The sequence below is a fragment of the Bartonella sp. AA74HLJMH genome (genome assembly GCF_042197045.1).
Lineage (GTDB): Bacteria > Pseudomonadota > Alphaproteobacteria > Rhizobiales > Rhizobiaceae > Bartonella.
In genome coordinates this window covers 171,105-228,775 of record NZ_JBHIRJ010000002.1, presented here as the reverse complement: position 1 = coordinate 228,775, position 57,671 = coordinate 171,105, and the positions used below count along the sequence as shown (strand labels likewise).

At 38.3% G+C, this 57,671-nt stretch carries 42 protein-coding genes and 4 pseudogenes (1 of these 46 only partly in view); 25 read left to right on the top strand and 21 right to left on the bottom strand.

Features of this window, described 5'->3' with window-relative positions; translation table 11 throughout:
• Nucleotides 1–163: 163 nt before the first annotated feature.
• The gene (locus ACFINH_RS02565) at nt 164–448 is read right to left on the bottom strand and encodes a hypothetical protein (protein ID WP_375611728.1); all 285 of its coding nucleotides are present in this window, start codon (nt 446–448) and stop codon (nt 164–166) included.
• 850 nt (nt 449–1,298) lie between these two features.
• On the opposite strand from ACFINH_RS02565, the gene ispG reads away from it, so the two are divergent.
• From ispG to ACFINH_RS02550, 3 genes are all read left to right on the top strand, one after another.
• Nucleotides 1,299–2,540, top strand: a complete 1,242-nt coding sequence (ispG, locus tag ACFINH_RS02560) for a flavodoxin-dependent (E)-4-hydroxy-3-methylbut-2-enyl-diphosphate synthase (RefSeq protein WP_375632068.1) — start codon at nt 1,299–1,301, stop codon at nt 2,538–2,540.
• A 499-nt stretch (nt 2,541–3,039) separates the two neighbouring features.
• Complete coding sequence (locus tag ACFINH_RS02555; protein WP_375632067.1) at nt 3,040–4,191, top strand: MFS transporter; 1,152 nt, start codon at nt 3,040–3,042, stop codon at nt 4,189–4,191.
• A gap of 791 nt (nt 4,192–4,982) precedes the next feature.
• Complete coding sequence (locus ACFINH_RS02550; RefSeq protein ID WP_375632066.1) at nt 4,983–5,582, top strand: hypothetical protein; 600 nt, start codon at nt 4,983–4,985, stop codon at nt 5,580–5,582.
• Between the two features lie 1,668 nt (nt 5,583–7,250).
• Here ACFINH_RS02550 and ACFINH_RS02545 read toward each other — a convergent pair.
• Nucleotides 7,251–8,153 (bottom strand): polyprenyl synthetase family protein, encoded by a 903-nt coding sequence (locus ACFINH_RS02545; RefSeq protein WP_375632065.1) that lies wholly within the window; start codon nt 8,151–8,153, stop codon nt 7,251–7,253.
• Between the two features lie 424 nt (nt 8,154–8,577).
• Between ACFINH_RS02545 and rpmF the strand changes: the two genes are divergently transcribed.
• Together rpmF and ACFINH_RS02535 are read left to right on the top strand one after the other, a co-directional pair.
• Complete coding sequence (gene rpmF, locus ACFINH_RS02540) at nt 8,578–8,757, top strand: 50S ribosomal protein L32 (RefSeq protein ID WP_005774555.1); 180 nt, start codon at nt 8,578–8,580, stop codon at nt 8,755–8,757.
• A gap of 1,472 nt (nt 8,758–10,229) precedes the next feature.
• Nucleotides 10,230–10,949: pseudogene (locus ACFINH_RS02535) on the top strand (tyrosine-type recombinase/integrase); the annotation flags it as partial.
• Nucleotides 10,950–11,855: 906 nt separating this feature from the next.
• Here the strand turns inward: ACFINH_RS02535 and ACFINH_RS02530 are convergent.
• From ACFINH_RS02530 to ACFINH_RS02520, 3 genes are all read right to left on the bottom strand, one after another.
• Entirely contained in the window at nt 11,856–12,440 is a 585-nt protein-coding gene (locus ACFINH_RS02530) for a CarD family transcriptional regulator (RefSeq protein ID WP_273790499.1), read from the bottom strand.
• Nucleotides 12,441–12,743: 303 nt separating this feature from the next.
• Nucleotides 12,744–13,085 (bottom strand): ferredoxin FdxA, encoded by a 342-nt coding sequence (gene fdxA / locus ACFINH_RS02525; protein WP_015856977.1) that lies wholly within the window; start codon nt 13,083–13,085, stop codon nt 12,744–12,746.
• A gap of 21 nt (nt 13,086–13,106) precedes the next feature.
• Entirely contained in the window at nt 13,107–14,687 is a 1,581-nt protein-coding gene (locus ACFINH_RS02520; RefSeq protein ID WP_375621010.1) for a hypothetical protein, read from the bottom strand.
• Nucleotides 14,688–15,262: 575 nt separating this feature from the next.
• On the opposite strand from ACFINH_RS02520, the gene ACFINH_RS02515 reads away from it, so the two are divergent.
• The gene (locus tag ACFINH_RS02515) at nt 15,263–16,174 is read left to right on the top strand and encodes an RNA polymerase factor sigma-32 (RefSeq protein ID WP_015856975.1); all 912 of its coding nucleotides are present in this window, start codon (nt 15,263–15,265) and stop codon (nt 16,172–16,174) included.
• A 304-nt stretch (nt 16,175–16,478) separates the two neighbouring features.
• Here ACFINH_RS02515 and ACFINH_RS02510 read toward each other — a convergent pair whose 3' ends face one another.
• Nucleotides 16,479–18,056 carry a M48 family metalloprotease gene (locus ACFINH_RS02510; protein ID WP_375621009.1) on the bottom strand — a complete coding sequence of 526 codons (1,578 nt, stop codon included), beginning with the start codon at nt 18,054–18,056 and terminating at the stop codon, nt 16,479–16,481.
• Between the two features lie 147 nt (nt 18,057–18,203).
• On the opposite strand from ACFINH_RS02510, the gene ACFINH_RS02505 reads away from it, so the two are divergent.
• The 4 genes from ACFINH_RS02505 (at nt 18,204) to rimJ (ending at nt 22,323) form a co-directional block, all read left to right on the top strand.
• Nucleotides 18,204–18,839 (top strand): thiamine diphosphokinase, encoded by a 636-nt coding sequence (locus tag ACFINH_RS02505; protein WP_375621008.1) that lies wholly within the window; start codon nt 18,204–18,206, stop codon nt 18,837–18,839.
• A 100-nt stretch (nt 18,840–18,939) separates the two neighbouring features.
• A complete protein-coding gene (locus ACFINH_RS02500) occupies nt 18,940–19,326 on the top strand; it encodes a hypothetical protein (RefSeq protein ID WP_273790493.1) in 387 nt (128 codons plus the stop codon).
• The gene (locus ACFINH_RS02495; protein ID WP_375632094.1) at nt 19,326–21,188 is read left to right on the top strand and encodes an ABC-F family ATP-binding cassette domain-containing protein; all 1,863 of its coding nucleotides are present in this window, start codon (nt 19,326–19,328) and stop codon (nt 21,186–21,188) included. Before ACFINH_RS02500 ends, ACFINH_RS02495 begins: the two co-directional genes overlap by 1 nt.
• Before the next feature lie 571 nt (nt 21,189–21,759).
• Nucleotides 21,760–22,323, top strand: coding sequence for a ribosomal protein S5-alanine N-acetyltransferase (rimJ, locus tag ACFINH_RS02490; protein WP_375632093.1), 564 nt, complete (start codon nt 21,760–21,762; stop codon nt 22,321–22,323).
• Between the two features lie 545 nt (nt 22,324–22,868).
• Here the strand turns inward: rimJ and ACFINH_RS02485 are convergent.
• On the bottom strand, nt 22,869–23,129 hold the full coding sequence (locus tag ACFINH_RS02485; RefSeq protein WP_005774567.1) for a DUF2312 domain-containing protein: 261 nt from the start codon (nt 23,127–23,129) through the stop codon (nt 22,869–22,871).
• A 262-nt stretch (nt 23,130–23,391) separates the two neighbouring features.
• On the opposite strand from ACFINH_RS02485, the gene ACFINH_RS02480 reads away from it, so the two are divergent.
• Both ACFINH_RS02480 and pyk read left to right on the top strand, forming a co-directional pair.
• Nucleotides 23,392–23,880, top strand: coding sequence for a DUF1036 domain-containing protein (locus ACFINH_RS02480; protein ID WP_273790491.1), 489 nt, complete (start codon nt 23,392–23,394; stop codon nt 23,878–23,880).
• Nucleotides 23,877–25,313 carry a pyruvate kinase gene (gene pyk / locus ACFINH_RS02475; RefSeq protein ID WP_375613187.1) on the top strand — a complete coding sequence of 479 codons (1,437 nt, stop codon included), beginning with the start codon at nt 23,877–23,879 and terminating at the stop codon, nt 25,311–25,313. Before ACFINH_RS02480 ends, pyk begins: the two co-directional genes overlap by 4 nt.
• A gap of 1,481 nt (nt 25,314–26,794) precedes the next feature.
• Here the strand turns inward: pyk and ACFINH_RS02470 are convergent.
• A complete protein-coding gene (locus ACFINH_RS02470) occupies nt 26,795–27,184 on the bottom strand; it encodes a cell division protein ZapA (protein WP_375629691.1) in 390 nt (129 codons plus the stop codon).
• A 12-nt stretch (nt 27,185–27,196) separates the two neighbouring features.
• Nucleotides 27,197–27,472 carry a DUF4164 domain-containing protein gene (locus tag ACFINH_RS02465; RefSeq protein WP_005774573.1) on the bottom strand — a complete coding sequence of 92 codons (276 nt, stop codon included), beginning with the start codon at nt 27,470–27,472 and terminating at the stop codon, nt 27,197–27,199.
• Between the two features lie 334 nt (nt 27,473–27,806).
• Between ACFINH_RS02465 and tkt the strand changes: the two genes are divergently transcribed.
• The 6 genes from tkt to ACFINH_RS02435 all read left to right on the top strand — a co-directional run bounded on the left by tkt (nt 27,807) and on the right by ACFINH_RS02435 (nt 35,779).
• Entirely contained in the window at nt 27,807–29,813 is a 2,007-nt protein-coding gene (tkt, locus tag ACFINH_RS02460) for a transketolase (RefSeq protein WP_375632064.1), read from the top strand.
• A gap of 203 nt (nt 29,814–30,016) precedes the next feature.
• Entirely contained in the window at nt 30,017–31,024 is a 1,008-nt protein-coding gene (gene gap / locus ACFINH_RS02455) for a type I glyceraldehyde-3-phosphate dehydrogenase (protein WP_375632063.1), read from the top strand.
• Between the two features lie 513 nt (nt 31,025–31,537).
• Nucleotides 31,538–32,731, top strand: a complete 1,194-nt coding sequence (locus tag ACFINH_RS02450) for a phosphoglycerate kinase (RefSeq protein WP_375632092.1) — start codon at nt 31,538–31,540, stop codon at nt 32,729–32,731.
• Between the two features lie 107 nt (nt 32,732–32,838).
• Complete coding sequence (locus tag ACFINH_RS02445) at nt 32,839–33,870, top strand: class I fructose-bisphosphate aldolase (protein ID WP_375632062.1); 1,032 nt, start codon at nt 32,839–32,841, stop codon at nt 33,868–33,870.
• 660 nt (nt 33,871–34,530) lie between these two features.
• Nucleotides 34,531–34,968: a hypothetical protein gene (locus tag ACFINH_RS02440; protein ID WP_375632061.1), complete on the top strand. Its 438-nt coding sequence runs from the start codon at nt 34,531–34,533 to the stop codon at nt 34,966–34,968.
• Nucleotides 34,969–35,572: 604 nt separating this feature from the next.
• Nucleotides 35,573–35,779, top strand: coding sequence for a hypothetical protein (locus ACFINH_RS02435; protein WP_375632060.1), 207 nt, complete (start codon nt 35,573–35,575; stop codon nt 35,777–35,779).
• 1,190 nt (nt 35,780–36,969) lie between these two features.
• On the opposite strand, the gene ACFINH_RS02430 is transcribed toward ACFINH_RS02435, so the two are convergent.
• Complete coding sequence (locus ACFINH_RS02430; protein ID WP_375621002.1) at nt 36,970–38,760, bottom strand: ABC transporter transmembrane domain-containing protein; 1,791 nt, start codon at nt 38,758–38,760, stop codon at nt 36,970–36,972.
• Between the two features lie 187 nt (nt 38,761–38,947).
• On the opposite strand from ACFINH_RS02430, the gene rpmE reads away from it, so the two are divergent.
• The 3 genes and pseudogenes from rpmE (at nt 38,948) to ACFINH_RS02415 (ending at nt 42,240) form a co-directional block, all read left to right on the top strand.
• Nucleotides 38,948–39,169, top strand: coding sequence for a 50S ribosomal protein L31 (gene rpmE / locus ACFINH_RS02425; RefSeq protein ID WP_005774581.1), 222 nt, complete (start codon nt 38,948–38,950; stop codon nt 39,167–39,169).
• Nucleotides 39,170–39,860: 691 nt separating this feature from the next.
• Nucleotides 39,861–40,107: pseudogene (locus ACFINH_RS02420) on the top strand (ABC transporter); the annotation flags it as partial.
• A gap of 858 nt (nt 40,108–40,965) precedes the next feature.
• Complete coding sequence (locus tag ACFINH_RS02415) at nt 40,966–42,240, top strand: hypothetical protein (RefSeq protein ID WP_375632058.1); 1,275 nt, start codon at nt 40,966–40,968, stop codon at nt 42,238–42,240.
• Nucleotides 42,241–42,766: 526 nt separating this feature from the next.
• On the opposite strand, the pseudogene ACFINH_RS02410 reads toward ACFINH_RS02415, so the two are convergent.
• The 11 genes and pseudogenes from ACFINH_RS02410 to ACFINH_RS02360 form a co-directional block, all read right to left on the bottom strand.
• Nucleotides 42,767–43,424 (bottom strand): annotated as a pseudogene (locus ACFINH_RS02410) (inositol monophosphatase family protein); the annotation flags it as partial.
• A 6-nt stretch (nt 43,425–43,430) separates the two neighbouring features.
• Complete coding sequence (locus tag ACFINH_RS02405) at nt 43,431–44,222, bottom strand: inositol monophosphatase family protein (protein ID WP_375617860.1); 792 nt, start codon at nt 44,220–44,222, stop codon at nt 43,431–43,433.
• Nucleotides 44,223–44,233: 11 nt separating this feature from the next.
• Entirely contained in the window at nt 44,234–44,809 is a 576-nt protein-coding gene (gene efp, locus ACFINH_RS02400; RefSeq protein WP_015856958.1) for an elongation factor P, read from the bottom strand.
• Between the two features lie 441 nt (nt 44,810–45,250).
• A pseudogene (locus tag ACFINH_RS02395) lies at nt 45,251–45,645 on the bottom strand (helix-turn-helix domain-containing protein).
• A gap of 271 nt (nt 45,646–45,916) precedes the next feature.
• Entirely contained in the window at nt 45,917–46,315 is a 399-nt protein-coding gene (locus tag ACFINH_RS02390; protein ID WP_375632056.1) for a hypothetical protein, read from the bottom strand.
• A gap of 623 nt (nt 46,316–46,938) precedes the next feature.
• On the bottom strand, nt 46,939–47,307 hold the full coding sequence (locus ACFINH_RS02385) for a helix-turn-helix domain-containing protein (protein WP_375632054.1): 369 nt from the start codon (nt 47,305–47,307) through the stop codon (nt 46,939–46,941).
• Nucleotides 47,308–47,682: 375 nt separating this feature from the next.
• Entirely contained in the window at nt 47,683–48,048 is a 366-nt protein-coding gene (locus ACFINH_RS02380; protein WP_375620996.1) for a helix-turn-helix domain-containing protein, read from the bottom strand.
• Nucleotides 48,049–48,654: 606 nt separating this feature from the next.
• Nucleotides 48,655–49,698 (bottom strand): tetratricopeptide repeat protein, encoded by a 1,044-nt coding sequence (locus tag ACFINH_RS02375; RefSeq protein ID WP_375632052.1) that lies wholly within the window; start codon nt 49,696–49,698, stop codon nt 48,655–48,657.
• A 364-nt stretch (nt 49,699–50,062) separates the two neighbouring features.
• Complete coding sequence (locus ACFINH_RS02370; RefSeq protein WP_375632050.1) at nt 50,063–50,428, bottom strand: helix-turn-helix domain-containing protein; 366 nt, start codon at nt 50,426–50,428, stop codon at nt 50,063–50,065.
• Nucleotides 50,429–51,179: 751 nt separating this feature from the next.
• Entirely contained in the window at nt 51,180–51,875 is a 696-nt protein-coding gene (locus tag ACFINH_RS02365; protein WP_375632048.1) for a hypothetical protein, read from the bottom strand.
• A gap of 502 nt (nt 51,876–52,377) precedes the next feature.
• Nucleotides 52,378–53,040: a thiamine phosphate synthase gene (locus tag ACFINH_RS02360; protein WP_375632046.1), complete on the bottom strand. Its 663-nt coding sequence runs from the start codon at nt 53,038–53,040 to the stop codon at nt 52,378–52,380.
• Nucleotides 53,041–53,405: 365 nt separating this feature from the next.
• Between ACFINH_RS02360 and ACFINH_RS02355 the strand changes: the two genes are divergently transcribed.
• The 4 genes from ACFINH_RS02355 to ruvA all read left to right on the top strand — a co-directional run.
• Nucleotides 53,406–54,548 carry an OpgC family protein gene (locus tag ACFINH_RS02355; RefSeq protein WP_375632044.1) on the top strand — a complete coding sequence of 381 codons (1,143 nt, stop codon included), beginning with the start codon at nt 53,406–53,408 and terminating at the stop codon, nt 54,546–54,548.
• A 180-nt stretch (nt 54,549–54,728) separates the two neighbouring features.
• The gene (locus tag ACFINH_RS02350; RefSeq protein WP_273790470.1) at nt 54,729–55,247 is read left to right on the top strand and encodes a DUF1465 family protein; all 519 of its coding nucleotides are present in this window, start codon (nt 54,729–54,731) and stop codon (nt 55,245–55,247) included.
• A 1,580-nt stretch (nt 55,248–56,827) separates the two neighbouring features.
• Entirely contained in the window at nt 56,828–57,343 is a 516-nt protein-coding gene (gene ruvC / locus ACFINH_RS02345; protein WP_375613206.1) for a crossover junction endodeoxyribonuclease RuvC, read from the top strand.
• A gap of 13 nt (nt 57,344–57,356) precedes the next feature.
• On the top strand, nt 57,357–57,671 hold the 5' portion of the coding sequence (gene ruvA / locus ACFINH_RS02340; RefSeq protein ID WP_375611757.1) for a Holliday junction branch migration protein RuvA. The gene runs 300 nt beyond the window's last position; 315 of the gene's 615 nt are visible here — the first part of the coding sequence; its start codon is at nt 57,357–57,359; its stop codon lies beyond the right edge, outside the window.

Below are 57,671 nucleotides of genomic sequence, written 5' to 3'. Positions count from 1 at the left end.
GAAGCCAGATAAAAAATTGGATTATAGACTGGGTCGGATGGGAAACTTATCCTTTTAGGTGAGGGCGTAAAGTTAGGAGAAAGACGTAAAGTTTATGTTTTGTAAACCATAAAAATGCCCGTTTTGAGGCGGGCATTAAAAGGGAAGGTTATTGGTTGTGTTATTAATTTTTACGGATCAGTAAGAAGCTTACTAAAACGACTCCTGCTGCTAATGCGAGGGTTTTTTTAGGATTTTCTTTCGCTTTTTTCTTTAATTCTGTAGCATGTTCGTTGAGGTGATAAAGTGCGTGACGGCCTTTTTGTTTCCATGTGTTAAACAGCTCAGAAATGTTTTCAAAGCTATCATTTTGAAAACTCCAATGATTTACGGGGACCAGCTCTCTTTTTAATTGTGCTATACGTTTTTTAATTTTAGCATTTTTTCTATGGGGTGAAAATAGACACATTTATTGACTCCTTCATGTGTTAAATTGTTGCGTGACAGTTGGAATTGTGTTTGGGGTTTTGCTATAACGGCTTGAAAATTGAAAGGTTGCATTGATAATGCCGCGCGTGGGTGAGATGAGAATTAAAAGTTTGGGTTTAATGAGGCATTTCTTAATGTGCTTGAGTTCATTTCGTGATGGTGTTTGTTAAGGATGTAAGGTAAAAATTTTTACAAAATGGTGTAAGATTCATTCATAAAGATGGTGGGCGATGTCTTCATTTTTTTGTTTGTTTAAAATGTTGGGATAGCTTTTGGCACTTGAAATAGTTTATAAGGAGTTTTTATCTATCTATTCTCTTGTGGCTGTAGGGAGTGGTATTGATTGATTCAATTAAGAAGATTTAAAATGAGGAAATCTTACGATATTTGGGGTTGCTATTCAAATTTGTAAAAAATAGATTATTATAAATCAATATGTTGGATTAATTTGGCGATGTCTTTCATGCATTTTTAAAAATTGCGCTTTGTTAGGCGTTATCTGTTGTGTTGTAAACACTGTTTTGTGGTGACGTTGATGTAAGGTATCGGCAGGCAACTTAAAAATACAGTATTATCTCTGTTTTGTTTCAGTTTCTTTTTGAAGCAACCAAGTGTAGAAGTATAAACTTGAACAGAAGTAGTAGAACTTATCCGGTGCGTCTATAGAATGAATCCACCTATGAATTGTATTGCATCAGTGTTAGTAGGTAGAACCTTTTGAGAGCAATCTGTTAAGATTGGTGGGCGGTGTAATTTTCGTCCTTTGAAGCGCGGAGGAAGTCAATGTAAATAATGATTGATAGCGCAGGTTTTAAAAATTTGAGGACTTGATGAGTACGACCTATTTTTTATCTAAACCACTTGAGCGTCGTCGATCTGTTGGTGTTGCTGTTGGTGATGTGATTATTGGGGGGCAGAGCCCGATAGTTGTACAGTCAATGACCAATACAGATACCGCTGATGTTGATGCAACTGTTTCTCAAGTAGCTGCTCTTTGGCAAGCTGGTTCACAATTGGTTCGAATTACTGTTGATCGCGATGAAGCGGCGGCGGCTGTACCAAAAATACGGGAGCGATTGGAGAGGTTAGGATTTTTTGTACCATTGGTTGGGGATTTTCATTATATTGGTCATAAGCTTTTATCTGAGCATCCTGCGTGTGCTGAGGCGCTTGCAAAATATCGCATCAATCCTGGAAATGTTGGTTTTGGCGCAAAAAAAGATCGTCAATTTGCAGAAATTATTGAGATTGCTTGTCGGTATCATAAACCTATTCGCATTGGCGTGAATTGGGGCTCTCTTGATAATGCGTTGTTAACACGGCTTATGGATGAAAATGCACAGCAAGAAAAACCCTTATCTGTGGCTGAAGTGATGCGGGAAACTGTTGTGCAGTCGGCTTTGCTTTCGGCTACTTTAGCAGAAGAGTTAGGGTTGGGGCGTGATAAAATTATTCTTTCTGCTAAAGTGAGTGATGTCCAAGATCTTATTGCTGTCTATACCACCTTGGCGGCGCGTTGTGATTATGCTCTTCATTTGGGATTAACGGAAGCTGGGATGGGAACAAAGGGCATTGTTGCTTCTTCGGTGGCTTTGGGTATTTTATTACAGCAAGGGATTGGCGATACGATACGAATTTCCTTAACACCAAAACCTGGTGGTGATCGGACACGAGAAGTAAAGGTGGGGCAAGAACTTTTGCAAGTGATGGGGTTTCGCCAATTTTTGCCTGTTGTTGCGGCTTGTCCTGGTTGTGGGCGCACAACTTCTACGGTCTTTCAACAATTGGCGCAAAAAATTGAAGCAGATTTATACAAAAATATGCCTGTTTGGCGTGAAAAATACCCTGGCGTTGAAAGTTTGAAGGTGGCTGTGATGGGATGTATCGTCAATGGACCGGGGGAGTCAAAACATGCGGATATTGGAATCTCTTTGCCTGGAGTGGGGGAAAGTCCAGCGGCACCTGTTTTTATTGAGGGACAAAAGGTAAAAACTTTGCGGGGTGATCACATTGCTGAAGAATTTGAAGCGCTTTTGAGTGATTATATTCATACACGCTTTGGGCAAGGTTGAGGTAAAAATCGCATAAGGTTGAAGTAAAAAGGGTGTGTCGTTTTTTTAAACAAGCTGTCTTCAATGTGAAGAGGGTGCTGTTGTATGCTGCTTTAGCTATGGTCAATACTGTTGTTGGTTGCTTATTATTTTAGGTAAAACCAGATGATATGCCTGTTTTAGAATCAGAAGCTTATGAAGGATATTAATGAGTTTGAGTGTGTTAAGACTATTAAGCAAAACGATATGAATACTTTAATAGATCCGTAAATGTTGTTGCTGGTTTTTTGGCTGCTCTTGAGACAGTAAAATATTTAACGGATTCTTCAAATATCAAATTATAGAAAGAACATTGTTTATTGATTTTTCAGGCATTTTCCCAGCATTTTTTGGGGTATCAAATTGATAGGATTGGAAATCCTTATAGCGATTATAGTCCTATTTGTCGTAAAATGTAAGCTTTTATATTGATATAAAATGATGTATACGGGTGCCTTTTTGGGCGTTATTGGGGGAATGCATGACAAGTATATTAGCGTTTGGCTTTTTATTTAACGGTATAAGGATTTTAACTGGCGCCTTTATTGTCTTTTATATGCTTGAAAAAGGCTTAACGCTTATTGATATTGGTGTCATTAAGTCGTTTCAGGCTTTTATTATGATGGTTACCGATATTCCTCTGGGATATTTTGCTGATCGAAAAAGTTATAAAATATCGATCGTTTTGGCAGCGGCTTTTGCTGCCACATGGCTCTTTCTCATGGGATTTTCTACAAGCTTTTATGGTTTTCTTTTGGCAGAAACTTTTAATGCCTTATCGCTGACATTAATTGCTGGAGCCTATAATGCTTTACTTGTTCAATATGCAAAAGAAAAATTGACATCCACTAAAAAAGTGCTTGGTTCCAGCTCTCAATATAATTACATCGGCATGTTTATATTCAGTTTAATCGGGGCATATTTTGCTGATTATTCTAGCCAATATATATGGTATATCGCGGCGTTTTTAATGTTGATGACGACACTATTTGGTTTGTTTTTTCTTGATGACTTGAAGGGGGAGAAAAAACCAAATAAAGCGAATTCTCTCATTTGTGAAGCTAAGGAGATGTTGTCTATTTTTATTAAAGTTCCTTATATCTCTTTATGCTTTTATTTTTCATTGATCTTTTTCAATATATTCTCGCAGTATTGGCAGTGGATATTTAAAGATCATAATATTAATGTCACTTATTTTGATCTTGGTGTGACATTTTCACTTATATTGTTCTCTCAGCTCTTGGCTAGTCTTCTCTTTACAAAACTAAGTGAAAGAGTGAATTTTATTTTATTATTGTTTCTTTCGGCTTCACTGATTTTTACCGTTGCTTTCTTTGAACCAAGAAAAGAAATGGCTGTCATTTTAGTCTGTATGATTTTTTATCTCATTAAGTATACATATCTTCGTGTAGAAGTTGTTTTGCATGATAGTATTAGTGATTATTTCAGGGCTACATATGAATCTTTCTTGTCAACTGTTGGGAGATTTAGCTTATTGGTATTTTTTTACATGAGTGCGTATATGGTCAATATATTTGGCTTTTTCTCACTCGTTTATATTTTTGCTATTTATTTATTGATTTACTTGTTAGCAGTATTTTTTTTAGAAGGAACTCTCAAAAAAGTTCAGTGAGAATATTAACTTATTACGATACGTGTTTTATAGGGTTTCATAGTGGGGCAAGGCTTTTATTTATTAAGGCACATCGTTGTTTTTGCATGTTGAATGAGAAAGACTGAATAGTGTCAGTTACTCTTATTTCAAATCTATGTATGTTGAAGTAATCAAAGTCATCTGCTTGTACATTATAAGTGGGCTTGGCATAATAATCGTTAAAAAGGAAATAAAAATGCTGCTCATGAATATTGCACAAAGAGTTGCTGATAAGATTGGACGCTGATAAAGAAAATGATTGTGCCAGATTATATGCTTATTAAGGAATGGTGATGGAGCAGTTTTCCCATTTTCATTGGTTCCTTGCTGGTAACACTTTATCTCATTAGAGCTAATTTAAGCAGTCGGACAATTTATAGCCTGTTCAAATAGGCTTTCCTCATGACGGATTTTATTGTTGATATATTTAACGCGTTTTATTGCTGTTTTCTTTAAAATATCAATCATCTTGTTGAGATAATTTTTTTACGTTGTTCATTCTCATTATGGCTCGTTTTTGAGTATTTTCTCTTTGATTGTGGCGTTAGCTCTGTATTTTCTGATGTTAGAAAATACTCTTATCCAGATAATAAACTTATCTATGGAAACTTTGAATGATATCTCCCCTCTTTGAGAGGGAATAAAACCAAGTACAGAAATATTGTTGAGTACAATTTGCTACAAATAAGCCACAAGAAAACAGCATATATTGATATATTTGATAGGAATCTGTTAAGCCGTACAAATTATGGTCATTAAAAGGTAAAGCGATGAAATCGTTATCCATAACGCGTGTTGTAACATTGATAACTCTTTTTTCTGTATTTGTATTGGTGGGATGTACGCGCGTGGATAGTCTAGAACAGTACGATAGACTTTACGAAAAATATATCAGTGAAAATTACGGCGCTTTTGAACATTTTCAAAAGCATGAACAAGCAAAAAAATTTGTATACAGCCATGGCTATCAGAATATCGTACCAAAGTTTGACATTATACGGCATCGTCACATACTGATTGTTTTATGTGGACGCTTCGTTAATTTATTGCGTGGTGATTATAATGAATGGATATCAGCAGATATGTTACTCAATGTCATAAGCAGTTTGCGTAATGACTATAACTGGAGAGAAAGCGATTTTATTTGGGCCTATAATATGTCTATGAATTCTACCGACCCCATGATTGATTACGCGAAAAAATTTCTTAATTCTTCCAGCGGAAATGGCATCAGCCCAACAACACAAATTATTGACCTTGTGTCTAGTATGAGAGCTGGTCATGGTGACAACACTAAACAAATAGCGCGTTTTTGCATAGAGCTAAACACGATATATGACATGATGAAACCAAGAAGAATTTACAAATGACATTGAATGGATAATGAGAAAAATTCTCTCAAAGGATATTAAATGGCTATAATACTCTTGATAATCGCGGCATTTTCTTGGCCATGTTGCATGTTTTTTTATTATGGCTTCAAAAGGTGGACATATTTTCCAGCTTTTACAACAGGCATAGGTTCACTTACAATGATGCTTTTCATCTTAATAAGAAAATTTCACTTAAAGGAGGAAATTTACACTTAGCTTGAAAAAAGTACTTATCATAAATTAAATTGCGCTATTATATTAAAAATAAGGCCTTTTTTATCTTTCTGTTGCAATGATCATTCTCTGTTTAATCTTATCAATTCTCTTTTTATGTGATGAATTGAATAAACGAGATAAAGAGCGTGATGAATTAAAGTTGTACAGTGATCATGATTATTATTCAATTGAAGTTATTACACACTTTTGTAAATAAAAATGTTTCTGCTTTTGAAGGAGCATGCCGACACAATTATTCACTTTGCTAGCCCCTAATGTTGCGGACTGCCCTTGGTTTTTAAGACGGTTCATAAGAGGCATTTTTTAGTCTTTTCTTTGATGTTTTGCCCCACACGGCTTTTCCCGCTTGTGATGTGCAAGCAAGTGATTTTTATTGATTCAATATACACAGATTTGAAATGAGAGAATCTTACGGTATTCAGGGTTCTTATTCAAGTTAAAAACCGCAAATTATCATTATAAATCAATGTATTATATATTTCTTGCTAAGAAAAGAGAGATCGGTAATAATATTTTTTTGGTCTTTCGTTCTATTGAAATTAATGGCTTTATTTATCCTGTTATGCCGTAACATACTGTCATTTGAGGGGTGGTGAAGGTATCTTGTTTGATACATTAAATATTTTAAAAATTGCATGGTGAATATTCTTAAGTCTTGTTTATTGCGTCTTTAGTTTAAGTGAATCGCATGCGTGGAAAACGAGAGAAACCTACTCGGTAGGACACTAGACTGTTTACAGAGCAGATTGGATTAAAAGACTTTGTTCTTTGAGGGTGGCATAAAAATCAAAATAGCCATTATATTCATTTTTTTCTGATATTTTAAATACGAGCTTCAAAAAAATAATGCTTAAACTAAACAACGAGCATTTTTGTAAAAGTGTTTTTAGAGAGCAAGCAATACACGACTGAATTTACAGAATGTAACCATATTTGATCTTCTATAACAAGATAGCGTGGAAAGGCATAAAAATTACGACTCTCTACTGAGGGCATTGTACTTCTCTTATTGTTTTTTGCGGGTTTATAAAATGCCTGGTTTTATACTTATTCTGTTTATTTTTGCCTTATCGTTAGAAGATTAAAGACATAAAGGAGAAAACGAGTTTTCCTCTTTCCGGTTGTTTTTTATTCGGCTTTAAAGCATCCACTGTAATATCTTTTAAAACATGGTGATTACGCATTGTTTTACATTTTGTTTCTTTTAGTCTTTAATGAAAGGCATTTTTCATGCAAAATAGGATACCTAGAATGCATTTGTGTTATAAATTTACGCGGCTTGTTTTAATGAAATTCCTCTTAAGATTTGTCGCACCCATTTCATGATAAGGACTATAATGGAGATTAATGGTAATGTTTCTTGGAAAAGTCTATTATGCATTCAATAAATATGACGGTGTACACTATGTACAATAGGGTGGATGAAGTTTAATTTTGGCGTATTGCACTAAAGTGTGCTGCTTGTTGGAGGGGGAGTGCTTTAGCGCCAAAAGGATGTAAGAATGCTTCTGCTTTACTGATGAGTGTATCTCGCTTTTTTTGGGTTTCTTTAATGCCGTAAAGATGAACAAAAGTGGCTTTTTGTGCCGTTTCATCTTTCCCAGCCGTTTTTCCTAGGGTTTGCGTGTTGGCAGTGACATCAAGAAGGTCATCGGTTAATTGAAAGGCTAAACCAAGATAGGTCCCAAAATCAGTAAGTTTTTCAGTTAATTCTTTAGATGCATTGCCAATGATGGCACCTGCTTGGCAAGCAAAGCTTATCAGGGCTGCTGTTTTCATGTGTTGTAGAGTGATGATGTCAGTACTTTCTTGCGGTCTTTTTTCAGCTTCAAGGTCCAGCATTTGTCCACCTAACATACCGCCAAGTCCTGCCGATTGTGCAAGAGACGTGATCAGCTTGATTCTAATATCTGTAGATAGATTACTAGCTTTATGGGCAATGATTTCAAAGGCAAATGTTAAGAGGGCATTGCCTGCTAGAATTGCTGTTGCTTCATCAAATGCTACATGGACAGTGGGTTTTCCACGCCGGAGTATATCGTTATCCATAGCGGGAAGATCATCATGAATGAGCGAATAACAATGGATACATTCTAAGGCACACGCAACATCAAGAGAATGTTCTACAGGGACATCAAAAAGTGCAGCACTTTGAATTACAAGAAAAGGACGCAAGCGTTTTCCACCGTTCAGCACACCATAGCGCATGGCTTTGATTAAATTTTTAGGGCGTGAAATTTCACCAGTTTGGATTTGATCACTTAACAGGGTATCAAGCCGCTTTTCAACGGTATTTCCATGTTTTGCAAGAAGGGTGGTAAATTCGTGCATTCTTGCTTCCTTTGTTTTTACAAAAATGAAATTATGAAGTTTAAAGAGAAAGGTTGTTGCTTTTTCTTGTTTTCATAAATTGGCGTCGTTTTTTATTAAAAATCAACTTCTCTTTTTATCTGTATCTCTACTGTATGCGCAAATCCCTTTTTAAACCAAATAAAAATTGAATGAAGGGCTTATAAAAAAGCTTTCATTGGTGTATAAAATTCTTAAATTTTGCAGTGTTTTTGATATTCATTTGATTATTGTGACACCATTTTTGATAACAGGAAGGTCATTTTTGGTAAGAGGAGGATCATTTTGACATTGCCTCTTCTTTTTTATCAGTGTATAATATACTCAAATTTTATGGTATTTTAAATGAAGCATTGTCATTTTTGACATTGCTTTTTCTGTTTTAATGGATTTGGAGTGTCTTTTTATGGCTGTACCTAAACGAAAAACCTCTCCAGCGAAGAGGGGCATGCGCCGTTCGGCTGATGCTCTGAAGGCGCCGACTTATATCGAAGATAAAAATTCTGGTGAATTACGTCGTCCTCATCACATTGATTTGAAAACGGGAATGTATCGTGGGCGTTCCGTTTTAGTGGTTAAAGACTGAGCGTTTTCTTTCTTTTCCAGAGGTCAACTTCTTTTATTTCATCGATCAATGCACGCTTGGGGCGTGCATTTTCGCTTTAAGATGAATGTTGAGGTTCCCTTGCGTCGTCTTCTATCGATGTGGAACAGGAAATGTATCGTGGGCGTTCTGTTTTAGTGGTTAAAACTTTAGCGTTTTCTTTCTTTTCCAGAGGTCAACTTCTTTTATTTCATTAGTGAATGCATTGGGTAAGATGCGTTTTTCACTTTTTCTTGAGAACATGTGTGGGATAAAGTTTTGCTGTAGAGAAATGATTCTATTGTGGGAGATGATTTTCTTGTTTTCTTGAGAGGCTATAAGGGATTGCTTGTATCAGTGTCTTTTATGATGACTTCGTTAAGAGCTTGGGTATTGATATAAGTTAGCTCAGTAATAGAATCATTTTGTATCGCACTTAATCTTTATTGACTATAGAGAGAATCCTATTAGACCGTAAAATATCATCGTTTAAGGCGGTTGATCTATGTAAGGATTTAAGCATACCGGTGTTTTCCGGTGTTTGTTATGAGAATATTTAAGGCAATGGTTTGTCTATAGACTTATATTGTGACATGTGATTCTCCTTAAAAAAATAGAGATCGACATCACATTGATTTATAAAGATCATTTGTTGTTTTGCGCCTTGAATGGAAGCTCTATCGTAGGATTTTCTCATTTCAAATTTTTCCCCATGTTGAATCAATGACAATCACTTGCTTTTCGGTCACAAGTGGGGCTGGCATGTGGGTGAAAACTCTATAAAAAAGGAAAAATGTTTATAATGAATATTTTCCAATGTAAGGATTGTTGTAACATTGGGTTAAGTGTATGCTGATGCCAGCGTGCTTTCTTATGAGCAGAAAAGAGAAAACCGTTACAAGACAGAAGGTGTATACATTCAATAACCTTTAGTGCTTTTATGATAAAGGTATATGAGACTTTTCTATGAATATCACGCTGTATTTTCATGTTTTTGAACTAAGAATTGTCTATATATTTTTCTTATTTTTGTGAATATAAGGGATTTGTTGCGAACAGCTTGTAAAAATAAGTAAACTTAAAACCAGATATGTTATGTGTGGGGGTGAGCAAAGTATTTTATCAAAGCCGGTACGATTCTCCAGTTCATAGCTGGTTTATGAATGATTTTATAGTGTTGCTTACCTAAGTTTATGATTTTTTTGTTATCTGTTCATCACTAGACAACATATTGATTTATATATATAATTCAGTTTTTTCATATTGGATTAGAACCCCGAATAACGTAAGATTCACTTATTTCAAATCTCTCTATCTAGAATCAATCAAAACCACTCGTTTGCACGTCACAAGTGGGATGAGTGTGTGGATAAAATTTGTATAAGAAAGGACTAGAAATGGTTCTTATGAATCGTCTTAAGAGCCAAGGGCTGTCGTAACACCCACGAGCTGGAAAATATAATGATGGTACCGGCTTGCTTCTTCACAAACGTAAGAGATGGGGGTGGTCAATGGATTTACCGTTATACTTTTCACGGGGGCCGCGAAATGGGCTTGGGAGCGTTGCTAGATGTTTCTTTAAAACAAGCCCGTGAATTGGCAATTGGGTGGGGTGCTGTTTTACGTGAGGGGCGTGACTCCATTAAAGAACGCGATAAACAAAAGCGTGAGGCAATGCGTAATCTTCATTATTTAAAAAACATTGCTTTAGATGCATTTGAAAGTCGTAAAGCTGAATTAAAAAGAGATGGTAAAGCTTGTGATTGGTTTTCACCCTTACGCCTTTATATTCTCCCTAAATTAGGCTGTCTACCCGTTTCAGAGATTACGCAAACAGAGATACGCAATACCCTTGCCTCTATTTGGCATGCAAAAGCTGCAACAGCAGATAAAGCACTGAAGCGTCTTAATCGTTGTCTTAAGCATGCGGTTGCTTTGGGTTTGGATGTTGATTTACAAGCAAAAAAAAGCACGCGCACTCTTAAGGTAAGCAACGCTATAAAACTATTAATAGACTAGCCATGGATTGGAAAGATGTTCCTGCCTTTTATCAGTTACTCTGTAAAACACAAAACATAACACGACTGGCTTTGCGTTTGCTTATCCTGACAGGCGTTCATACTAATCCTTTGCGTCATATTCGTGAAGATCAGATTGAAGATGATATCTGGACAATTCCTGCTGAGAATATCCAATCTTTAGCGGTTTGTTTGAAACAGAGATTGAGACTTTTAAGAGTTCTATGAATCATTCTAGATTTTATGTGTCCGATTGGAGTAAGAATATTGCGTATATCTCGTAATCTCTGAAATGAGAAACCTCATTTGGGAAAAATATGAAATTGAAAGGGGCAATGCTAACGTTCATTTTTATTGTTATTTTTTAAGTTAATTTTACAGCTTTCAAAAGTATTTGGAATGCCTTTTACAGAATGGAGATGATGGTTTTAGTTCATGCTTTTTTTATCGCGTTTTTTAATGGGGGGAATGCTTCTCATGCAAAATAGAGTGCCCAAGACAAAATATGCTTATGTTGTACTGTCACGCTTTTTTTAAAAGGAATATTTTTCAATATTTATGGCATCCATTTTATGACGGTGTTTTTGAATGTTCCAATGGTTTTGTAGAAGGGGGTAAATGGTAAAGTTTCGGTGTAGTGTATAAACGGCACTATGATCTTTACGCTTAATAAAAAAGCAAGCCCTGCCCTTACACATCTTGCCAGATTCCAATGTTGGTATATCCTTTGGTGCTTGAGACAGTGTCTCGCTCTTTTTGTACAGTTTTTACCCACAGATCAGCTCCGCTTGTGATTGACAAGCAAGTGATTTGATTAATTCAACATGAGAGCAATTTGAAATGAGTAATCTTACCATATTCAAGATTCTAATTTAATATGAATAATGCTAGATTATGATGATTAATCAGTTTGTTATCTATAAAGAAAGAAAATAAGGAGGAGGAATTTGTCGAAAAGTTAGATTGTTTATAGATTGGCGCTGGTTAAGAAACTTTGTCCTTAAGGGCAGAGAGGATGTTAAAAAATAAAACCAGCTTTTCGCTGGTTTTATCGAAATATCATCATTATGATGAAAGAGTGTATTATGCAGCGTAGACAGCTTTACTGTTTTCATCTGTTTCTTCTCTCTCAGTTTTAAACTCGCGTTCCGGCTTGTTGGAGAGATGCATCTCTATGAGATTGATAGCTTCTGTTTCAGAAAGACTATTAATAACCGCAATTTCGCGGGCCATTCTTTCAAGAGCAGCTGTATAAAGTTGGCGCTCAGAGTAAGATTGTTCAGGCTGTAGATTAGAGCGGAAAAGATCACGGACCACTTCGGCGATACAAATAAGATCTCCTGAGTTGATTTTAGCATCATATTCTTGTGCACGACGTGACCACATGGTCCGTTTAACGCGTGCTTTTCCCCGTAAAACTTTTAAGGCACGTTCGACAGAATCACTAGCAGATAATTTACGCATTCCAACGGAAAGGGCTTTTGCAATGGGGACTTTGACATCCATCTTATCTTTCGCGAAATGAATGACAAAAAGTTTTAATTTATGTCCTGCAACTTCTTGATCTTCAATCGCTATAATTTGTCCTACTCCATGCGTAGGGTAGACGATATATTCAGAGGTTGCAAATTCTTTGGTCTTGGAAGACGTTCCATGTTGGGATGCCATATTTTAGTTTACTCCCTTATGATCAACAAATGTATCGGAAAACAGGTTATAAACCTGAGGGTTGAGTTTTCTTTAACCAAGTATATTGTACCAATTAAGTGAGCATAAAAGCCGAGTACTTTTAAATCAAAAAAAAATACACCGCTTTACTATAACAAGCAAAGAAAAATACTTAGAAAGATGATCATGTTAAAATAACACTAACATCAAAATTTAAAAGAATCAATCATTTCGCTTAAGGATTTTTTATTTTTACAAGAGAAGTCTTTCAATCGTTGAAGGAGGAGAGTGTACACTTTATCATTACTCTTCGCCACTTCCTGGATTTTCTGAAAAATACTTTTCTAATTTATTTGGAACACCATCCATTTCTTTTGCTTGAGGAAGAGGATCTTTTTTGGTGGTTAGATTAGGCCATTTGTTTGCATAATGAAGATTGAGTTCTAACCACTTTTCTAATCCTGGTTCTGTATCAGGTAAAATCGCTTCTGCTGGGCATTCTGGCACGCAAACACCACAATCGATGCATTCATCGGGGTGAATAACAAGCATATTTTCCCCTTCATAAAAACAATCAACTGGGCAGACTTCAACGCAATCCGTATATTTGCAGTGAATGCAGTTGTCGGTTACTACGTGGGTCAAGATCAAACTCCATTTGTTACTTTAATTCTCTTTAGAGGAAAGTGTGTGCGTGTTTTTATGATTGGTGAGTTGATCGCGTAGTACAGCTAGTTTCGCAAAAGGTGAATCAGGATTAAGGCGCTTTTCTTTTTGAAAGGGCTTATGATTTGCATGTTTTCCTTGGGATTTGTGGAACTTATGAGAGCGTTTTGCTTGTGATGGTGCTTCTTGAGGGGAATTTTCATTTTTGTATTCCGCTTTTTTTACAGCGTTCTTCGATTTATTTTGCCACTTATTTCCTAATTTATCACGTTTTTTTTGTGCATGGTGGGGGAATTGATGCTTATAATGCCATAACAAAATAACTTTATCTTCTTCTGTAGAGCGCGGGGATTTGGCAAAATTCCCAACAGGTTCAGCTGCTGGTAAACGATTGGTTTTATGGAGATGTTTTTCAATACCAGAGGATGAAGTGTTTGGGAATGAGGTATTTTTTTCTTCTCGTGTTGTTTCTAAATCGCTTATTGTTTGCCATTGACTTCCAACGCATTCTGCTGCAGGAACATCTTGCATTGCCCTATTGACAGGGGAAGAGGCTTGGTGTGCAAAGAGATTTTGTTCAAAAACAGTATTGCTTATGCTGTACGATTGATAACCAAGTCCTTTGAGGATTTCTTCCATATCGTTTCCATTGGCCCCAAGAATGGACATCATGGCTGGTGTAACAAAAAAACTTTTGCCATCATAGGCTCCATCGGGTTTAGGATCACTTCCTTGTTTCCAATGAAGTGCGGGACGGATGAGATTGGCAAGACGTTCTAAAATATCAATCCGTACAGCACGTTGTCCTAAGATTCGGTAGCCGGCTAATTGATAAAATTGGCGGTTATAGGTAGGGTCAACAATTAAAGAGGTTCGACCAGCAGATAATGCTGAAAAAACTTCACCCAAACCAGTTTGATCTTGTCCCGCATTTTGAAGATTCCACAGGAGAGTAATGGCTTGAACCGGAGCAGGTTTAAGCATTCCGGCAACATAGATATGAAAAGCGCCAAAACGCACGCCTAGACGCCGAAGAACGGCACGTGATTCTTGCGCAAGGTTTTTGACAATGTCTAAGACTTCGCGGCGTGGTAAAATCCCTAAAGAGTTAAAAAGTTGTAAAGCAAGGCTGTTTGTTGAATCCGTTAAATTATCAGCATTGCGCAAATCAAACAGGGGTTTTAAAGTCGTTTCAAAATGAAAGGTGACAAAGCGTTCTAATCGTTTCACAACGTTATTGCGGGATTCTCCCGTGAGTTGTTCATCTGCTAAAACAATCAGTTTTGGTTTAAAAAAATCTTCTGTTGCTACAAGTTGTCCTACGGGTTGACCAATCCAGCGCACAATTCCATCAGAACTAAGGGTAAAATCTCCATTTGCAGAAGCACAAAAACGTGTCGCGCGTTTGGAAAAAGCAAGAATCAAATTCTCATTCTCTGTTGAAATTTGCTTCTCAGCTATTTGATCGGTACTGTTTTTGTTGGCATAAAAACGAAAACCTTCAAATTTACCCCTTCCGTGTTTTTCAATGAGAATATCATCTTGAAGAATCTCATTCTGTTGAACAATCTTGCTATCCATGATCATTTTCTTTCTCAGTGTGACACTGGTCAAAAGCTTTTTGCGACAATTTCATAATGGTGCTCTTTCTTTAACACGTTTGTTGCGTTTGCTTCAATCACTCTTGTCATTTTTTGCTGTTTCTTTGCGCCTTTAAAACTTGAATGATTCTTTTTTCATTCAGTTTTCATTCAGTTTGGATGCTTTATATTTGCAAATTACACTTATTAGTTGTATTGTAAAGCTAAAAGCATAAATAAATTCTTCAATTTAAAAGGAAACGGAACCGGTTATCAAAAAACGGCATTTCTTTTGCATGATCACTTTATTTTTTTGCTGTTTTGTCATGAAAAGTGAAGAGAAAGTTTTTTCAAATATTTCATAGGCTAAAAGGCATATTGTAAAGGCATTTTGCAGGTGAAATTGTGTCTTATGTCAAGAAGTTTTACCATGACAGTAAAAAAAACAATTGCGATTATAAAATTACACGTTAAAGTAGTGGTCACAGAAGTTAACAACTTTTGCGTTCTTTTTAAGCGAAGAACAATGATGTCGTTGCCAAATCAATTTTGATAATTTAATCGCAAGGGGTTATTATGGGTAATCTTTCAAATGCTGTTTATAAAAGCAGCAAAAATTATAGCGATGCAGACAAAAGCTTAGGACGTAATATGATGCGTTCTGCTATGCAAGCACCTTATCTTGAACGACAAAAAGAGCATGATTTGGCTCTGCGGTGGAAAGACAAACGTGATGATGATGCCATGCATCAAATTGCAGCGGCTCATATGCGTTTAGTGATTGCTATTGCTAATCGCTTTAAACGTTTCAAAATGCCATTGGGGGATTTGGTACAAGAAGGGTATGTGGGACTATTGGAAGCAGCTGCACGTTTTGAACCTGATCGGGAAGTGCGTTTTTCAACATATGCAACGTGGTGGATACGCGCTTCTATTCAAGATTATATTTTGCGAAATTGGTCAATCGTTCGAGGGGGAACGAGTTCTTCGCAAAAAGCACTTTTCTTTAATCTTCGGCGTTTGCGTGCAAAACTGATACAAGATGATAGTGCTTTGTCAAAACAGGATATTTTTCGCACAATCGCTGAAAAACTCGGTGTTTCCGTGCGCGATGTTGAAACGATGGATTTTCGTTTTTCCAGTTCTGATAATTCCTTGAGTGTTTCTGTTTCTGAGAACAGTGATAATCCCATTGCTAAGATGGATGTTTTGGTGGATGATAGTCCTCTTCCTGATGCTTTAATTGAGCAAGTCATTGATGGTCAACGGCGTACACAATGGCTTTACGATGCGTTGCAAATTCTCAACGAACGGGAGTTGGAAATTATTCGCTTTCGTCGCTTAAATGAAGAGGGGGCGACTCTCGAAGTTTTAGGTGAAAAGTTAGGAATCTCGAAAGAGCGCGTGCGTCAAATTGAAGCTAGGGCTTTGCAAAAATTGCGTTCTGCTCTCCTTACGGTTCATTCAGAAGACGCTTACGATATATAAGCAGTGAAAGGCTTTGGGGGGGAGGAAAGAGAATGTATTAAGTGGGGGCATATGAGAATATGATAAAGTCAGTTTTAGGGGGTGTTCATATTTGTTTAGGAATATGCCTCCTTGGGGGCGCTACTGATAAACAGAGGAAGATAGGGGGCTGTTAGTTGGAGGAAATATATATCAAACGGAGACCTATAAAGGCATGATGAAGTTGGATTTTAAAGTGTTCCTCTTTATTTTCGAATTTGCTTTAAGGGGGAGGGCGTGATAGAGACAGAAAAGAATCAAAACTGTAACGGATGAGAAGAAAGGCTTATTCTGTAATAATTTTCACTTTTGTACCTGCGGGTAAAGTTTGCGTTGGTGAGAGGGCGTTGAGGATGCGAAAGAGTTTTTCTTTATATGGTGTGTATTGCATTTTATCTGCAAGATTGGCAACGGTTTCTCCTTGTTTAACACGGACAACACGGATTTTTAAGGGCTGCAATTTTTTTAACTGTGAAGATGAAAGAGAATGAAAGCTTTGTAGCGTTTTTTGGGCAACCTCTGCAAAATTTCGAGAATTATATGGAGCGGCCGTCAAAAAACGAAAGATGTGGTTGTTGAATGGAATGACAACCACATCAAATTGCCATTGATCATTGGTAGCATAGGCCCGCGCTCCAAGTAAACTTTGGCTTTGGGATTCTTGGCGCATAAATTCTTGATTGGGGAGCCCTTGAATTGTGATGGGGCGGATAGATGATTGATCTAGACCGATAATCCAGCCGCTTTTCAAATAATCACTCGCAGATATTTCAGCAGGATGTGGAATAGCATCAAAACGAATCGCAATTTTATCTGGTCCACTGGCCCAAACAGTGTGTGCTGAATGTTCTATTGTAAAATTGTTTGGAACAGAAAAAGCTATGCGCAATTGTGGGTGAATAAATTGGTTGCCTCGTACAAAACCTGTATAAAAGCCTCCTCCAAAAATTATGCCATCAATGCTTTTGAGAAAAGAATCATGATCGGATATTTTACTATTCCCTTTACTGATTTTACGCGCTTTTTCTATCGCAAGCCGAATGCGTTGAGGGGTAGTTGGGTGAGAGGCTAAAAAATCTAGAGAGGCATTTTGGGTGCCAGAGATATTACGAAAAGCACTGTAGGCTTCCATTGTTTGAAGAAAGCGTGGTGAAGCAAAAGGATCATATCCTGATTGTTGGAGCATTTCGAGCGCAAGGGAGTCAGCTTCCAGCTCTTGATTGCGGGAAAATTGCGCGAGTTGTTGCTTGTTTTGCATAGGGTTATGAAGTTTTTTGCCAATAGAAGAAAGAAGACGTGAAGACATGTGATTGGTCATCTTTAATTGGGCTTCTTTTTGCAGGCGTAAAATGCCATGATTGGCTCTGATATGTGCTATCTCATGGGCTAAAATGGCTGCAACTTCTGAAGAATCATTGGCTAATGCCAGCATACCACGAGTGATGTAGATCGAGCCGTTGGGGAGCGCAAAAGCATTGATAGTTTCTGAGTTTAAAATTGTTACAGAATAGCTTTGATGAGAACTATGGGATGCAACTGCTAGTTTACGGACAATCTTTGCTAAAAGCTGTTCAAGTTTTGCATCATGATAAGCGCCACCATACATTTGCAAAATACGTGGGTGTTGCAGAGCGCTTAATGTGACATAGATATTGTGGTTGTTGGTACGTTTGATCGTTTTAGAAGAAGTGGAAGAAAGCCTATCATTTTGAGAAAGTGGTGTATGACAAGCCGAAAGGAGAAACGTTAGACTTATGAAAGTTGCTTTATACAGGCAAGAGCGAAAAAGAAAATTGCGGTGAAAAATGGGGTGCGTTGGACCATGGTGCACATTATTTCTGCAGAGTAATTTGGCAAATTGCATTTGTATCTTTGTATCGTATGTTTTTTTAAGAAAGGCATTAGGGATAAGGATTCGTTTGGCTATATCATGCTTTTTGTTTATAAAAAATGACTCTCACTTATAAAAAGATGCACTGTAAAGAAAATTTTGTGAAAGGCAAAGTATGGCATGACAACATTTACGATATTATTAAATGGGGATGTTCATATCACTGATCGTTTGCTTAATCAAATTCAAAACAGTCGGGTAATTGCTGCTGATGGTGGTATGCGTCATGCGGCAGCGCTTAATGTGACGCCTGAGTTGTGGTTAGGGGATTTTGATTCATCAGATGAGAACTTAATACGTCAATATAGTCATGTTCCGCGTGAAGTTTTTCCCTCTGATAAAGATATGACAGATAGTGCTCTGGCATGTGAAAGAGCGCTGCAAAATGGCGCTAAAAAGCTTATTTTGTGTGGTGCTTTGGGAGGGGAGCGAAGTGATCATAGCCTTTCTCATATGACGCAAGCGTTGATGATGGCTGAAAGGGGTATTTCAGTGTTGTTGACAAGCGGTTTGGAAGAAGGTTGGCCGGTTTTGTCAAAACCTTGTTCGTATGATTTGCCTAAGGGATGTTTGTTTAGTATTATCGGTTTTTCTGATTTAAAAAGTTTGACTCTTAAAGGGGTAAAATGGCCAATTTGTGACAAAAATGTGTCATTTGGCTCTTCTTTAACACTTTCTAACCGTATTTGTGGAACCTTTTCTTGCCATTTAGGTTCTGGAAAAGCTATATTGTTAGCGTCTGTACCTATTCCATAAAGCTCTTCCAATATATTTTGAATAAGGCAGGGGGGGGCCTAGTGATGAAGTGCCGACATAAACGATATATGTATTGATCTTGAGAAGGAAAGGTTTTGATATGTTAAAATCAATTTTTAAAGTGGCCGTTGTTTCAGCCATTGGTTTCAGTTCAGTCGCTTGTACTACAAACGATGAACGCGTTGCACGTTACGGCGTAGGAGGAGCAGCAATCGGTGCTTTGGCTGGAACTGCTATTGCTGGAAGTACGCCTGGAGCAGCACTTACCGGTGCAGCATTTGGTGCTTTGGCTGGAACAGTAACAGGTGCAGCTGCAAATCAAAGAAAACAACAAAGACAGGTATCACAATTGTGCACGTATCGTGGTCGTAGAGGGCATGTTTACCAAGCACCTTGTGGACAGAGAGTCCCTGTACGGCAATTGTGTGCTTACCGTGATGCAAGAGGGGTGATGTATAAAGCACCTTGTCCGCGCCGCGTTCGTTAATGGCGGTGCCGCTTCTGCGGCTTGACCGCATTTTCTTAAATTTTGGAAAAACGCCTTTGCTCAATCAAGCTTCTTTATCGGTTGAGCAGGGGGCGCGTATTGCGCTGGTCGGCCGTAATGGTTGTGGAAAGTCGACCTTATTAAAAATTGCCGCAGGAATATTAGAACCTCATGGTGGCGAAATTTTTCGCCACCCGCGAGTAACGCTCCGTTATGTCTCACAAAATCCGGATTGTTCAGGATTTGAAGATATTAATGCTTATATGGAAGCGGGGCTGGATGATATATCTGATGTTCAGTGGATTAATACGCTTCGCACAAATTTAAGGTTTTCTGGGACGGAAAAATTGGAAACGCTTTCGGGAGGCGAAAAGCGGCGTGTTTCATTGTTACGGGCCATTGCTGCAAAACCCGATATTTTGTTCTTAGATGAACCAACCAATCATCTTGATTTACCAACTATTGAATGGCTGGAAGCTGTTTTGGCTTCTTTGCGTTCAGCGATTGTGGTGATTTCCCATGATCGACGATTTTTAGAAAATGTTACACGGTCAACGGTATGGCTTGATCGTGGCACAACCAAAAGACTGGAAAAGCGTTTTTCTGAGTTTGAAAATTGGCGTGATAAAGCACTGGAAGAAGAAGCCATCGAACAGCATAAATTGGGGCGCCAAATTGCTCGTGAAGAGCAATGGTTGCGTTATGGCGTGAGCGCACGGCGTAAGCGTAATGTACGGCGCTTAGGCGAATTAAAAGACTTAAGACAGCGTCATCAAACCTATAAAGGGCAGCCAGGAAATGCACTTTTGACAGCAGCAAAAAGTCATGATTCTGGGCAATTGGTGCTTGAAGCAAAGAAAATTTCAAAATCCTATGGTGATCGCATTATCGTGAAAGATTTCTCTTTGCGCATTCAGCGGGGTGATCGAATCGGTTTGGTAGGACCCAATGGAATCGGAAAGACAACGCTCCTTTCTGCATTAATTGGGCAAGAAGCCGTGGATAGTGGAACGGTGAGGCATGGCTATAACCTCTCTATGGCATTGCTTGATCAGCAACGTATTTTAAATGAAGAAGAAACTTTAGCGCATTATTTAACGGGAGGAAGAGGTGATACTCTTGTGATCAATGGGCTGGAGCGGCATGTCGTTTCTTATATGAAAGACTTTTTATTTTTACCGGAACAAGCTCGCACTCCCCTTAAAGAATTTTCAGGGGGAGAAAGAGCACGCCTCATGCTTGCACGACTTCTTTCTCGTCCTGCAAACTTTTTGATTCTTGATGAACCGACCAATGATTTGGATATGGAAACTTTGGATTTGTTGCAAGAATTTATTGCTGATTTTGCGGGGACAGTATTGTTGGTCAGCCATGACAGAGACTTTTTAGATCGTACTGTAACGCATATGTTGGCACCTCAAGGTGATGGTCATTGGGTTTTGTATGCGGGCGGCTATAGTGATATGATGGCGCAAAACCAGCATGCTCTTCGCTTACAACGCAAAAGAACAGAATTATCGCAGCGTAAAGCACCTTCAAAATCTCATGCGGGAGAGCTTTCAAAACAGGATACATCAATAGATCATAGCTTGATAGGGCGAGAGAAAAAAACACGAAGTAAATTGTCTTATAAGCAGGTTTATGCATTGGAAAAATTGCCTGAAGAAATTGCTGTTTTACAGGACGAAATCAAAAAAATTGAGCAAGAACTCTCTGATCCAGCCCTTTATCGCAGTGATAAAGAGCGTTTTGAGCGTTTATCAACAACGTTGGAAAAAAAGAAAAATACTTGCACACAAAAAGAAGAAGAATGGTTAGAACTTGAAATTTTACGCGAAGAAATGGAAGCGTGTTCACGGTAATGTTTTAGATATTAATATCTAAGCATTTTAATTTGTATTGCATCATCGCTTTTCTTTGATTTGTTACAAGAGTTTTTGGCTGATTTAGCGGGAATAGTGTTGTTGACGAGTTATGACAGAGACTTTTTAGATCGCACTGTAACATATAGCACCTTAAGGCGATGGTCATTGGGATTTGTATATGGGGGGACAGTGATATGATAGCGCAAAACAAGCATGCTCTGAGCTTACAAGGCAAAGAAACAAAACTACCTTTGCCGTGAGTTTTTTCAAAATTTCGTATATGGAAGTACGCGAATTCCCTTGCATACCTTGCCAGTCCCCAATGTTGCTTGCAGCTCCTTTGGAATTTGAGAGCATTCGTAAGAAACATGCCCTTGTCTTTACCTTATATCCTAAATACACCAACCCCACTTATGACGGAAAAGCAAATGATCCTTATTAATTCTAACGTGAGAAGTGTTGTGATGAGGAAAGCTGTTTGTATTCGATGTTATGATTTGAGTTTAAAAATGATGATTTGTTAAGATAAATCAATGTGTTATTGCAACATTTCTAGGAGGAGAAAATGATGGCAATTAAAACAAAGCGAACAATTTCCACATTGATCAGTTTAGAAGATGCAGCTGAACTGTCTTCTTATTTCCTCCGTAATGCGAATCATCTGCGTCCTTTTGAACCTGTTAGATCTGATGATTACCATACCCTAACAGCTTGGGAAACACGAGCCAATGCATTTGCTTGTGAAAGTGCACAGGGACAAGCATACCGATATGCTGTACGATTAAAAAATGAAAATACAGTCATCGGTGTTGTGAATTTTACAAATGTGGTTCGGGGTGTTTTTCAAGCCTGTCATCTTGGTTTTTCTCTTGATGAAAAACAACAAGGCAAAGGTCTCATGTGTGAGAGTTTATCGGCTCTAATACGCCATATCTTTCATGTTTATCATCTGCATAGAGTGATGGCAAATTATAGACCTGAGAACATAAAAAGCGAACGTTTATTAAAACGCCTTCATTTTGAAAAAGAAGGCTATGCCAAAGACTATTTGATGATTTCTGGAAAATGGAGAGATCACATTCTAACCTCTCGAATCAATGATCTTTATGAGTCCGTTAATAGATTCGAATAAAGTTTTGTTAAGGGTCTTTTTATCAAATGTGTAAATATGCTGCACTTTTCCCTATCCTAAAAGACGAAGATCCTTAACCACCTCTTCTTTTGTAAACAGTTCAGACTCTCGTTTAGCGGATTTCAACGGCTGACCGCTTTCATATGTTTCTTTTCGTAGATAATAAATTGATTTATCATCATAATTCATTTTTTTCAATTTGAAGAGAGTCCTCAATATCGGAAGACTTTCTCATTTCAAATTTATTGATGTTTAATCATAAAAACACCTCTCTTGCACATCACAAACTGAGTTGGCATAGGTTGGCATACAAGTGAGGGTTTATGTGGATAAAAATTATTGAAGAACAAGAATAAAAATTCTCTGTATAAATCCTTTTAAATGTGAGGGCTGTTGCAATATTGTGTATTCTGTGACCGATAGTCTCGTTACAAGTTACACAAACGGCTTATTGTTGGGTGAAATTTTTATACATTCATTTATTTTTTGCCATTTGTTTTTTGTATTTTCTTTTCTTAAGAAAATTTCCAATGTTATCAATGGTTTTAATTCATACCAAGCGCATTTTTATAAAGTTCAATGATTGCTTCTTCTTCCATTCTCTCATGCTCTTCTTTTTTACGCAGCCGTATAATGCTTCGAACAGCTTTACTATCAAAACCAGAGCCTTTAAGTTCAGTGTAAACGTCTTTAATATCATCAGAAATGGTTTTTTTCTCTTCTTCTAGTCGTTCAATACGTTCGATAAAAGAGCGTAATTGGTTTACGGATATAGCGTGTGTTTGATCGGTTACTGTATCGTTCATTGTATTTTTCTCCAAGTTATATATTTTAAGTTGTTTTTCGACGACGAATTTATGTTAAAAAAGCTTGAAAACAAAAAGTAAATCAAGCTACACAGCTTTTTTACAAATTGACTTTAAATATTTTGTAAAATTTTTAAGATATATGCATTGATAAAAGGGCTATAAAAAGAAAAATATAAAAATATACGTTTTAGATTTGAAAAGCTTTAAAAAAAGAAATGTGTAATTTGTTTTGAGAATTTGGCATTATAGAGGAAGTTTTGTGATTTTAAAAAAGCGATATTGGGTGTTTCAGAAAGGATTAAAAGTTTTTCTCTTGAGCATTTTGCTCTTGTTTCCCCTTGTTGTTTTTGCAAAAGCTGACTTTAGAGTTTGTAATACAACCCAACAGTCTGTAGGGGTTGCTCTTGGATATCGTACATTTTCAGGGTGGGTGAGCGAAGGTTGGTGGACGGTACCAGTGACGGAATGTAAAACTTTAATTGAGGGGCCCCTTGCTTCACGGTTTTATTATTTTTATGCGGAAGGGGCACAAAAAAAAGGGAACTGGGCAGGCTCTGTGACCATGTGTGTGCAAGATAGCCAATTTACTATTCAAGGGGTTCATGATTGTTTCCCTCGAGGATATCAAAAGGCTGAATTTAAAGAGATCGATACCGGAAATCAAACCAGTTGGATGGTACAGTTGACGGATGAGTCTTTGTTAAACAATTCAGTTATACCTTCTCTTTCAGGAAATTCTCCACCGTGAAACGTGCACGTAAAGTAAAAATTATTGCGACTCTTGGTCCTTCTTCTTTTTCTCGTTTGATGATTGAGAAGCTTTTTAGGGCAGGAGCAGACGTTTTTCGTCTTAATATGAGCCATACTGATCGTGATATGCTGGGTGATTTGGTCGAGTCTATACGAGAAGTTGAAAAAACAGTTCGACGCCCCATTGGTATTTTGGTGGATCTTCAGGGGCCAAAACTGCGTGTGGGGCGTTTTGCTAAGGGGCAAGAAGATTTGCGTGTTGGGCAAAGCTTTACATTAGATAATCGCGATGTTCTTGGCGATGCGCAGCGTGTTTTTTTCCCTCATGAGGATGTATTTTCGGCTGTTAAACCAGGGGACCGGTTGTTGATTGATGATGGAAGGGTGGAACTGCGTGCGCAAGTTTGTGATGATCACTTTGTACAGTGTCGCGTGGTTGCTGGTAGCCGTATTTCTGATCGAAAGGGTGTCAGTTTTCCCGATACAATTTTGCCTTTTGATTCGATGACGTCAAAAGATAAGGAGGATCTTCAGGCTCTTTTACAGCAGCCTGTTGATTGGGTTGCTCTTTCTTTTATTCAACGTCCAGAAGATATTATGGCGGTGCGTCAGTTGACGAAAAGTAAGGTGTCTTTGATGGCTAAAATCGAAAAGCCTCAAGCCTTGGAGCATATAGAGAAGATTATTGAAATTTCCGATGGTATTATGATTGCACGGGGTGATCTCGGTGTGGAAATGCCTCTGGAAAAGGTCCCTGCTCTTCAGATGGAGTTGATAAAAGCTTGTCGTTTAGCTGGAAAACCGGTTGTGGTGGCAACACAAATGCTCGAATCAATGATCACATCTCCTGTTCCCACACGCGCAGAAGTGTCGGATGTTGCTACAGCAGTTTATGCAGGAACAGATGCGGTGATGTTGTCTGCTGAATCTGCTTCTGGTCGTTATCCTGAAGAAGCTGTGCTTATGATGGACCGAATCGCGCGACAAATCGAACAGGATCACACTTATGCCGCTCAGGTTGGAGCACAACATCCAGCACCAGAATCAACAGGAACGGATGCGATTTCTCTTGCTGCGCGTCAGATTGCTGAAACACTTGCTCTATCCGCTATCGTTGCCTATACGGCTTCAGGAACAACGGGGGTGCGCGCCTCTCGTGAACGCCCTAATAGACCGATTATTGCTTTATCGCCCATTGTGGAAACAGCAAGGCGTTTGGCTTTAGTTTGGGGGCTTCATTGTGTGGTCACGCAAGATGCTCGCAATTTAGAAGATATGGTTGATCGAGCAGCAGCCATTGCATTTCAGGAAGGCTTTTGCCAAGGAGGGGATCGTTTCCTTGTAACAGCCGGTGTTCCTCTTGGAACGCCCGGTGCGACAAATCTCTTGCGTATTGCTTCTGTCTCTCAAGATGGAACGAAAGGGATTTGAGCCGTTTACGCATGGTGTTTTTTCATGCGCCTTTGAACAGGCTTTAAAAACAACGGGTGTGCGCTTCTTGTGAATGCCTCCATAGACCCATTATTCTTTTATCTCCTATCGTAAGATAGCAAGGTGTTGCATTAGGTCGTCCAGTTTGGGGATGGAAGCAGATGCGGTGATGTTGTCTGTTGATTTTGTTTTAGTTCTGAGGAAACTGCTTTTACGGTAGGCATTTAATGGGAGCCCCCCTTTTATTTCATTGAGACAGATTGGGGATTGCTTTATTGATGTTTATACGAGCGAGATGTTTATTGATAATGAGAGTTCATTCTTTCGCTTTTTGGATAAGAGCCTTGAAATTTTTCCCATTTTAAACTTTTGCAAACAGAATTGAATAAAGTTAAAATTATGTGCCTAAAAAATCGTACTGGTATGTTATGAGAAAAAGTGATGGGTGAATGTGTTTTTAAAATATGCTTTGTCGAAGCATTTGCAACATATTGATTTATAATGATAATTTATCGTTATTAAACTTGAATTAGAACCCCGAATTCCGTAAGATTCTCTTAAATTTATTTATGTTTTGTTAATCAGAACTCTTTGTTTGTACATCACAAGCGGGTGGGTTTTATGGGAAAAAGCTGTACAAGAAAGGCGTCCCTCTTATGAATCGTTTTACGAGCCAAGGGGGCTATCGCAATATTGAGGGCTGACTATAATGATGATGCCGACTTGCTCTTTCTTTTATTAAGCTTGGAGATTTTAAGGGGTGGGGAGAGAAATATGGATTATTTGTTATAAGGATAAAAATAGCGGTAGAGAATGTTTTCAAGAGCTATTATTGTCGTTTATGATGTTTGAAGTTGTCTCAGATTAACATACTCTTCGGGTTTGACTTTTTTCCTGCTCTAAAGGATGAAAATACTTAATTCACGCTGGTTTATAAATGATACGGTTCTTTTCGGTGGGTTTCATCGGATGGACATCTCAGGTGCAAAGACTCCATGGTGCTTATAGTATCAAATAGCGGTGTTTTTACGGTATAATAGATAAGGTTATTTTTTAATATATATTGAATCTGCTTGATATTATCTAAGGGGCAAGGATTTTTGGGCATGCATTCATAGGGAACATGAATATAGCTCTTTTTTTCGAAGGGTGCTTTATTTGTTTGTTGCTGTTGTCATTTATATGATTTTTTTACAATGATGTTGATTTTGTTATCTTATTGCGCGGTTAAAAGACATCTCATTTGAAATGTGGTGATATAAGGCAGTCTCCTTGATATAGGAAGCGTTTGTGCGGAGGTGAAATATTCAGGGTAGGGCTTTCTTGTTGAGGTTTAAGTTAATCCCATAAGTCGTGAGTAGCTGGAATCCTTCCTATAAAAAACCAGACTGTTTACACACTGGTGTGGGTTTAAGAATTTTTATCCTGTGAGATGTGGCGGACAAGTCAAATCTCTGGTTTATTACGCGCTGATGTACTTTTTAGAAATCTTCCTGTTCCTGTTCTTGTTCTTGAAGGTTTGTGCAGTTTTGATCATCTTTGAGCAATTGGTTGGTGAGATTTTCAATGCGTTGTGTGGTGTCACGCATAATTTTCCCCATGGTACGGTCTCTTTCGTTGTGGAGTCGTAAAAGAGTATTGTAGTCTTCTTGTAATTTTTTATTTTCTCGTTTTATTTCTTCCATTTCATCGATAATCATTATGCCAGCCATAACCGATAAACGATGGTCGCCAATTTCACCAAAATTGTTCTTTAAATGTGTGATATATTGATCTAATTGAGCAGCAAGCGCAATAAGACGACGTTCTTGTCCTTTGTCACAAGCCATGCGATAAACTTTACCATCAATGGTAACGGAAACAGTTTCCATACATTCAAACCTTTATCTATCAATGACAACACGAATTGTTTCCATTGCTTTAATAAGACGTTTGGAAACTTCTTTGTTTACGGACTCTAAGCGTTCAATTTGGGCTTCAGCTTTGTCAAGCGCTTGGGCAAGATGGCTGCGGTCAGCATTCATTCGTTGGATTTCTTCTTCCCATTCGTTATTTTTATCAATAACGGCATTGCGGTTTATTATGGTGATCTCTAAAGTTCTAAGTGCCTTTTCTAGGTGCTCTAAAGCATCTTGTAGAACTGTAGTCTCTTGGTTCATTGCTTTTATCCTTTGGGTAATTGTATCCTTTATCAATGTGTTATGCAAAAACGAATCACTTTCACTCTTGTGTTGTGTGCATTTTATTTTTAAGTATGTAGGATATTTTAGCAAGCAAAGCAGGGGATAGATATAAATTAAAAGCTGGATTTTTTGCGCGTATTGGCATAAATGACATGGATATACAGAACGCGTGAGGGGAATGTTATTAATATTATTGAAGTGGTGGCAAAAAGTCTCACGCTAATGGTTAGAAAATAGTATTTCTTGAGAATTTTAAGAGAATACGGAAAAAGCAACAGAATAACGTATTTAACGAAATGGTCGATTATTCATGACAAACACCCACCAACAGAATCAGATGGCCAATGCTATCCGTTTTCTTGCTATTGATGCGATTGAAAAAGCAAATTCTGGTCATCCGGGCTTGCCAATGGGAGCAGCCGATATTGCTACGGTTCTTTATACAAGATTCCTTGCTCATGACCCCAAAAAACCTCGCTGGCCTAACCGTGATCGTTTTGTGTTATCAGCAGGACATGGGTCTATGTTGCTTTATGCTCTCTTGTATCTTTCTGGTTATGAAGATATTGGCATTGAAGATCTCAAAAATTTTCGCCAATTAGGAGCAAAGCTTGCTGGGCATCCAGAATATGGGCATGTGGCAGGAATCGAAACAACGACTGGTCCTCTCGGACAAGGATTGGCTAATGCCGTGGGGATGGCTCTTGGAGAGCGTTTGCAAAATGCCCGTTTTGGTGATCTTATCAACCATTACACTTATGCGTTGGTAGGCGATGGATGCCTTATGGAAGGGATATCTCAAGAAGCACTTTCCCTTGCCGGTCATTTGAAACTCAATAAGCTTATTGTGTTGTGGGACGATAATAATATTTCTATCGATGGAGAGATTTCCCTTGCTGACAGTACAGATCAGATTGCGCGTTTTAAGGCATCTGGTTGGGAGACACATAAAGTCAATGGGCATGATCAAGCAGCAATTGCGCGGGCTATTGAGGCGGCACAAAATTCCGATAAACCAACTTTGATCGCTTGTAAAACAACAATTGGTTTTGGAGCACCCAATAAAGCGGGTACCAATAAAGTTCATGGAGCCCCTTTGGGCGCACGAGAAATCACTGAAACCCGTATCGCTTTAGGGTGGGATGCTGAGCCTTTCGTTATTCCAGCCGATATTCTCGATAATTGGCGCTTGGCTAGTCTCAATGCTGCTAAAAAACGCCAAAAATGGGAAGAAAAATTTGCTGATCTTCCTGTCTCAGAGCGTGTGGAGTTTGAAAGATTGATGCGGGGCGATCTCGTGGGCGGATTTGATGGCGCTATTGATACTTATAAACAGAAATTGGTTGAAGAGCGCCCCGTTGTTGCTACGCGTAAAGCTTCGGAAATGGCTCTTGAAGTGATCAATGAAGTCGTTGTTGAGACTATTGGTGGTTCGGCTGATTTAACCGGATCTAATAATACAAAAAGTAGCCAGATGAAAAGTATCTCTGCTGAAGATTTTTCAGGGCGCTATCTGCATTATGGAATTCGCGAACATGCAATGGGAGCTGTGATGAATGGTCTTGCCCTTTATGGCGGCTTTATTCCTTATGGGGGAACCTTTTTATGCTTTTCTGACTATATGCGTCCTGCTATGCGTTTGTCTTCTCTCATGGGGTTGCGGGTGATTTATGTCATGACTCATGATTCTATTGGTCTTGGTGAGGATGGTCCGACCCATCAACCCGTAGAGCATTTGGCATGCCTGCGTGCAATGCCTAATCATTTTGTGTTCCGTCCTGCAGATGCTATGGAGACAGTCGAGTGTTGGCAATTGGCTTTGAAAGCATGCGGGACGCCTTCTACCTTGGCTTTAAGTCGACAAAATCTACCGCTTTTGCGTCAAGAGTATGAAGAAGAAAATCTCTGTATGCTTGGTGCTTATGAATTCCTAACAGCTAGCGATGATGCACAAGTGACGCTGTTTGCTTCTGGTTCAGAATTGCAAATTGCAGTGGAGGCACATGCGGTGTTAGAAGAAAAAGGCATCCCAACGCGTGTGGTTTCTGTGCCTTGTTTTGAACTTTTTTCTCAACAATCTCTCTCCTATCAGCGTGCTCTTATTGGAGAGGCGCCGATTAAAGTTGCCATTGAGGCCGCTGTTCGGCAAGGATGGGACCGTTTTATTGGCTGTGATGGTATCTTTATTGGCATGGATGGCTTTGGAGCAAGTGGAACGATTGATGCCCTTTATGCGCATTTTAATATTACTTGGGAAAATGTCGTTGCCACCGTTGAAAAAGAGCTGGAAAAGATCAAAGAGCAAAGTACAAAATGACAGCTTTGTGTTGTCATGAGTGGGTTTGGTCGTAGGCATCTATTTTGTACAGTGTTGTGGATGATCTTGTGCATTACTGTGGATAAGTGAGTGAGTGATCAAGATATTGACGTTATAGGAATTAATGATTTTGGATTGGTGAAATACCCATTTATTGTGTTTTAAATGTTGTGCTTTTAAAAATTGATGAGGAAACATGTGAAATGACAGTTCGTGTTGCAATTAATGGGTTTGGTCGTATTGGTCGCAATATTTTACGTGCGCTTGTGGAAAGTGGACGACAAGATATTGAAGTGGTTGCAATTAATGATTTGGGATCGGTGGAAACAAATGCCCATTTATTACGCTATGATTCAGTTCATGGGCGTTTCCCTGGGATCGTTAAGGTGGTAGGGGATGCTATTGATGTAGGGGGTGGTTTAATAAAGGTATGCGCAGAGCGTGATCCTGCTCAATTGCCTTGGAAAGATTTGGATATCGATATTGCTTTGGAATGTACGGGTATTTTTACTGCGCGTGATAAAGCAAGTGCTCATTTAGATGCGGGGGCAAAGCGTGTTCTTATTTCTGCGCCTTCTGAAGGAGCAGATCTTACGGTCGTCTATGGGGTTAATCATCAATCTTTAAGCAGCGAGCATCGCGTTGTTTCAAATGCTTCTTGTACAACCAATTGTTTGGCGCCTGTTGCACAAGTTTTGCATAACACAGTGGGTATTGAAAAGGGCTTTATGACAACAATCCATTCTTATACGGGTGATCAACCTGTATTGGATACAATGCATCAGGATCTTTATCGTGCACGTGCGGCAGCTCTTTCTATGATTCCTACATCAACAGGAGCAGCAAAAGCTGTGGGACTGGTCTTGCCAGAATTAAAGGGGTTGCTTGATGGTGTATCGATTCGTGTTCCGACCCCTAATGTTTCTGTGGTTGATTTGACATTTATCGCTAAGCGTTCCACAACAATCGAAGAAATTAATACAGCTATTGCTACTGCTGCACAAGGTTCTTTGAAGGGCGTTTTGGACACGACAGAAGAAAAGCTCGTGAGTTGTGATTTTAATCATAATCCTCATTCAGCTATTTTCCACAATGATCAAACCAAAGTGATTGATGGTAAGCTCTGTCGCGTTCTGGTTTGGTATGATAATGAATGGGGCTTTTCTAACCGTATGAGTGATACGGCAGTGGCTTTTGCTCAGACAATATAAGAGGACCTCAGGGTCCTCTTTTTATAAGGAAAAGTCTCATTTTTGTGCAATTTTGAGAAAAACAGTTAGAGGCTGTTGTTCTCATGCGCTAGAGAGAAGAGGCTATTGAAACATTGATGATGTGTTTTGTTTTAATACTGTGTCAATACGTGCTTTTAAAAGATGAATGAAAGAGTAAACTTTAAAAAGTAAGATCTGAACGAGATACCCTTTGAGAAAACGTTAGAAAACAGGAGATGTAAACTCTTTTTCCTAGAAGTAAAAGGAAGCTTTAATAGAGATCAAGTTGAGCCAATGCATTTGTTTGCCACAATGGAATATGAAGATTAAGAGCAATGGTGGGCTTTTGTACATTTGACGATAAAAGCTTTGGCTTTTCAAACAGAGGGTGAGAGATGGGCTGTCGTGGATCTCTTGTAAAAGCAAAGAGGGGGGGATAAGTGGAAAGAAAAGTGGGCAGGGTTGTTGGATGCGTTTTTATTTGAAACAATGGAAAGTGAAGAGGAAGCAGTGATGGGGTTTCGTACACTTGATGATGTTGATGTTTTGGGTAAACGTGTTCTGGTGCGCGTAGATTTTAATGTTCCTATGGCGCAAGGTAAGGTATGCGATGAGACGCGTCTTGTGCGACATAAAGAGACACTCGTTGAGCTACAAAAGCGTGGTGCTAAACTTATTCTGCTTTCTCATTGTGGTCGCCCCAAAGGAAAGGTAGAGCAAGAGTTTTCACTCCGTCCTGTTGTGCAAGTGCTGGAAAAGATCATTAATCAGCCGGTTGCTTTTGCTCCTGACTGTATCGGTTCGGCGGTGCAGGTTGCAGTTGAGTCATTACAAAATGGTGGTGTTTTACTGCTTGAAAATGTTCGTTTTTATGCTGGTGAAGAAAAGAATGATTGTTCTTTTGCAGAAGCTTTGGCTCATAATGGAGATCTCTATGTTAATGATGCTTTTTCAGTTTCTCATCGTGCCCATGCTTCGGTGGAGGGAATAACGCATTTGTTGCCTTCTTATGCAGGACGCTCTTTGCAAGGTGAATTGCAGGCATTAGAAAAAGGACTTGGCAATCCAGCACGTCCTGTGGTTGCCCTTGTGGGAGGAGCAAAGGTTTCTAGTAAGCTTTTTGTGCTCAATCATTTGGTGGAAAAAGTTGACTCCTTAATTATTGGTGGGGGGATGGCTAACAGTTTTTTAGCTGCGCAAGGTATCCATGTAGGGAAATCACTGTGTGAACATGCATTGATGGAAACGATAAAAAAAATTATTAAAAAAGCGCGAGAGTGTCACTGTACGCTTCTGCTCCCTCAGGATGCTGTTGTGGGATTTCGTTTTGAAAAAGATGCACCGCATCGTCTTTATGACATTGAAGATATTCCACAAGATGGCATGATATTGGATATTGGGACGCGCTCTATTGCGCATATCAATGCTGCGATAGATGAAGCTGCTACTCTTGTGTGGAATGGACCCCTTGGTGTTTTTGAGATGCCTCCCTTTGATAAGGGAACCATTGCCGTTGCACGCCATGCAGCAGAACGTAGTTTGACGGGAAAGTTGGTTTCAATTGCGGGAGGGGGCGATACGGTTTTTGCCCTTAATCATGCCGGTGTTGCCAATGATTTTACTTATCTTTCGACTGCTGGAGGAGCTTTTTTGGAATGGATGGAAGGTAAGGTTCTTCCTGGTATTCTTGCCCTTATGCAGGCTTAAAGGGCTTCTTTGAAGGGGAAGGTTAAAGAAAAACTATACGGTCGTGTAGAGTGTTTTGATAGTGTTGCGCATTTTTAGAAATTAAGACAAAATAAGAGGAATTTTTTATGAATGAACGGCTTGAAGATATTGCACTTGCTTTGGTGCATGCGGGTAAAGGTATTTTGGCGGCAGATGAAAGTACGGCGACCATTGGAAAGCGTTTTGAAAGCATTGGTGTTGAATCCAATGAAGATAAGCGCCGTGCTTATCGTGAAATGCTTTTTAGTACAAAAGAAGCGATGGAAAACGCCATCTCTGGGGTTATTTTATTTGATGAAACCATTCGGCAAAAAGCATCAACTGGGAAAATGTTGACGGATCTTATTCGGGATTCAGGCGCTTTGCCAGGGATTAAAGTTGATACCGGTGCAAAACCCTTGGCTGCTTTTCCCCAAGAGACAATTACCGAAGGGTTGGATGGTCTTCGTGAGCGGCTAAAAGATTATTATGCTTTGGGAGCACGTTTTGCTAAATGGCGTGCGGTAATTGCTATTGATGAATACACTTTGCCAACAAGAGGCGCCATAAGACAAAATGCACAAGCTCTTGCACGCTATGCTGCCTTATGTCAGGAGTTCAATATTGTGCCCATTGTTGAGCCGGAAGTGTTGATGGATGGATCATCGTGTGGGCATTCAATTACACGCTGCTTTGAGGTGACACGCACTGTTTTGCAGGCTGTCTTTAAAGAATTGTTTGAAGCTCGTGTTCTTTTGGAGGGGATGATTTTAAAGCCCAATATGGTGATTGATGGAAAGGATGCACGCAAGGCTTCTGTTGAAGAAGTTGCTGAAAAGACCGTCCAAGTGCTTAAACAGACTGTTCCTGCTGCTGTTCCAGGAATTGCTTTTCTTTCTGGAGGGCAGTCTGATCAGGAAGCAACGGCGCATTTATCTGCTATGAATTCTTTGGGCGTATTGCCTTGGAAATTGACCTTTTCCTATGGACGAGCACTGCAAGCAGCTGCCTTAAAAGCATGGGCGGGAAAAGATGAAAATATTGCTGTTGCACAGAAGGCCTTTCGTCATCGGGCTCGGATGAACCATCTTGCGGCTTTGGGACAATGGACAAAAGAACAAGAAAAAGCGTGCGCTTGAAGCACAAGCCCTGTTTTTAAATGCGGAGAGATTTTTCATATTTCTGCGTGATTTTTTGTGCCCTCATCATGATAAAAATGGCGGGGGCATTTTAGGCTTGAAAGCTTTCTCAGAGAGTTTTTTCCTTGGACCTTTTAAAAGTCTTTAATGGGTGCTATCGAGAGATAAAATTGCGGGAGAGGTGCAATTTCGAGAAGGGGAGATAATGCTAGGAAATTTGTGAATGCACAGCACTTTAGTATGGTGTCGTTCATGAGGTGGTACTTACTTTTTGCGTGAAAATCATAAAGCTCATACTGTATTGAAGAGTTTGATATTGTGATATTTTTTCTTTTTCATGTTATCATTACTTGTCATCGGCAGAATTCATTTGATTGCAGTTTCAAAGGTGGATTAAGCGGGTAGATTAGAGAGTTGCGATTTCTGAGCGGATTGGAATACAGCTTATGAAGTTTTTGAGCATCAGGACATCTTCCTCTTCAATGGGGGTAGACTTTCTATTAACGAGCGAATTGAATAACTCTTGCGAAAGAAAATAGATTTGCACCTCAATAAAACACCTATTTTTTCATTAAAATGGATAAATTTTTCTTGTATTTTTTGATGATATAATTAAAAGTGATTAACTTCATAGCATCTTGGCTTAAAACGGGGGGAATTGTGGACGGTATATCTTCTAAGAATAACAGTATATCTTCTAAGAATACAAGCATCAAAAGAAAAAATCGATACGCAGAACAGAGCTTTTCTGCAATTATGATGCGAAAATTGTGCAATATGGTGCGTGGGGTATTCGAAGGGATCTTTACAGTATTTACTTTCACAATTTTTCTTATCCTGTTCAACATACGTGGACCGGTTCATGCCGTACTAAGCTTCTTTGCAGGTGCGAGTGGAATAACGTGCTTTTTCTTTTTTGTCGGATACTACTTACAACGCCGCGAAGCAACAGCAGATGAAGCCGGTATATCGCTCACATTACTTTTAGCAATTGGTGAAGGCATTTTTTCTATTTGCTCCCTGTATGCTGCGTGGGGTTACGACGCTCTCTTGTTCCGTTTAGCACCTCCTGGGTATGTTCTTATTCTCCCTGAATAAATAGAGTGCAATTCGTTTGCATACAAATAAAAATGAGAGGCTGTCTGCCTCTCAAATTCTTAATAATCGCTCTCCAAAATCATAACATCAAACCCGCGTTTAATGAATGGACTAACAAGCCTTGGGTCCTTAAGCCTCAAGGCAACCCTTTACAAGGGCGGTGCGCCTAACGGCATCCTTGACCTTAAGATACCCAAACGGCTTATGAACAAACTCTCTTATTAAGCCACATCATCTTTTATTCTTCTCATGCGGTTCTGAAATCATGATATAAGGGGCAAGCTTCTCATCGTGCCTAAATGGTAACTTATCGTGTGTTAAATGGAAAAATGAGAAAAAGCATCTTTATGCAATATAATCCAATTATGATTTTTTGATTTGAAGATAAAGGGTTTAAAGTTCTACAAGACTGATACGATAAAGGGGGGAAGTTGCCTATCTTAGAAACTAAGGCGTATTTTAGGTGCTCTTGATATAGCTATCTCACCAAATGGTTTTGAAGACTTATCCTTTTAGCTCTATTTATTAAAAGGTCATTTTGAGGGGGCTTGGCTAATGAATGTAAAGGAAAATTAGCACGTAATATTTCGCTTTGCTGGTATAGATGCTGAATGAGTTAATTATCGAGAGGATCACTGAAGAGGGAGCGCTAAAAAATGGTGAAAATCCTCCGTACTTCGGTGAATTCGTGGTTGAAGATATAATCGTAGAACTTGGCTTATCTGTTCCTGAAACAGTTGAATGGTTTGAAATGGTTAGGGTGTCAGTTCTGCATATGCTTGGCTCGCTATACAAAAAAATTATGATTTAGTGCAAGCTTTTAAACATAAATACCCTAAAGATATATCTTCTTTGTATATGTTCTTATCATCGTTAATGTGCCTTCTTAAAGCATGATAGGGGGTGCTATAAAATTGAGAGCTGTAAAATATATGGGGCTTGGAGGGGGTGAGAAGATGGTGTTCAATCGAAGTACTCTATCCTTATTTTTATGGGCTATGCCTGAAAGAGAGAGCTGGAGAGACAATTTATGAGCAAAGAGAACGGTGTTTTGAGGTTGCGATGTCTGCAAGAGCAGAACAGTGGTCGTGGTGATATTTACAAACAATAAATTTGATAAAATTTTACAATTTTGCCAAAAGCCGGTTTATTATAAAAGCTGTTGCTCATGTGCTCTCACAAAGTTATAAGAAGCCCAAAAGTGCTAAAAAAGTCTTTGCTCTTTTTCAATAATATGAATCTGCAAACAATATTCAAAAAGTGTTCGTGTGTTTGAAAGAGAATAAAAGGATATTCTTGCAATAGAGAGAAGCGTATTTGTGAATTACAATTTGTCATGATTTTCGGTAAACACTATTGTTTAGAGCGGTGAGAGAGGGCATGAAAAAATTTTCATATTCAGTTTTTTTAAAGAGTGTGGTCAGTCTTTAGGGTAGTGCTTGTGTCCCTAGAGCCTATCAAGTGAGCCGCGTAAGGGTTTCAGCAAGCGAGCACCATTATACTCTTTGCCAGCGTATACTCTTTTGTCAGCGCCCCAATGTTTTGACAGCCCTTAGAACGTAAAGGGGCAAGAGAGGTATTTTATTCCTTTCTTGTACCGTTTCACTTCACACGCCAACTCTGCTTGTGATGAGCAAGCCAAGAGATTTTGTTTGACTCACTATGAGGGTTTGACATGAGAAAATCCTATGGTATTCATGATCTTTCATGAAAAACAATGAATTATCCTTATAAATCAACGTGACAGTGCTGTTATGAAGAGAACTCCTTGCACATCTTAATAGCCCATAGAGATTTAACTGGGTGTTATTTTATATTCTGTACACAGAAGTGTCTTTATAAAAATACTCCATCTTGCGCAGAAAAAAGAACAGCCCGTTAAAAAAGAAAAACATCTCAATGCTTGCTTTTCTTTTTTCCATGAGAGATTTAAATTGATAAGCCTGTCTGAAAAAAGTGCTGTTTATGCCCTTAAAGATATTGCTCTTGTATCAAGATTACTTATTCGGGTGAAAATTGCAATTTTGCGAGGTAAGCATAAACGCCATTTTTTGCCACAAGTTCGGCATGGGTTCCTTCTTCCACAAGGGCGCCTTTATCCATAACAAGAATGCGATCTGCTTTTAAAATTGTTGCCAAACGATGTGCAATGACCAAGGTTGTGCGGTTTTGCATCAACCCTTCTAAGGCGTCTTGCACCAACTTTTCACTGTTTGCATCTAAAGCAGATGTTGCTTCATCAAGCAGCAACAGGGGTGCATTTCTTAAAATTGCCCGCGCAATACCAATGCGTTGTTTTTGTCCCCCAGAAAGCATGGTACCGCGTTCTCCTACTTGCGTATCCAAGCCATCTGGTAAAGCTTGAATAAATTCAAGTGCATTAGCCGCTTTAGCAGCAGCAAGGATTTCTTCTTCATGGGTATTTTCAGTTCCAAAAATAATATTATCACGCAATGTTCCATCAAAAATAGCAACATCTTGTGGAACATAGGAAATTGCACTGCGTAAATCTTGTAAAGAAAGGCGATTAATTTCTATGCCATCCAACCGAATTGTTCCATTTGTCGGATCATAAAAACGAAGGATCAAAGAAAAAATGCTGCTTTTTCCTGCTCCGGAAGCCCCAACAAAAGCAACCGTTTCGCCTGCTTTTACAGAAAATGAAAGCGAGCGTAAAACCTTCTCTTGTGGTCTAGAAGGATAGGTAAAATCAACCTGATCAAAAACAAGTTCACCTCGAACAGGTTGCTCTAATGATAAAGCATTTTTAGGAGCTACAATAGTAGGTTGTTCTTGTAACAATTCGGCAAGCCGTTCAGCAGCGCCTGCTGCTTGGATTAATTCTGCTCCCAGTTCCGATAATTGCGCAAAAGTAGAAGCTCCAAAAACCGCATAAAGGACAAATTGCCCTAATGTCCCTCCTGTCATCGTTCCATTCAAAACATCACGCGATCCAATCCATAAAACAGCAACCACACTGCTAAAAACCAAAAAAATTGCAAACCCCGTAAAAAAGGAGCGCAAGATTACAGAAGCACGTGCTGTTTGAAAAGCACGTTCTATCAATTGTGAAAAACGTATTGTAACGAGTTTTTCAGCGGTAAAAGCTTGCACAGTGCGAATAGCACTTACCTGCTCTGTAGCAACAGCATTGGCATCTGCGAGACGATCTTGCGCCGCGCGGGTACGAGAGCGAACTTTACGTCCAAAGACTACCAAGGGAATGGCCACAACAGGAATAGCCGCTAAAACCAACAAAGACAATTTAGCATTGGTGATCACCATCATCACGACGGCTCCGATCACGATAATCAGCTGACGCAATGCGGTAGAGGCGGTAGAGCCCACAGCTAATTTTATTTGTGTGGTATCTGTTAGAAGCCTTGAAACAATCTCTCCTGAATGTGATCGATCAAAAAAAGCAGGAGAAAGTTTCATAATATGGACAAACACATCACGCCGTAAATCGGCAACAATCCGTTCTCCTAAGGTGATAACACAGTAATAACGGGCTGCTGAAGCAAATGCGAGAAACAAGGCTAAGATAAACAAAATTCCAAAGTAAAAATTAATATGTCCATGGCTTGAAGTAGAAAACCCATGATCAAACATTTGGCGGATAGCCACAGGCAAAGCTAATGTGACAAGAGCAGCAACAGATAACGCTAGAAAAGCAAAGATAAACAACCAACGATAGCGCAAAAGATAAGGAACAAAAATTGCAAGCGAAGAGAATGAAGATTTTTTAGGGGAAGACTTTGTCGATTTTTCTGAACGAGAACGTAATGTCATAAAATTTTGCTCACTGTATTGGATTTGTAACACTTGATACAATGATGTATCTTGAACACTTGTTTTTTGATGCGTGCTCAGTTATAGGAATAAATACTTTAAATCAATGTATCAAAAAGACAAAGGAAGTGCACTTAAAAAAACAAGCAAGTGCTATTTCATTCTATAAACGCAAAAGGTTTGACGCATGAAAGCGAATATTCACCCCAACTATCACAAAATTACCGTTGTTATGACGGATGGAACCCAATATACGACGCGCTCTACTTGGGGAAAAGAAGGCGATACTCTTAATCTAGATATTGATCCAAGAACGCATCCGGCATGGACAGGTGGCTCCCAAACACTCGTAGATCGTGGTGGTCGTCTTTCTAAATTCAAAAATCGTTTTGGTAATATTGGCATGTAAAAGCCTCCTTTTTATGGGGTACAAGGGTTTTAAACAAAACGATTGCAAACGATGAGTTTTTGATCCTATCAAAGAGTGCACTTTAAATATTAATTCAAAAACGCATCCGACATAAACAGATGGGTCTATAAATCATTGTGGTTGCGTTTTTTAAATTCAAAAATCATTTTGAAATATACGCATAAATCCTTTCTTCCCTAGAGTATAAAGACTTGAAATAAAATAATTGCAAACTTTTCTTCTTTTTTGGAACTGAACATACCCATGGAGAGAAAATTTTTGCCGCTTCTAAAGCTGCCAATGCATTTGAATTTATTCAAGCTTTACAAAACGTCTTTGATACGCAAGTAGAAGAACGTGGTACTATGCTTTCTGGGGGCAAAAACAACGCATTGATATTGCACGGGCGATTTTAAGAAATGCACCCCTCTTGTTGCAAGCCGGCACCATCATTATATCTGCCAACTCGTGGATGTTGCTACAGCCCTTGGCATTTGAGATGATTTATTATAGGCATTTTAAGTCCTTTCTTAATAGTTTTTTTATTCACGCGGGCTCTCTCCGCTTGGTACGTGCAAAAGACATGGTTTTGATTGGTTCACCATGGAACATGGTTTGAAATGAGAGAATCCTACGGTATTCGGGATTCTCATTCAACATACAAGACAATGAATTATTATTATAAATCAAAATGTTGCCACTTGATGAAGCAAGATTTGCTTTAGATGCAAACAGTGAAAAGTTGGTGCAAGATACCTTAGAAGGATTGATACAAAATCCTAAATCCTGGTCATTGCACATCGTTTGGCAACAATTTTAAAAGCTAATCGTATTCTCGTGATGGATAAAGGCGCTTTTGTGGAAGAAGGAACACACAACTCATTATAAAAAATAATGTTTATGCGCATTTGGCTCAACTGCAATTTTCATCTGAGTAAGTGATCTTGATACAAGAGCAGTATCTTTAAGGGCATAAACAGTATTCTTTTCAGACAGGCTTATCAATTTGAAACTCTCATGGAAAAAAGAAAGGCAAGCATTGAGGTGTTTTTCTTTTTTAACGGGCTGTTCTTTTTTCTGCCTGACATTTTTATAAAGACACTTCTGTGTATAGAATGTAAAACGATGCCACGTTAATCTCTATGAATAATTAAGGGGAGAGCTCTCTTCATAACAGCACTGTCACGTTGATTTATAATGATAACTCATTGTTTTTCATGAAAGATCTTACATGGAATTTCTCGTTTCAAATTTGGTTATGTTGCATTAATCAAAACCATTTCTCTTGCATGCTGCAAGCAGAGAGAGCTCGCGTGAAGTAAAAATACTTAAAGAAAGAATAAGTCTTCTTCATGAAGTGTCTCAAGTTTTAGGGGCTATCACAACGGGGGGCGCTGGCATAAGAGTATGATGGTGCTGGGCTACTTAAAGAAGAACTGCTAAATAGGCAGAGAGGCGCTTTTTATTGATGTTATAAAACAGTGCGAACAAAGCACGCAGTTTGTTTTGTTGTTTGGTTGAGTTAAGGTTTTTATTACTTTGAAAATCAATATTTCATGGATCATGCATTTTGAGGGCTTATAAGGCTTTTCTTTAAAGTACATAAATCATTAAAACAGCATTATTAAATACAAATTGTTTTATTTCACCAATAAAAACATCTATATTTTGTGTATTGTTTTTATTAAAATAGAATATGTAGTGATTTTCAAATCAGATATACACATAATGATGCAATATCGAGAAGTCGATAAAAGAGCTGCGTTAAATGTTGGTGAGGATAGAAGAAAGCAAGAATGAGTGATCACGATACTTTCATAGTTATAGTAGGAATAGTTATAATAGGGAGCATAATCTATAGTCTTTGGTTAGCAAATTATCAGAAAAAGAAATTAAATGAACAACTTGAACAGTTTGAAAAATTACTGCAGCTAAAAGATCGAGAGTGCGCGATATACCAAAATATTATTGCACAATGGGAACAAAGGCTTGTTAAAAAAACTCAAAAAATATCGCCAAAATGGATTAAACAATGGGATGAAGAAGCAAAGCATTGGGAAAGAGATTTACTGGAGATAAAAAATCCTGAACATTGGCTATCTTCTGAATCGAGCGGACAATGGCCTTTGATGGTAAAAGATATTTGTATGCAAGGATATGGAGAAGCGTGGTTTTTGTATGAAAAGGCGCTGACAAAAGAACTGACTGATGAACATATCAAAAAAATAAATGCGTTCATAATCACTTTTAAGGAAACTTATCTAAAAGCAGTGCGATTGATGAGAAAGAATAGGATCACTTTGCAAAAGTTTGTAGATCCTCTTACGAAAAAAAAACGATATAAACATACAATGTTGTCGCTTCATTGGTGTTTATATATGGTTGATGATATGATTATGGCTGAATATGAACAGCAACTACAAGACAAGGCTTCAGGATACTATGAAGAGTTAAAGTCTTTGGAAATTTATTATGAAGATATACCTAAATATACAGAATATGAAACGCTAGAAGAGATACTGTCTTGTTGGTATCTTAGTCTGCCTAGAGATGCTAAATTACTATGCATTCGTAAAAGAGAGCTTCTAGCATTATTGTATGATATTTCCAGTGCTTATAAAGCGGCAAGAAAAACTTTTATTTACTATAAGCAGCTTATTGATACGGTAAAAGAAGGATATATTGCCTTTGATAAGGATTGTCGTTACTCTACGGTTAGAAATGACATTGATGTTTGTAGAGAGAAAGATAAAGAAAAGAAAAAGGGGTTGCGTATTTCTAAAGAGACTCCAACATATGAAAAAGCCTATAAATTAGGAGTCATAGAATGGATGAAGTGGTCAAGTAAGAAATGTGATAATCAATGGATCTTTTGGAAAATGCTTGTCAAAATAGGAAATTCAAAAGAAAAATTAAAAATCATTTTCGGTGATGAAAAGGTAAATGCACTGGAAGAGGCTATCAAAAAAGATCAAGAACAGTTCGTGAGCGAATTTCAAGAAGCAATTCTCGAGAACAAAAATGTGCATTTTTATAAATCCCATGCCTATTTGATACATACTTTAGAATAATGCTGAAAAGAAGGAGAAGCTGATAACAATTGTATGAATCGGTGAATTTACTGAAACCTCTGTTATCACACGCGGTGGTGAAACATATTGATAAGCAGTGAGAGTAATGTAGAGCAGCTCTTACCAAAAAGGAGAGAGTGGGCTCTTCTAGAGTCAATATTTTTGCGCGCAGTGTAAGAATGATCTCTCAAGAGAAGTAGGAGAGGCTTTTGCCTCAGGTTCGATAATTGCTTTTTGGGGCGTTTGGTTATGATGGGATTTGTGTTTATTGCCTTTTGCTGCTTGTTTGCAGGGGAATTTGAATAACAGAAACGTCAATAAGGTAAGCTATTGGGGATTGCTTTTGTGGGGGGTATAGCAAGTACATTTTTTGTTCGTGGTGATGTTTTTTGTCACTATCTAATCAGTTATTTCCTATCGTTTTCTGTAAAGAAAATTAAAAACTCTTTCTTCATGTGTTTGTTTAAGGTTCTAAGGGTTTTGTAAAAAACTGTAAGAATTAAATGCTTTTTTGAAGTTTTTTTTATAGTTTGATGCGAATGTGTTTATTGCAAGCAATGATGTGTTTTTGCGAAATATATCGCTGCCGCCTTCTTTATCGGTGACAAAACCACCGTTTTTGCGAACCATTAGTATGCTGGTAGTTTTATTAAAAATGTGCAGGTTATCTTCCCAAAAGCTATCGGTTTTTCCCGCGGTACCATAAGATAAACTCAAGAGCAGCGCTAAGACAGTGCAGTCCAGTAACTTCCATCATTATATTGCGTAATTCAATAAGATAGGCTCTATGATTTGGACGACCAAAATGAGGCATGCTTGTAGCAATGACACAATCTTCCAGTCTGCGTCGAGCAGAAACGCGACAGCGTCGGTTATTGAAAAAAGCACCATACCCGCGTTCTGCGGTGAAGAGTTCATCACTCACGGGATTGTAAATGACACCACCAACGATTTTTCCTTGGCTTTCTAAGGCAATGGAAACAGCAAAAAAAGGAATGCCATGGAGAAAATTTGTGGTGCCATCTCAAAGGGTCAACAATAAAACGGTGTTGTGAATCTTCTCCAGTGATTTCTTCTGACTCTTCCATCAGAAAACCAAATTTGAGGTGCGCTTTGCTTAATTCATTTAAAATAATTTTTTCCGCTTTGCGATCTGCTTGGCTGAGGTAATCTGCTGGATTTTTTTAGGCTTAAATGCCTTTTTTGAGGGTTTTTTCTAATTTTAGGCGAATGTGTTCATTGCCGGCAATGATATTTTTTTTGCGAAATATATTGTTGCCGCCTTCTTTATCGGTGACAAAACCACCGGCTTCACGAACCATCAGTATTCCAGCAGCCATATCCCAAATTTGCAGGTTATCTTCCCAAAAGCCATCGGTTCTTCCAGCAGCCACATAAGCTAAATCAAGAGCAGCAGCCCCAAAACGGCGAAGTCCGGCAACCTCTGCCATCACATTACGTAATTCAATAAGGTAGGTTCCATGATTTGGGCGACCAAAATGAGGCATTCCTGTGGCAATGACACAATCTTCTAGTCTGCGTCGAGCAGAAACGCGACAGCGGCGGTCATTGAAAAAAGCACCACACCCGCGTTCTGCGGTAAAGAGTTCATCACTCACGGGATTGTAAATGACACCACCAACGATTTTTCCTTGGCTTTCTAAGGCAATGGAAACAGCAAAAAAAGGAATGCCATGGAGAAAATTTGTGGTGCCATCTAAAGGGTCAACAATAAAACGGTGTTGTGAATCTTCTCCAATGATTTCTTCTGACTCTTCCATCAGAAAACCAAATTTGGGGCGCGCTTTGCTTAATTCATTGAAAATAATTTTTTCCGCTTTGCGATCTGCTTGGCTGACATAATCTGCTGGTCCTTTCAAAGACACTTGCAAATTTTGCACTTCACCGTAATCACGTACCAACGAGCGTCCTGCTTTCATTGCAGCTTGCACCATGACATTCATGACTGCAGAATGGGCCATTTTTTATTCCTTTATTTATCTTTTTCATTTGCACGACGCAAATAAATCAACTCATTGGTGTCTACAATGATACGTTCACCAGCATTCATAAAGGGGGGAACAAGAATACGAATTCCGTTTTCAAGAATGGCGGGTTTATAAGAGGAGGTAACCGTTTGTCCTTTGATGGCAGGATCGGCTTCCGCAATCGTGACAGCAACTTGATCAGGAAGTGAGATGCCAATAGGCTTTTCTTGATAAAGTTCAACTGTGACAGTCATCCCATCTTGGAGAAACGCAGCACGTTCACCAACAAAATCCTTTTGAAGTTCTAGTTGTTCATAAGATTCTGAATCCATAAAGACCAAAGCATCCCCTTGTTGATAAAGAAAGGTGAAATCTTTTTGTTCAAGGCGCACGCGTTCAACTGTCTCAGCAGCGCGAAATCGCTCATTAAGTTTTGTACCATCAATCAAATTTTTCATTTCAACTTGGTTAAATGCACCACCTTTTCCTGGTTTTACAGCGTTGCATTTAACAGCAACCCATAAGCTTCCTTGATGTTCGATCACATTACCAGGGCGAATTTCATTGCCATTAATTTTCATCGTTTCTATCCAATTCTATTCTTGCAAAAAGAACTTTCTTGTTGTCTTTATGGCGCTTTTCTTTGCTGCCTTTAACGGTCAAGCTCTTTTGTTATTTTCGGGCTAAAATCCCTTTGATTAACCTTGCTGCTCTCTCATGGTCCTGTGTGCTCTTTATGGGCTTTCTCCTGCTTTTTGCAAAGAGAAAAGCTTAAGTAAAAAAGGACCTTTATGTATTTTTGCTTTTCAGCTCTTTGCAAGACCATAAAAAGCGCTCAGACGCAAGCTTTTTAAAAATTTGCACAAAAATTTTTTAGAATTTTTGGGGAAATTTATCCCGTTGTGTCGTAAAATATCATCATTGATGGCAATGGTATAATTGATGGCAATGATATAAGTTCCCTAAAACCATGAGGTGTTTTTAATTAAGAATATGTGATGAATATGTGAATACGGAGTTTATTATGAGTGTCTCATGGGATAGAGCGTGGTGTATGTTGTCACAGGGTGTTCGTTTGTATTCTTATCAGAGATCAGCTGTAAAAAGGCTTTTTTATCGAGGTTAGAACTCTAAATCTTTTGAGCAGCAGGTATTTTTCTGTACTTGATGCGATTTCATCATGAGAGTACGGGGGCAGTTGTTTTGTTAAGATATCAGCATAGAAAAAGACAAGTGGAGCATTTAGGATATCAGAAATTTCTTTTAAACGCCCTGCGCTGACACGATTTAAGCCGTTTTCATATTTCTGGATTTGTTGGAAAGTGGCACCTAAATGTTAACCTAAAGTTGTTTGAGACATTTTTAGCATTTTTCGTCTCAAACGAATTTTTTTGCCAATGAATTTGCCACTGAAAATGTCGTTATAAGGATTTTACCAAGACCCTAGAAAATGCTACACGGGATATAGAAAACTCTTCAGCTGCTTCAATCACAGATAGTCCAAGTTTTGCATTTACATCTTCGCGTAACAATTCACTAGGGTGTGGGGCATTTTCATTATTTTTAGTATTTTTCTTTTCTGGCTAAAAATGAGGGTTTTTATTGAGATGCAAATCTCTTTGCCTTTCGCAAGAGCTTTTAAGTCTTTACGTGTAAAATATAGAGTATGTTTACATTAAATAGCGGGTTCATCTGGGCTGAGTACTTATATGAGCACGTAGTTCTCCGTTCACACTATACTGAAAAAGAGACACTATAGTGCTACTATTTAATTTTATTCTATACCTCAAATTCACACCCATGTTTTGTTGCTTTTGAGGTTGATCTGTATAGATCACATTATATCCATTCCGTCGCAACAGATTGATAAATAAAGGAGTAAAGTTGTCTGCTGTATTATTTTTCTTTATAAGAAGTGTGGTTGTAGCTGGTGGTAGAGGTCTCTTGATATCGCTAATAAATTTGTTAGCAACTAATTGTGCCTGACGCTTTGTAAGACTTTGATCAACATAATTTGATGAATAACTGCCTACAGATGCGCAACCTGCCACCAACACAACCGGTGACAGCAATAAATATTTTAACATCTTTAATTCCCCTTACTTATTGTTGCTCTTTATTTGCGAAGCTCCTCTTCCAGAAATAAGAGCAACTTTACGCATAGCACATTAACAACATATCGGTATCTAATCAATCGGTTAATTAATCAATGAATAATGGTTTCAGCTGTAAAGGCTGCTTGAAGTGCTTCTGGTGGCGTATATTTTAATAAACTGCTGCTTTTAGTGATTATGATAAAAAAGCAATTTTTTGCGTTTGCATGTTAAGATCATGTCCTCCATCTCTATTATAAAATGATGTGTTAAGTGTTATTCCAGATTGATCAAAAAAATTTTCAAGCATTGCTTTTTGAGGGCTATCTTTTTTAATACGTATGAATGCTTATTCTGTTTGCTGTAAAATACTGTCGTTTGAGGTGTGGTGCTATAAGACATAAAACTTTGCACATGTGATGTTTTTATGAGAGTGTGTGGTGAATATTTGAGGGGGAGCTTGTCCGGATAATTTTGTGAAATGAACCACATAAAATGGGAAGCTAAAAGAGTTCTGTTCTGAGAAGACGGATTGTTTCCCAACTGGATAGGGAAGGGGCTTCTGTCCTTTGAGGGGTGGGAGGCAAGTCAAGAATAGAGAGCCCTATGTCATGATGTTAAAAGCTTTCATTTTGATCAGAGAGTAATTGTAAAATGGCTCTTTGTTTTATCGAGGTTAGAACTCTAAATCTTTTTAAAAGTAGGTATTCCTCTGTACTTGATGCGATTTCATCATGAGAGTACGGGGGCTGTTGTTTTGTTAAGATATCTGCATAGAAAAAGACAAGTGGAACATTTAAGATATCGGCAATTTCTTTTAAACGCCCTGCGCTGACACGATTTAAGCCGTTTTCATATTTCTGGATTTGTTGGAAAGTAACACCTAAATGTTGACCTAATGTTTTTTGAGACATTTTTAGCATTTTTCGTCTCAAACGAATTTTTTTGCCAACGAAAATGTCATTATCAAGATTTTTGGCTCGCATTTTAAAGCCCCCGCCGGTTGCGAGCGCCCTCGCGTTGGTATTCCGGGAGCTTGAAAATACTGAGTTCTAGTCAGCCTTTTTGCTTTTAGTGCTTAAAGCACCTGGACATAGCAAAAACTCCCGGAATTCCGGGATACCCACAAAGTGGGTTCATCTTTACGCTAGAACTTAGGGTTTTCAAGGCCCCTTTTGGTCGTTGCGTATGCGACCAAAACATCTTTTAATTCATAAAGTAATTTCAGGAAATTTACAATAAAAATTAAAATAGCGTCTCTTAACGTGTCGTTTCTTAAAATGGAGGGGTGGCATGTTTTGCATTTAAGCAATAAAGTGTTCACAAGGGGGGCTTTGAATAGCGTACGCTATCGCGTGATGTTAGCTTGCATTCTCATCAGAGATCAGCTGTAAAAAGGCTTTCTTTTTTACCGTTGTTAGAACTCTAAATCTTTTGAGCAGCAGGTATTCTTCTGTACTTGATGCGATTTCATCATGAGGGTATGGGAGCTGTTGTTTTGCTGAGGTGTCCGCATAGAAAAAGACAAGTGGAACATTTAAGATATCGGCAATTTCTTTTAAACGCCCTGCGCTGACACGATTTAAGCCGTTTTCATATTTCTGGATTTGTTGGAAAGTAACACCTAAATGTTGACCTAATGTTTTTTGAGACATTTTTAGCATTTTTCGTCTCAAACGAATTTTTTTGCCAACGAAAATGTCATTATCAAGATTTTTGGCTCGCATTTTAAAGCCCCCTCCGAGTGCGAGCGCCCTCGCATTGGTATTCCGGGAGTTAAAAACACTGAGTCCGAATCAGCATTTTGCTTTTAGTGCTTAAAGCACCTGGACATAGCAAAATCTCCCGGAATTCCGGGATACCCACAGAGTGGGTTCATTTTTATGTATCGGACCTTAGGGTTTTTAATCCCCGTTGATCGTTGCGTATACGATCAAAAATACCTTTAAATATGTAAAGTAATTTCGGAGGCTTGGCAATAAAAAATAGTTTTTTTATAAGAGACGGCGTGTTTTTCGTCCAAGCAAAAAGAATGAAAAAATAGAGCTTGCGGAATTTTCGGGATAGTCTAGCTCTTTTGCTTATTGGATATTGTTTGTTAAGCAAATGATACCAGTGCGTTTTCTTTACCAATGAAAATGTCATTATCAAGATTTTTGGCTCGCATTTTAAAGCCCCCGCCGGTTGCGAGCGCCCTCGCGTTGGTATTCCGGGAGTCTAAAAACACTGACCTCGAATCAGCCTTTTTGCTTTTAGTGCTTAAAGCACCTGGACAGAGCAAAATCTCCCGGAATTTCTATAAATTTTATCTTTTTGAAGCAGAGAGGAGTATTTTAAAAAACAGGAAGGAGCTTTATTGCTTCTTTGTGCGCTTTTTCTAGTTGTGTCTTGTCCATGCCTTGGAGCATTATTTCAAGATCAGGAGCTTGCATTTTTGCTTCCTTTGCGAGCATATACCATGCCGCTGCCATTATTATATCGCCTTTTGTTCCTGTGCCATCTCGATAAAGCCTTGCAAGGGAAATCTGTGCTGGTGCAATCATGTTGACGGCATTTCTGTGAAGTAAATGAAAAGCACGCTGAAAATCTGTTTCTCCTCCACGCCCCTGTACAAGCCATTGTGCTAAATGAAGTTGAGCTTTTAAGTGGTTGTTTTGAGCTGCTACTTCCATGAGCTTGCGGGCATTGCGATCATCTTTTGGGCGTTTTAATGTGCCTAAGGAAAGAATTTTTGCAGCAGAAAAAGCCGCTTCAGCATCCCCAAGAGCAGCACCTTTTAAGTACCATTTTAAGGCTTGCTCTATTGCTTCATTTTCACGACTTTGGGAAGAAACACCGGGGAGAGCTTGTTTTTCCTGTGAGGCTTTATAAAGAAGCAGTTGTCCATAATAAAAATAGGCTTCCTTGACGCCTGCATTGACAGCTTTTTGAATGAACTGTTCGCCAAGTTTTTGATTTTGTTTTATAAAGTGACCATCAAACAACATAAGTCCATAGCGTAGTTGTGCTTGCGGTTCCCCCTGTTTTGCGGCGCGTTCAAACCATAAAGCAGCACGCGCACCGTCAATAGGGACAGCACATCCCTCCATATAAATTCTGGCAAGAAGAGTTTGTGCAAAAGGATCATTTTTTTCAGCACGTCGGAGTGCTTCACGAAAAGCTTTTAAATAATAACCTTGGATGTAATAGTCATAGGCTTGATCATAGTCTCCAGCTTTTAAGGGCTGAAAGGGTTCTTGAGTGTTTGAAGCTTCTTGAATCGTATTGAAAGAGCTTTCAGAATTTGAGATTTCTTCAGTGTTTCCCGCTGAACTTACAGCAGAACTTGCAAGCCCAATCACGCCTAAGATAAGCAGCTTCACGCTTCTCTTGATCATGGTGTTTTCTCCTCATTACCAATCAGAATTTTCACATTTTTTTTTCATCATTACAAGCCGTATAAGAATCTCATTTCTATATTACTTTTTATCTCTCAGTTTTTCGTCTTGGTTCAAGGTAGGGTTGGGTAAGTTAAAAAAGTAGCATAAATGTCGACGAGAGACAGACTGTTTAAAACAGTTCTGTTAAAAATAATACAGTCCTGTTAAAAATAATAATGATGAGAGGTTATCGTATGTAAAGATGCTTATCTTCTATTATATCAATGGCTTCTCCCCCTAAAATGAAAAAATGCTTACAATGGAGGTTGCTTTTTAAAATACGTATGAATGCTTATGAATAGCGCACGCTATCCGTGTGATGTTAGCTTGCATTCTCATCAGAGATCAGCTGTAAAAAGGCTTTCTTTTTTACCGTTGTTAGAACTCTAAATCTTTTGAGCAGCAGGTATTCCTCTGTGCTTGATGCGATTTCATCATGATGATACGGGGGCTGGTGTTTTGTAATGATATCCGCGTAAAAAAAGGCAATAGGAACATTCAAAATATCAGAAATTTCCATTAAACGCCCTGCGCTGACACGATTTAAGCCGTTTTCATATTTTTGAATTTGTTGGAAAGTGACACCTAAAGCGTGCCCTAAAGTTGTTTGAGACATTTTTAGCATTTTTCGTCTCAAACGAATTTTTTTGCCAATAAAAAGATCAATATTAAGATTTTGAGATTGCATTTTTCCCCGCCGGTTGCGAGCGCCCTCGCATGAGTATTCCGGGAGCTTGAAAATACTGAACTCAAATCAGCCTTTTTGCTTTTAGTGCTTAAAGCACCTGGACATAGCAAAAACTCCCGGAATTCCGGGATACCCACAAAGTGGGATAAATTCATGTTTGAGTTTTCGGGTTTTCAAGGCCCTATTGATCGTTGCGTATGCGACCAAAACATCTTCTAATTCATAAAGTAATTTTAGGAAATTTACAATAAAAATTAAAATAGTGTTTTTCTCGTGAGAGGTATTGCGTTTTTCATCAAATCAAATGGAGTTAGGAAATTTACGGCGGGCGTGTACTACGGTTAAAATCTCAGTTTATTTTGCAGCTACTCGATACAATATAAGATAATTTGGATGCGCTATGATTTCCCGCAATCTTAGCACTCTCTCACTTTGACAATATAGGTACAGATGCTCGGACAATGGTAGTATACAAGCTTCTTTTAAAATTGAAAAATCTCTCCCATTTTAATATGCAAGAAGTTGTTTCAAACCCTTCCTAGGTGTTGTGTATGCGATAAAAAACATTTGCTCAATGATAAAGTGATTATAGGGGGAATAAAGTGATTTTAGGAGATTGCAGTAAAAATGAAAAAAGTTTTTGTAACTTACAGCTTTTTAATGAGAGGCGGAGAGCCCCTCATTAAAGCAAAGCTTAGTTATTTTACTACTATGATTTTCACATCCTAATGACAATTAATGGTGCTTGATTTTACCGTAAGCGAGAGGATAATTCTTCCTGATATTCATATTGGCTTTTAAAACTAATATCAAAATTAAAACGATCTTTACAATTTTTCACAAAAGTCTCTCTTGCATGTACACAGCGTATAAAATTATCTCCTTTTTTTAATCCTAATATTGAGAAAGCTTCATTAAGCAAGTCGTCTCGTTGTTGCCACAAATCTTCTAAATTTTGTATAAGGCTTCCAGGATCAGCTACAGAGATTGAAGTTTCTAGGTGCTTTCGCAAGTTTTCTAAATTTTGTATAGGGCTTTCAGGACTTATGGGGAATGAAACCGCATTTTTTAATGTTCGCGCTACAATACCATGATTTTGAAATATATTATATGTCCTCTCTGCATATTTTTTAGCTATTAAAGATGGAATATCACTAGATATACCATTTCTAAGAATGACAATATTCTCTTTATTAATTATTTTTGAATAGCCATTCCCACTGCATTTGTATTCTGTTGGTTCTCCTTCTTGTAAGTGAGCTTCACATGGTAACAGTAAAAACCCCTGTGTTTCATCCTCAAAAAGACCTAACATGCCATGTTTAAAAAGACTTTTCTCTATATAGAAAGGTGAAAATACGTTTTTAAAATAGTTACATTTCCAATAAAATCTTGAAACAAATGAACTATAAATATAGTCAAAATCAATATTTTTTGTATTTTTCATTTTCTCCCCTTTTTAATTTAAAAACTGTATAATACATTTTTTATTGATAAAATTTGTTGAATAATAATTTATGAAACAATAACTCATGTAATTACTGTTAATTACATTTACAATATCCCTTAATTAAAAATTATTTATTTTTATATTAAGTAATCTATAACTACTACTATTATTATTATTATTATTATTAATTATTGTTATTGTTAGTAACTAAAATCTCTAATTTAATTTGAGACAGTGTACTGTTTTTTTGAAAGTGCTTTGGTTTTTCCCTTATTTTTATCATTTTAAGTATCATCAGGGGGTTGTCGTTCCCCAAAATCACTTCTTCTACAGCAATGAATTCATATGTGGTGTTTAAGATTTTATCAAAGAGTGCAAAATTGTTTCCTGCTTGAACTATGGCAGGGATTTTCGTAGCTTTTACTTATCGCTATGTTCACTGGGTATTGCATGAGTGAGTGTATGGGGTTTTATCAGCGGCTTATGTATGTCTCCTATATTACAAGGGGGTGTTTTCACATTTTTCTTGCATTGTTTTAAGCAGTATTAAGGGGTTGTCGTTCCCCAAAATGACTTCTTCTACAGCAATGAATTCACATCCAGTCTTTAAGACTTCATCAAAGGTTGAAAAATCGCTTCCTGCTTGGATAATGGCGGGGGTTTGCATAATTTCTGCCCACCATGTTGCTAACTGGAGATTGCGGGGGTGCGCTTGGGGTTTTTTATCAGCACCGAGTTTTCCAAAGAACAGGTAATCAACACCTGTTTCCGCTGCAAGCATAGCACTATGGCGATTGCGTAAATTGCCAAAGCCTATAATTTTTTGTTCCTTTTGCTGATTTTTGAAGCTTTCAAGAGCGTTAAGATCATCTTCTATGTGCAATCCATCAGCCTTTATGCGCCCAGCAATGCGGCTGTCATCAGCAATGAGAAGGGCTGCGTCATGATGTTGAATATCTTCTGCGTAAGTTTGCGCTTGTTGTTGTAAAAAAGAGCTATCATCTTTCAATTTTTCAGAATCATAGAGGATGACGCATGCAAAAGACTTTGTTTGTAAAATTTGCTGCAAAAATGTGTGTGGGGTGTTGCGCCGAACATCAAGTGTTAAAATCAACTGAGGGAAAAGAGGTGGATCAATTGGTTTATTTTTTTGTTGTGTCATGTCAAATCCCTGTTTCTTAGAAAAAATAACGCTTAAAAATTAAAGTTTCATTCTATTATGCTTATTTGCGATGAAAGTGACCACCATTTTCACGTAATTTAAAGGATTTGTGGGTGTGTGGAAGCCTGTTTATGAGAAATGAGAGTGTTTTTAAGCATAATATGTTACCTTTTCGCTGTGATACACGTATGGACGCTTTTCGTTCTTTTGCCTTTAAAAAACTTTTGCTTTTAAAAAAATAAACGCTTAAAATGAAACTTGACTCTTAAAAATTAAAATTTCATCCTGTTCATGCTTGTTGGCAATAAGGGTAAGCACCATTTTTATGGGACTTCAAGGGGGGTGTGACGTGTGGGAGTCCACTGATGAAATACCAAGGTATTCTTGAGCATAATACTCAACCTTTTCGCCGTGATACACGCATTGACGTTTTTCGTTCTTTGGCCTTATTGACGATTTTCATCAACCATATTCCCAGAACGATCTATGAGTCTTTTACTCATAGAAATTTCGGTTTTTCTGATTGTGCAGAAGTGTTTGTTTTGCTTTCAGGGATTGCTCTTGGGTTAAGCTTTCATGGACGATTACAGCAAAAATCCTTTGCTTTTATTATCCGAAAACTTTGGTACAGAGCTCTGCAGCTCTATGGGGCATATCTTTTTACGACTTTTGTCACCTTAAGTCTTTTTTTTGCTGCCTTTTTATTATGGCGAACAGAAAAACTTTTATCGATGAACAACGTGGGACTCTTTTTTAAAGAGCCTAGTATCGCATTTTTGAGTACCTTAAGCTTTGGGCATCAATTGGGATATAATAATATTCTTCCTCTTTATATCGTTTTGATGTTTTTTGCGCCTTTTATCCTTTATTTGAGTTGTAAGCAGACAAAATGGCTGCTTTTGGGCTCCTTTACACTGTATCTTATCTGCGGATTTTACAAAATTGCTCCTCCTTCTTATCCTTTAAAGGGAAAGTGGTTTTTAAATCCTTTGTCTTGGCAATTCTTATTTGTCATAGGATTGACCAGTACTTTAGCGCTTAAACAAGGAAAAAAAATCGCTTTTCAGTCTTTTTGGATTGTTTGTGCGGCAGCGTATCTCTTGTTGGCACTGTTATGGGTTCGCTTAAACTGGTGGGGCATTTTGGGGTGGCTTGGCTGGTCTTCCCCATTGGTGAACTTTAATAAAACCTTTTTAAGCTTGCCACGTTTACTCCATGTTCTTGCATTAGCCTTTCTCATTCTTTCTTTGCCGCGCATCAATAAATGGTTTTATGTCTCTCAGAAACATCCTTTAGCAATTTTAGGAAAACATAGTTTACCGGTCTTTGTAACGGGAACCATTTTTGCGATGTTTGGACAAATTATAAAAACAGTGATGACAGAAACGTTTTTTTCCGATACCCTCTTAATAATAACGGGTATTGCTTTGCAATTTGGAGTCGCTTATTATTGTGAAAAACGGCAATCTTGGCAGTGGTCATTTTCAAGGAAAATGATCCGTTTATAAAAAATATTCCTGTAGTGTTTGTTGGGCACGTTAACCTTAGTATAAAAAGTGCGTTGCGCAAAAAAATTAAAAGAGGTAGCAGTTTTAAAAAAAAGCGTTCTATACAGCAACAAAAGAAACTTTTTAATACTCTATTCGTTAAGGGGTGTGATTTTGTGCTGATACTTGGAGTATAAAAGCGTGAGTGTACATAAACGTCCATATGATGAACCTATTATCATGATTGAGCATAATGCTTTTGAAAATGCTTTTAATCGTCTCTATGAAGAAACAATGGCGCTGATTGAAGAAACCGCAGCGTATATTGACTCAGAAGGGAAATTAGTGGCACGCTCTCTTTCGGCAGAGGTTTCTGCAGTCTATGCGAAAGAGGCTATGTATTTAAGTACACGACTTATGCAAATCGCTTCTCAACTCCTTCTTCTTCGCGCAGAGCGTGAAGGGGAAATGTCATCAGAACAAATAAAAAAAGAAATTGTAAAAGTGTCACTTCATACACCGACATTGGAACTTGAAACCCCTCATTGGCATGAATTGCCAGAAATTTTTCGCCAATTTGTTTCTCATTCATTGCGTTTAGAAGCGCGGATAACCTATATGCGTGCTGGGTGGGAAACTGCGGCCTCCTGTGCTCTAGAAGATGATAATCCAGTGGGAAAACAAATCGAATTGCTCAAAACAGCCTTTGGGCGTTCTTAGAGGGACTCCCCTTGCTTTGTGCGAAGGAGAAATATCATCAGAACAAATAAAAAAAAGAAATTGTAAAAGTGTCACTTCATACACCGACATTGGAACTTGAAACCCCTCATTGGCATGAATTGCCAGAAACTTTCCGTCAATTTGTTCTCATTCATTACGTTTAGAAGCGTGCATTTTTTTCATTTAGAGATGCTGCTGTAGTTTAAGCGCTTTGGTCAATAAGCGGCGGCTTTATCTTGAACGATGATAATCTAGTGGGAAAATAAATTGAATTACTGAAAACAGCTTTTGGGCGTTCTGAGAAGAATAGCTCCTTGCTTCTTTCTTACGATATTTAGAGCAGTATACCCATTTTTTTTACAACCGAAATTTCACAATTAAAACTAATCTAGAGTGTTTTTTTCTGCCTAATTTCTATTTGGCGTAGAAATATCTTGAGCTTATAGCTTAGAGGGGGTGTATAAGTATTGATTTCGAATATGGCATGGGATGGAGTATGGTTGGTCTTATGGAAATCGACTTTGGTTGATTGCAGCTGGAACACTTTCTGTTGATCTATCGTGTGATTTTGTTTTGGCTCTGATAATGATCTGGCTTTAAGATAGAGTAGGGGCTTGTACATCAATTTATTTGTGCTCTATAATTTATGCCTATAAAGCTGCTGTAAAGTGTGTGTTAATGAGGATGATACACATTGTTGCAGTTTTGGGGCTTCTTTTGTTTTGAATGGAAGTTATTTTTCCTCGCGTAAAATAAAATATCCAAAATAAAGTGCCATATAATGAATGCCCCATGGGTTCCCTGTGCCCCCATGCAATGTCCCTCTCTACGCAATGTCATTGTGGTGTGATGAGTATACTCAAAAACACCTCTCAGTTCTTATTCACATTCGTTGAGCCTCTCTCATTTTTACGTTTGCAAAGGAAAAAGCCGGCACTATCATCATATTTTCCAGTTCTCAATGTTGCGACAAGCTCTTGGCACTTGAGACAATTCATTAGAGGCATTTTTAGTCCTTTCTTGTACAGTTTCACTCTATACGGCAATCCCACGTTTCATATGTAAGCGAATGGTTTTGATTGATTCAAGATAAACAGATTTGTAATGAGAAAATCTTAGGATATTCGGGATTCTTATGCAACATACAAAATAATTAATTATCTTTATAAATCAACGTGTTGCCTTGTTATGATAGCGTCATGCTATAATGTAAAAAGTTTTCGCAAAGTGTGTAGCATCCGTTTCATAGCCTCTTTATACTTATGAATGTGCAATCCAGCACTGATCTATTTTCTCGTTTGCGATGTTTAACCGTTATGGCATTGGATATGATATAGAAAGGGAATTTTTATGCTTTAGAGGGTGCTTGCTTGTGATGTGTGAATGGTTTTGATTGATTTCAGTTATGCTTCATAAAGTGTATTCCATAAAGATGCTGTTCGTTGTGTGTTATAATTGTATAAATTTGGGGGATATGATTATCTTTTTACTGGTTTTGTCTTGGGTTGCTGGTTTCTTTGTGGTCTTGTCTTTATTCACATCTTTATTCACAGGGGGGAAAAGTGTATAGACTGTAGTTTATGGCAGAGACGATTCGTATTATAGGCATTGATCCCGGATTACGGCGTACAGGGTGGGGCGTTATCGATGTTGCGGGTAATCGTCTTCAGTTTATTGCAGCAGGGACGGTTTCTTCTGATGTACAGTGTGAGCTGGCTTCCAGACTATGTCAGATCCACAAAGGTCTTTCAGAGGTTGTGCATCAATTTATGCCCCATGAAGCTGCTGTAGAACATGTGTTTGTCAACAAAGATGCTACAGCAACTTTAAAACTTGGGCAAGCGCGTGCAATTGCACTGCTGGTTCCTGCGCAAGCAAATCTTCCTGTTTTTGAATATGCGCCCAACAAAGTGAAAAAATCAGTTATTGGGGTTGGACATGGGGCTAAAGAACAAATCCATATGATGGTCAAAGTTCTTCTCCCACGGGCTGAATTTGATAGCAGTGATGCGGCTGATGCTCTTGCTCTTGCTCTTTGTCATAGTATGCATCGTAACAGTATTGACCGATCTTATCAGGCAAGGATGGCGATATGAGTGGGGTGGAAGCATGATTGGCAAATTAAAGGGCACTCTTGAACATATCTTTGATGATCATATCCTTCTTGATGTTCACGGTGTGGGGTATGTTGTTTTTGTGTCAAATCGGCTGCGTCCTTCTTTACCCTCTGTTGGGGAGGCGTTAAGCCTTTTTATTGAAACGCATGTTCGGGAAGACGCAATCCGCCTTTTTGGTTTTGCTACAAGAGCTGAACAGGAGTGGTTTTGTCTTCTACAAAATGTTCCTGGAGTAGGGGCAAAGGTTGCTTTGGCAATCTTGGGTACTTTATCGCCAGATGAACTTGCACAGGCTATTGCTTTAAAC

Coding starts and splice junctions, on each gene's coding strand:
- ACFINH_RS02360 (WP_375632046.1), bottom strand. CDS start 53,040: ATGACACAACAAAAAAATAAACCAATTGATCCACCTCTTTTCCCTCAG.
- ACFINH_RS02365 (WP_375632048.1), bottom strand. CDS start 51,875: ATGAAAAATACAAAAAATATTGATTTTGACTATATTTATAGTTCATTT.
- ACFINH_RS02505 (WP_375621008.1), top strand. CDS start 18,204: ATGACAACATTTACGATATTATTAAATGGGGATGTTCATATCACTGAT.
- ruvC (WP_375613206.1), top strand. CDS start 56,828: ATGGCAGAGACGATTCGTATTATAGGCATTGATCCCGGATTACGGCGT.
- ACFINH_RS02550 (WP_375632066.1), top strand. CDS start 4,983: ATGAAATCGTTATCCATAACGCGTGTTGTAACATTGATAACTCTTTTT.
- ACFINH_RS02485 (WP_005774567.1), bottom strand. CDS start 23,129: ATGAACGATACAGTAACCGATCAAACACACGCTATATCCGTAAACCAA.
- ACFINH_RS02500 (WP_273790493.1), top strand. CDS start 18,940: ATGTTAAAATCAATTTTTAAAGTGGCCGTTGTTTCAGCCATTGGTTTC.
- ACFINH_RS02545 (WP_375632065.1), bottom strand. CDS start 8,153: ATGCACGAATTTACCACCCTTCTTGCAAAACATGGAAATACCGTTGAA.
- ispG (WP_375632068.1), top strand. CDS start 1,299: ATGAGTACGACCTATTTTTTATCTAAACCACTTGAGCGTCGTCGATCT.
- ACFINH_RS02530 (WP_273790499.1), bottom strand. CDS start 12,440: ATGGCATCCCAACATGGAACGTCTTCCAAGACCAAAGAATTTGCAACC.
- ACFINH_RS02470 (WP_375629691.1), bottom strand. CDS start 27,184: ATGGAAACTGTTTCCGTTACCATTGATGGTAAAGTTTATCGCATGGCT.
- ACFINH_RS02415 (WP_375632058.1), top strand. CDS start 40,966: ATGAGTGATCACGATACTTTCATAGTTATAGTAGGAATAGTTATAATA.
- ACFINH_RS02370 (WP_375632050.1), bottom strand. CDS start 50,428: ATGCAATCTCAAAATCTTAATATTGATCTTTTTATTGGCAAAAAAATT.
- ACFINH_RS02520 (WP_375621010.1), bottom strand. CDS start 14,687: ATGGATAGCAAGATTGTTCAACAGAATGAGATTCTTCAAGATGATATT.
- tkt (WP_375632064.1), top strand. CDS start 27,807: ATGACAAACACCCACCAACAGAATCAGATGGCCAATGCTATCCGTTTT.
- rpmF (WP_005774555.1), top strand. CDS start 8,578: ATGGCTGTACCTAAACGAAAAACCTCTCCAGCGAAGAGGGGCATGCGC.
- ACFINH_RS02355 (WP_375632044.1), top strand. CDS start 53,406: ATGAAATACCAAGGTATTCTTGAGCATAATACTCAACCTTTTCGCCGT.
- rimJ (WP_375632093.1), top strand. CDS start 21,760: ATGGCAATTAAAACAAAGCGAACAATTTCCACATTGATCAGTTTAGAA.
- ACFINH_RS02390 (WP_375632056.1), bottom strand. CDS start 46,315: ATGTTAAAATATTTATTGCTGTCACCGGTTGTGTTGGTGGCAGGTTGC.
- ACFINH_RS02555 (WP_375632067.1), top strand. CDS start 3,040: ATGACAAGTATATTAGCGTTTGGCTTTTTATTTAACGGTATAAGGATT.
- rpmE (WP_005774581.1), top strand. CDS start 38,948: ATGAAAGCGAATATTCACCCCAACTATCACAAAATTACCGTTGTTATG.
- ACFINH_RS02450 (WP_375632092.1), top strand. CDS start 31,538: ATGGGGTTTCGTACACTTGATGATGTTGATGTTTTGGGTAAACGTGTT.
- ACFINH_RS02510 (WP_375621009.1), bottom strand. CDS start 18,056: ATGCAATTTGCCAAATTACTCTGCAGAAATAATGTGCACCATGGTCCA.
- ACFINH_RS02385 (WP_375632054.1), bottom strand. CDS start 47,307: ATGCGAGCCAAAAATCTTGATAATGACATTTTCGTTGGCAAAAAAATT.
- ACFINH_RS02435 (WP_375632060.1), top strand. CDS start 35,573: ATGCTGAATGAGTTAATTATCGAGAGGATCACTGAAGAGGGAGCGCTA.
- ACFINH_RS02495 (WP_375632094.1), top strand. CDS start 19,326: ATGGCGGTGCCGCTTCTGCGGCTTGACCGCATTTTCTTAAATTTTGGA.
- ACFINH_RS02405 (WP_375617860.1), bottom strand. CDS start 44,222: ATGGCCCATTCTGCAGTCATGAATGTCATGGTGCAAGCTGCAATGAAA.
- ACFINH_RS02465 (WP_005774573.1), bottom strand. CDS start 27,472: ATGAACCAAGAGACTACAGTTCTACAAGATGCTTTAGAGCACCTAGAA.
- ACFINH_RS02515 (WP_015856975.1), top strand. CDS start 15,263: ATGGGTAATCTTTCAAATGCTGTTTATAAAAGCAGCAAAAATTATAGC.
- ACFINH_RS02430 (WP_375621002.1), bottom strand. CDS start 38,760: ATGACATTACGTTCTCGTTCAGAAAAATCGACAAAGTCTTCCCCTAAA.
- ACFINH_RS02565 (WP_375611728.1), bottom strand. CDS start 448: ATGTGTCTATTTTCACCCCATAGAAAAAATGCTAAAATTAAAAAACGT.
- ACFINH_RS02445 (WP_375632062.1), top strand. CDS start 32,839: ATGAATGAACGGCTTGAAGATATTGCACTTGCTTTGGTGCATGCGGGT.
- ACFINH_RS02375 (WP_375632052.1), bottom strand. CDS start 49,698: ATGATCAAGAGAAGCGTGAAGCTGCTTATCTTAGGCGTGATTGGGCTT.
- efp (WP_015856958.1), bottom strand. CDS start 44,809: ATGAAAATTAATGGCAATGAAATTCGCCCTGGTAATGTGATCGAACAT.
- ACFINH_RS02380 (WP_375620996.1), bottom strand. CDS start 48,048: ATGCGAGCCAAAAATCTTGATAATGACATTTTCGTTGGCAAAAAAATT.
- gap (WP_375632063.1), top strand. CDS start 30,017: ATGACAGTTCGTGTTGCAATTAATGGGTTTGGTCGTATTGGTCGCAAT.